The sequence below is a fragment of the Streptomyces sp. NPDC093225 genome, from assembly GCF_044753805.1.
Classification (GTDB): Bacteria; Actinomycetota; Actinomycetes; order Streptomycetales; family Streptomycetaceae; genus Streptomyces.
Genome location: NZ_JBIVNX010000038.1, coordinates 1 through 56587, shown reverse-complemented (window position 1 = coordinate 56587; position 56587 = coordinate 1). Strand labels below are relative to the sequence as shown.

50 protein-coding genes and 5 tRNA genes (1 of these 55 cut by a window edge) are annotated in these 56587 nt (G+C 71.7%); 21 read left to right on the top strand and 34 right to left on the bottom strand.

From position 1 onward, the window contains the following. Positions 1–562: the 5' portion of a DAK2 domain-containing protein gene (locus ACIQCH_RS28310; protein WP_402585407.1), read on the bottom strand. The gene continues 1148 nt to the left of window position 1, outside the view; the window shows 562 of its 1710 coding nt (coding positions 1–562); its start codon is at positions 560–562; the stop codon falls past the left edge of the window. Between the two features lie 247 nt (positions 563–809). On the opposite strand from ACIQCH_RS28310, the gene rpmB reads away from it, so the two are divergent. Continuing rightward, a complete protein-coding gene (gene rpmB, locus ACIQCH_RS28305; protein ID WP_030195073.1) occupies positions 810–995 on the top strand; it encodes a 50S ribosomal protein L28 in 186 nt (61 codons plus the stop codon). A 166-nt stretch (positions 996–1161) separates the two neighbouring features. On the opposite strand, the gene thiD is transcribed toward rpmB, so the two are convergent. Together thiD and ACIQCH_RS28295 are read right to left on the bottom strand one after the other, a co-directional pair. Then, on the bottom strand, positions 1162–1983 hold the full coding sequence (gene thiD / locus ACIQCH_RS28300; protein WP_402585405.1) for a bifunctional hydroxymethylpyrimidine kinase/phosphomethylpyrimidine kinase: 822 nt from the start codon (positions 1981–1983) through the stop codon (positions 1162–1164). Then, positions 1980–2954, bottom strand: coding sequence for a thiamine-phosphate kinase (locus ACIQCH_RS28295; RefSeq protein WP_030195066.1), 975 nt, complete (start codon positions 2952–2954; stop codon positions 1980–1982). Before ACIQCH_RS28295 ends, thiD begins: the two co-directional genes overlap by 4 nt. A 251-nt stretch (positions 2955–3205) precedes the next feature. Here ACIQCH_RS28295 and ACIQCH_RS28290 point away from each other — a divergent pair, with 251 nt between their 5' ends. Continuing rightward, positions 3206–3439, top strand: a complete 234-nt coding sequence (locus tag ACIQCH_RS28290; RefSeq protein WP_030195064.1) for an Lrp/AsnC family transcriptional regulator — start codon at positions 3206–3208, stop codon at positions 3437–3439. A gap of 29 nt (positions 3440–3468) precedes the next feature. Continuing rightward, positions 3469–3960 (top strand): DUF3515 domain-containing protein, encoded by a 492-nt coding sequence (locus tag ACIQCH_RS28285; RefSeq protein WP_402585437.1) that lies wholly within the window; start codon positions 3469–3471, stop codon positions 3958–3960. Positions 3961–4036: 76 nt separating this feature from the next. Here the strand turns inward: ACIQCH_RS28285 and ACIQCH_RS28280 are convergent, their stop codons facing one another. From ACIQCH_RS28280 to ACIQCH_RS28270, 3 genes are read right to left on the bottom strand one after another with little or no spacing between them, the layout of a single operon-like run. Then, complete coding sequence (locus tag ACIQCH_RS28280; RefSeq protein WP_402585402.1) at positions 4037–5194, bottom strand: D-alanine--D-alanine ligase family protein; 1158 nt, start codon at positions 5192–5194, stop codon at positions 4037–4039. A 39-nt stretch (positions 5195–5233) separates the two neighbouring features. Next, positions 5234–6274: an NAD(P)H-dependent glycerol-3-phosphate dehydrogenase gene (locus tag ACIQCH_RS28275; protein WP_402585400.1), complete on the bottom strand. Its 1041-nt coding sequence runs from the start codon at positions 6272–6274 to the stop codon at positions 5234–5236. Next, the gene (locus tag ACIQCH_RS28270) at positions 6271–7023 is read right to left on the bottom strand and encodes a lysophospholipid acyltransferase family protein (protein ID WP_402585398.1); all 753 of its coding nucleotides are present in this window, start codon (positions 7021–7023) and stop codon (positions 6271–6273) included. Before ACIQCH_RS28270 ends, ACIQCH_RS28275 begins: the two co-directional genes overlap by 4 nt. A 169-nt stretch (positions 7024–7192) precedes the next feature. On the opposite strand from ACIQCH_RS28270, the gene cofC reads away from it, so the two are divergent. After that, positions 7193–7876 carry a 2-phospho-L-lactate guanylyltransferase gene (cofC, locus tag ACIQCH_RS28265; protein ID WP_402585396.1) on the top strand — a complete coding sequence of 228 codons (684 nt, stop codon included), beginning with the start codon at positions 7193–7195 and terminating at the stop codon, positions 7874–7876. Between the two features lie 9 nt (positions 7877–7885). After that, positions 7886–8089, top strand: a complete 204-nt coding sequence (locus tag ACIQCH_RS28260) for a hypothetical protein (RefSeq protein WP_030195048.1) — start codon at positions 7886–7888, stop codon at positions 8087–8089. A gap of 177 nt (positions 8090–8266) precedes the next feature. Here the strand turns inward: ACIQCH_RS28260 and ACIQCH_RS28255 are convergent, their stop codons facing one another. From ACIQCH_RS28255 to leuC, 4 genes are all read right to left on the bottom strand, one after another. Then, on the bottom strand, positions 8267–8950 hold the full coding sequence (locus tag ACIQCH_RS28255; protein WP_402585394.1) for an HU family DNA-binding protein: 684 nt from the start codon (positions 8948–8950) through the stop codon (positions 8267–8269). Positions 8951–9093: 143 nt separating this feature from the next. Beyond that, a complete protein-coding gene (locus ACIQCH_RS28250; protein ID WP_030195044.1) occupies positions 9094–9321 on the bottom strand; it encodes a hypothetical protein in 228 nt (75 codons plus the stop codon). Between the two features lie 115 nt (positions 9322–9436). Next, the gene (leuD, locus tag ACIQCH_RS28245; RefSeq protein WP_402585392.1) at positions 9437–10030 is read right to left on the bottom strand and encodes a 3-isopropylmalate dehydratase small subunit; all 594 of its coding nucleotides are present in this window, start codon (positions 10028–10030) and stop codon (positions 9437–9439) included. A 6-nt stretch (positions 10031–10036) separates the two neighbouring features. Next, a complete protein-coding gene (leuC, locus tag ACIQCH_RS28240) occupies positions 10037–11461 on the bottom strand; it encodes a 3-isopropylmalate dehydratase large subunit (RefSeq protein ID WP_402585390.1) in 1425 nt (474 codons plus the stop codon). Between the two features lie 185 nt (positions 11462–11646). Here leuC and ndgR point away from each other — a divergent pair, with 185 nt between their 5' ends. Then, positions 11647–12363 carry an IclR family transcriptional regulator NdgR gene (gene ndgR, locus ACIQCH_RS28235; RefSeq protein WP_026278050.1) on the top strand — a complete coding sequence of 239 codons (717 nt, stop codon included), beginning with the start codon at positions 11647–11649 and terminating at the stop codon, positions 12361–12363. 207 nt (positions 12364–12570) lie between these two features. On the opposite strand, the gene ACIQCH_RS28230 is transcribed toward ndgR, so the two are convergent. The 9 genes from ACIQCH_RS28230 to ACIQCH_RS28190 all read right to left on the bottom strand — a co-directional run bounded on the left by ACIQCH_RS28230 (position 12571) and on the right by ACIQCH_RS28190 (position 17001). Then, positions 12571–12643, bottom strand: a tRNA-Glu gene (locus ACIQCH_RS28230). Positions 12644–12659: 16 nt separating this feature from the next. Then, positions 12660–12731: transfer RNA gene (locus ACIQCH_RS28225), tRNA-Gln, on the bottom strand. 21 nt (positions 12732–12752) lie between these two features. Then, positions 12753–12825: transfer RNA gene (locus ACIQCH_RS28220), tRNA-Glu, on the bottom strand. Between the two features lie 62 nt (positions 12826–12887). After that, positions 12888–12960: transfer RNA gene (locus ACIQCH_RS28215), tRNA-Glu, on the bottom strand. Positions 12961–12989: 29 nt separating this feature from the next. Continuing rightward, a tRNA-Gln gene (locus tag ACIQCH_RS28210) sits at positions 12990–13061 on the bottom strand. An 86-nt stretch (positions 13062–13147) separates the two neighbouring features. Continuing rightward, positions 13148–13888, bottom strand: coding sequence for an HAD family hydrolase (locus ACIQCH_RS28205; protein WP_402585385.1), 741 nt, complete (start codon positions 13886–13888; stop codon positions 13148–13150). Between the two features lie 136 nt (positions 13889–14024). Further along, positions 14025–15500: a glutamate--tRNA ligase gene (gltX, locus tag ACIQCH_RS28200; RefSeq protein ID WP_402585383.1), complete on the bottom strand. Its 1476-nt coding sequence runs from the start codon at positions 15498–15500 to the stop codon at positions 14025–14027. Beyond that, entirely contained in the window at positions 15493–16269 is a 777-nt protein-coding gene (locus ACIQCH_RS28195) for a fumarylacetoacetate hydrolase family protein (protein WP_402585381.1), read from the bottom strand. Before ACIQCH_RS28195 ends, gltX begins: the two co-directional genes overlap by 8 nt. A gap of 534 nt (positions 16270–16803) precedes the next feature. Next, entirely contained in the window at positions 16804–17001 is a 198-nt protein-coding gene (locus ACIQCH_RS28190; protein WP_402585379.1) for a hypothetical protein, read from the bottom strand. A 574-nt stretch (positions 17002–17575) separates the two neighbouring features. Between ACIQCH_RS28190 and ACIQCH_RS28185 the strand changes: the two genes are divergently transcribed. The 9 genes from ACIQCH_RS28185 to ACIQCH_RS28145 all read left to right on the top strand — a co-directional run bounded on the left by ACIQCH_RS28185 (position 17576) and on the right by ACIQCH_RS28145 (position 31197). Next, entirely contained in the window at positions 17576–21457 is a 3882-nt protein-coding gene (locus ACIQCH_RS28185) for a nitrate- and nitrite sensing domain-containing protein (RefSeq protein ID WP_402585377.1), read from the top strand. Between the two features lie 9 nt (positions 21458–21466). Next, a complete protein-coding gene (locus ACIQCH_RS28180; RefSeq protein WP_030195011.1) occupies positions 21467–21880 on the top strand; it encodes a roadblock/LC7 domain-containing protein in 414 nt (137 codons plus the stop codon). 157 nt (positions 21881–22037) lie between these two features. Further along, entirely contained in the window at positions 22038–22433 is a 396-nt protein-coding gene (locus ACIQCH_RS28175) for a DUF742 domain-containing protein (protein WP_030195010.1), read from the top strand. Next, a complete protein-coding gene (locus tag ACIQCH_RS28170; protein ID WP_402585375.1) occupies positions 22414–22995 on the top strand; it encodes a GTP-binding protein in 582 nt (193 codons plus the stop codon). Before ACIQCH_RS28175 ends, ACIQCH_RS28170 begins: the two co-directional genes overlap by 20 nt. A 327-nt stretch (positions 22996–23322) precedes the next feature. Then, positions 23323–26544, top strand: a complete 3222-nt coding sequence (locus ACIQCH_RS28165; protein ID WP_402585373.1) for a nitrate- and nitrite sensing domain-containing protein — start codon at positions 23323–23325, stop codon at positions 26542–26544. Positions 26545–26554: 10 nt separating this feature from the next. Continuing rightward, on the top strand, positions 26555–26968 hold the full coding sequence (locus ACIQCH_RS28160; RefSeq protein ID WP_078910683.1) for a roadblock/LC7 domain-containing protein: 414 nt from the start codon (positions 26555–26557) through the stop codon (positions 26966–26968). 92 nt (positions 26969–27060) lie between these two features. Next, positions 27061–27621, top strand: coding sequence for a DUF742 domain-containing protein (locus ACIQCH_RS28155; RefSeq protein WP_402585371.1), 561 nt, complete (start codon positions 27061–27063; stop codon positions 27619–27621). Next, positions 27602–28183, top strand: coding sequence for an ATP/GTP-binding protein (locus ACIQCH_RS28150; RefSeq protein WP_037792108.1), 582 nt, complete (start codon positions 27602–27604; stop codon positions 28181–28183). Before ACIQCH_RS28155 ends, ACIQCH_RS28150 begins: the two co-directional genes overlap by 20 nt. An 89-nt stretch (positions 28184–28272) precedes the next feature. After that, positions 28273–31197 (top strand): NACHT domain-containing protein, encoded by a 2925-nt coding sequence (locus ACIQCH_RS28145; protein ID WP_402585369.1) that lies wholly within the window; start codon positions 28273–28275, stop codon positions 31195–31197. 28 nt (positions 31198–31225) lie between these two features. Here the strand turns inward: ACIQCH_RS28145 and ACIQCH_RS28140 are convergent, their stop codons facing one another. Together ACIQCH_RS28140 and ACIQCH_RS28135 are read right to left on the bottom strand one after the other, a co-directional pair. After that, positions 31226–31420 carry an acyl-CoA carboxylase subunit epsilon gene (locus ACIQCH_RS28140; protein WP_402585367.1) on the bottom strand — a complete coding sequence of 65 codons (195 nt, stop codon included), beginning with the start codon at positions 31418–31420 and terminating at the stop codon, positions 31226–31228. A gap of 14 nt (positions 31421–31434) precedes the next feature. Further along, a complete protein-coding gene (locus ACIQCH_RS28135; protein WP_402585365.1) occupies positions 31435–33018 on the bottom strand; it encodes an acyl-CoA carboxylase subunit beta in 1584 nt (527 codons plus the stop codon). Between the two features lie 278 nt (positions 33019–33296). Here ACIQCH_RS28135 and ACIQCH_RS28130 point away from each other — a divergent pair, with 278 nt between their 5' ends. Beyond that, complete coding sequence (locus ACIQCH_RS28130; protein ID WP_402585363.1) at positions 33297–33923, top strand: YceI family protein; 627 nt, start codon at positions 33297–33299, stop codon at positions 33921–33923. Between the two features lie 80 nt (positions 33924–34003). Here ACIQCH_RS28130 and ACIQCH_RS28125 read toward each other — a convergent pair whose 3' ends face one another. From ACIQCH_RS28125 to ureA, 6 genes are all read right to left on the bottom strand, one after another. Further along, entirely contained in the window at positions 34004–35428 is a 1425-nt protein-coding gene (locus tag ACIQCH_RS28125) for a hypothetical protein (protein WP_402585361.1), read from the bottom strand. A 67-nt stretch (positions 35429–35495) separates the two neighbouring features. Next, a complete protein-coding gene (cimA, locus tag ACIQCH_RS28120; RefSeq protein ID WP_402585359.1) occupies positions 35496–37097 on the bottom strand; it encodes a citramalate synthase in 1602 nt (533 codons plus the stop codon). Positions 37098–37401: 304 nt separating this feature from the next. Beyond that, positions 37402–38022, bottom strand: a complete 621-nt coding sequence (locus tag ACIQCH_RS28115) for a TetR/AcrR family transcriptional regulator (protein ID WP_402585357.1) — start codon at positions 38020–38022, stop codon at positions 37402–37404. An 18-nt stretch (positions 38023–38040) separates the two neighbouring features. Beyond that, complete coding sequence (locus ACIQCH_RS28110) at positions 38041–39099, bottom strand: agmatine/peptidylarginine deiminase (RefSeq protein ID WP_402585355.1); 1059 nt, start codon at positions 39097–39099, stop codon at positions 38041–38043. An 85-nt stretch (positions 39100–39184) separates the two neighbouring features. Beyond that, positions 39185–40918, bottom strand: coding sequence for an urease subunit alpha (locus ACIQCH_RS28105; protein WP_402585353.1), 1734 nt, complete (start codon positions 40916–40918; stop codon positions 39185–39187). Continuing rightward, positions 40915–41610: an urease subunit gamma gene (ureA, locus tag ACIQCH_RS28100; protein WP_402585352.1), complete on the bottom strand. Its 696-nt coding sequence runs from the start codon at positions 41608–41610 to the stop codon at positions 40915–40917. The genes ACIQCH_RS28105 and ureA overlap by 4 nt, the downstream gene beginning before the upstream one ends. Positions 41611–41803: 193 nt before the next feature. Between ureA and ACIQCH_RS28095 the strand changes: the two genes are divergently transcribed. Continuing rightward, positions 41804–43234, top strand: coding sequence for a cytosine permease (locus ACIQCH_RS28095; protein ID WP_402585350.1), 1431 nt, complete (start codon positions 41804–41806; stop codon positions 43232–43234). Positions 43235–43402: 168 nt separating this feature from the next. Here the strand turns inward: ACIQCH_RS28095 and ACIQCH_RS28090 are convergent, their stop codons facing one another. From ACIQCH_RS28090 to ACIQCH_RS28075, 4 genes are all read right to left on the bottom strand, one after another. Continuing rightward, positions 43403–44488 (bottom strand): branched-chain amino acid aminotransferase, encoded by a 1086-nt coding sequence (locus tag ACIQCH_RS28090; protein ID WP_402585348.1) that lies wholly within the window; start codon positions 44486–44488, stop codon positions 43403–43405. A gap of 314 nt (positions 44489–44802) precedes the next feature. Further along, positions 44803–45843 carry a 3-isopropylmalate dehydrogenase gene (locus ACIQCH_RS28085; RefSeq protein ID WP_402585346.1) on the bottom strand — a complete coding sequence of 347 codons (1041 nt, stop codon included), beginning with the start codon at positions 45841–45843 and terminating at the stop codon, positions 44803–44805. A 114-nt stretch (positions 45844–45957) separates the two neighbouring features. Next, complete coding sequence (locus ACIQCH_RS28080) at positions 45958–46098, bottom strand: hypothetical protein (RefSeq protein WP_107048601.1); 141 nt, start codon at positions 46096–46098, stop codon at positions 45958–45960. Between the two features lie 247 nt (positions 46099–46345). Continuing rightward, positions 46346–47248, bottom strand: coding sequence for a LysR family transcriptional regulator (locus ACIQCH_RS28075; protein WP_402585344.1), 903 nt, complete (start codon positions 47246–47248; stop codon positions 46346–46348). Positions 47249–47351: 103 nt separating this feature from the next. Here ACIQCH_RS28075 and ACIQCH_RS28070 point away from each other — a divergent pair, with 103 nt between their 5' ends. Beyond that, positions 47352–48362 carry an NADP-dependent oxidoreductase gene (locus ACIQCH_RS28070; protein ID WP_402585342.1) on the top strand — a complete coding sequence of 337 codons (1011 nt, stop codon included), beginning with the start codon at positions 47352–47354 and terminating at the stop codon, positions 48360–48362. Between the two features lie 149 nt (positions 48363–48511). Further along, entirely contained in the window at positions 48512–50542 is a 2031-nt protein-coding gene (locus ACIQCH_RS28065) for a phosphocholine-specific phospholipase C (protein WP_402585340.1), read from the top strand. A 245-nt stretch (positions 50543–50787) separates the two neighbouring features. Here the strand turns inward: ACIQCH_RS28065 and ACIQCH_RS28060 are convergent, their stop codons facing one another. After that, positions 50788–51411, bottom strand: a complete 624-nt coding sequence (locus ACIQCH_RS28060) for a GNAT family N-acetyltransferase (protein WP_402585435.1) — start codon at positions 51409–51411, stop codon at positions 50788–50790. Positions 51412–51597: 186 nt separating this feature from the next. Between ACIQCH_RS28060 and ACIQCH_RS28055 the strand changes: the two genes are divergently transcribed. After that, positions 51598–52224, top strand: a complete 627-nt coding sequence (locus tag ACIQCH_RS28055) for a nitroreductase family protein (protein ID WP_402585338.1) — start codon at positions 51598–51600, stop codon at positions 52222–52224. 157 nt (positions 52225–52381) lie between these two features. Here the strand turns inward: ACIQCH_RS28055 and pruA are convergent, their stop codons facing one another. Beyond that, positions 52382–54013: an L-glutamate gamma-semialdehyde dehydrogenase gene (gene pruA, locus ACIQCH_RS28050; protein ID WP_402585336.1), complete on the bottom strand. Its 1632-nt coding sequence runs from the start codon at positions 54011–54013 to the stop codon at positions 52382–52384. A 20-nt stretch (positions 54014–54033) separates the two neighbouring features. Beyond that, positions 54034–54960, bottom strand: a complete 927-nt coding sequence (locus tag ACIQCH_RS28045; RefSeq protein ID WP_402585334.1) for a proline dehydrogenase family protein — start codon at positions 54958–54960, stop codon at positions 54034–54036. A gap of 193 nt (positions 54961–55153) precedes the next feature. Between ACIQCH_RS28045 and ACIQCH_RS28040 the strand changes: the two genes are divergently transcribed. Then, on the top strand, positions 55154–56359 hold the full coding sequence (locus ACIQCH_RS28040) for a PucR family transcriptional regulator (protein ID WP_402585332.1): 1206 nt from the start codon (positions 55154–55156) through the stop codon (positions 56357–56359). The last annotated feature ends 228 nt before the right edge of the window (positions 56360–56587 follow it).

Below are 56587 nucleotides of genomic sequence, written 5' to 3'. Positions count from 1 at the left end.
GGGCGACGGCGGCGGGGCTGTCGCCGACGGCCCGGACGGCGGTGGCGGCGGCCGCGGCCACGGTCAGCATGGTGCCCTCGACGGGGTGGGCCACGGCCTCGTAGGTGGACTCGGCACCGCGGGCCAGGGCCGCGGCCAGCGACCGGGCGGCGTCCGCCTCGCGGGCCTCGGGCCCGGCGGGGACCTCGGGTGCGGCGGTGGCGACCGAGGTGACGGAGGTGCCGGGGATGCCGGGATCGGCGGCCAGGACGTCGGCCATGCCGCGCAGCAGCTGGGCCAGGATCGTCCCCGAGTTGCCGCGGGCGCCTATGAGCGCGCCGCGGGCGTAGGCCCGTACGCACTCCTGGAGGGACGGCGCCCCCGCGGCGGCGGCGAAGACCTCCTCGACGGCCCCGGCGGCCGCCTCGGCGGTCAGGAGCAGGTTGGTGCCCGTGTCCCCGTCGGCGACCGGGTACACGTTGATCGCGTCGATCTCCTCGCGGGCGCGCCCGAGTGCGCTCACCGCCAGGGAGCTCCAGGTGCGGACCGCATCGGCGTCGAGGGTGTGCGGCACGTGCGGCACCGGGCGTTCCTCCTTGGCGGGCGGGGGTCTGCTCCGCAGGGTAACGAAGCGGGAGGGCGGCGACCCCGGGGGCCGTGGGGGTCGTCGCGGGCTGGGAGGTATAGTTTCCGGGAACGGGAGCCGCCGTTGTATGCTGCTCCGGTTGCCCGATGAAAATCGGGCCGTACCCCCGGCAATCCACCTCAGACTCTCTGATCCGGTGCGCCGGATTTCACTGTAAGTGCATCTGAAGTCTTTGGAGTGACCCGTGGCTGCCAACTGCGACGTCTGCGGCAAGGGGCCGGGCTTCGGCAACAACATCTCGCACTCGCACCGCCGTACGCCCCGTCGCTGGAACCCGAACATCCAGCGTGTGCGTGCCGTGGTCGGTGGGACGCCGAAGCGCCTCAACGCCTGCACCTCGTGCATCAAGGCCGGCAAGGTTTCGCGCTGACGCCTTCACGTCGTAGCGCAGCCTGTCCGGTTGCCCGAAGAGCCGGTCCACCTCGGTGGGCCGGCTCTTCGCTTTGCCGTCCGTAGCGACGGCGCGGGCCCGGTGGGGCCGCGTACTCCGGTACGCGGCCCCACCGGGCCCGTGTGCGTGTGTCCCCCGGCCGCGGTCAGCCGCGCCAGCGCCAGGCGTGGTCCACGGGCCCGATGCCGCCGCCCAGTGCGAAGCCGGCGGCGACGGCCCCGGTGACGTACTCCTTCGCGGCCGTCACGGCCGCGGGGACGTCCAGTCCCTTGGCGAGGCCCGCGGCGACCGCGCTGGCCAGGGTGCAGCCGGTGCCGTGGGTGTGCCGGTTGTCGTGCCGGGGGGCGCGCAGCCACAGCTCGGTGGTGCCGTCGGTGAGCAGGTCGACCGCGTCGTGCCCGGCGCCGAGGTGGCCGCCCTTGATGAGCGCCCAGCGGGGTCCGTACGCGAGGATCGCACCGGCGGCCCGGCGCAGGCCGTCCTCGTCGGTCACGACGACGCCGGTGAGCTGCGCCACTTCGTCGAGGTTGGGCGTGGCGACGGTGGCCGCGGGCAGCAGGAGGGTGCGTACGGCCTCCAGGGCGGACGCGGCGAGCAGCGCGTCGCCGTGCTTGGAGACGCCGACGGGGTCGACCACGGCGGGGGCCGGGGTCGCGGCGATCAGCCGGGCCACGGTCTCGACGAGCTCGGCGGAGGCCAGCATGCCGGTCTTGACCGCCTGGACCCCGATGTCGTCGACGACGGCCCGGTACTGGGCCTCGACGGCCTCGGCGGGCAGCTCCCAGGCGCCGCGCACGCCCAGCGAGTTCTGCGCGGTGACGGCGGTCACCACGCTCATGCCGTGCACGCCGAGGGCGAGCATCGTCTTGAGGTCGGCCTGGATGCCCGCGCCGCCGCCGGAGTCGGACCCGGCGACGGTCAGGCACAGCGGCGGCCGGCCGGCCGTGCCGGGGGGCGCGGGTATCACGTGGCGTCCTCGATCTCGCCGCCGAAGTGGTCCCAGCCGCCGGTGCTGTGCCACGGTGCGCCGTCGACGGTCACCTGGGGCTGGGCGGACGGGTTCTGCACCTCGCCGATGACCTTCCAGCGGGCGGGCAGCTTCACGTCGGGCGGGAAGGTCGCGACGATCGCGTGGTCCTCGCCCCCGGTGAGCACCCACTGCAGCGGGTCGACGCCGACGGCCTGGCCGATGTCGTTCATCTGGGTGGGGATGTCGATGGCGGCCGAGTGCAGGTCGATGCGGACCTTGCTGGCCTCGGCGATGTGCCCGAGGTCGGCGACCAGGCCGTCACTGACGTCGGTCATGGCGGTCGCGCCGAGCCCGGCGGCCGCGGGGCCCGCGTGGTACGGGGGCTCGGGGCGGCGGTGCGCCTCCACGAAGGCGCGGGGGGAGCGGAAGCCGCGGGAGAGGACGGCGTACCCGGCGGCGGACCAGCCCAGCCAGCCGGTGACGGCGACCACGTCGCCGGGCTGGGCGCCGGCGCGGGTGACGGGCTCGTGGTTGCGCAGGTCGCCCAGGGCCGTGATGGCGACCGTGATGGTGTCGCCGCGGACCACGTCGCCGCCGACCACGGCGGCGCCGGCGACCTGGCACTCGTCGCGAATGCCGTCCATGAGCTCGGTGGGCCAGGTGACCGGCAGCTCGGCGGGGACGACCAGGCCCAGCAGCAGGGCGGTGGGCACGGCGCCCATGGCGGCGATGTCGGCCAGGTTCTGGGCGGCGGCCTTGCGGCCGACGTCGTAGGCGGTGGACCAGTCGCGGCGGAAGTGCCGACCCTCGAGGAGGATGTCCGTGCTCGCCACGACGCGCCGGTCGGGCGCGGTGACGACGGCGGCGTCGTCGCCGGGGCCGAGCCGTACCGCCGGGGTGGAGGTGAGCCGGGAGGTGAGCTCTCTGATGAGCCCGAACTCCCCCAGCTCGCCCACGGTGCCCTTCATCGCTGTGCTCCTTCTGGCCCAGTGGGCTTGCGGTCGCGAGCCGTCACTGCACTAGGTACCGTCAACAGATACGTCAACTTCTGTTCTCCGTACGCCCCGCCGAGCGCGGCGCCGTACCCCCGGGTCTCCCCGCGGCACACGGCGACGCGGTACCGTGGCGTCCCTTCTTCCCTGGGGTTCCGCCGTGTCAGGTACGGCGTCTTCCCCCGAAGGTTAGGGGAGATGATCCTCGTGGCCGCCCTGGAGGTTCTGTGGTACAGGCGTACATCCTCATCCAGACCGAGGTGGGCAAGGCGTCGCTGGTCGCCGAGTCCATCGCGAAGATCCCGGGGGTGATCCAGGCGGAGGACGTGACCGGTCCGTACGACGTCATCGTGCGGGCCCAGGCGGACACGGTAGACGAACTGGGTCGCATGGTGGTCGCCAAGGTCCAGCAGGTGGACGGCATCACCCGTACCCTGACCTGCCCGGTCGTCCATCTGTAGCCCCCGTCTAGTCTTGGCCGGTGACGTCGATGCGCCTCCGGCTCCTCATGCTGCCCGTACTGGCCGCCGCCCTGGCCCTTGCGGGCTGCTCGTCGGGTGACGCGCGGGCGGAGGTCACTCCCCCGCCCGCCCCTCCCGCGGACGTGGCGAAGCTGTGTGCGGCGCTGCACGACGCGCTCCCGGAGACGGTGGCCGGCCAGGACCGGGAGGACCCCGAACCCGCGTCCGATCTGACCGCCGCGTGGGGCGGCGCAGCGATCGTACTGCGCTGCGGTGTCCCGAAGCCCGTCGACCTGATTTCCGCCCTCGCGGACACCAGCGCGGGGCAGGTCGAGGTGAACGGCGTGGGCTGGATGATCGGCAAGCGCCGCGAGGACGGTTCGGTCAGGTTCGTCACCGCGTCGCGCCTCGCCTACGTCGAGGTGGTCGTGGACGAGGAGCACGCCACGGACGCCGGGCTGGTCGTCCCCCTGGGTCCCGCCATCGAGAAGACGGTCCCCCAGGGCGTCTCCTCGTACTGACGCCCCCGCCCCTCCTTCACGTACGGCCGCCCGCCGGGAACTCCCGGCGGGCGGCCGTACGGACGTCGGGGGCCGGCTAGCGCAGGCCGGTCGAGCGGCGCATGGCGGCCTGGATCAGGCGGTCCACCAGCTCCGGGTACGAGACCCCGGACTCCTGCCACATCCGCGGGTACATGGAGATGGGGGTGAAGCCGGGCATGGTGTTGATCTCGTTGATGACGAACCGGCCGTCCTCGGTGAGGAAGAAGTCGGCGCGCACCAGGCCCTCGCAGGCGGCGGCCTCGAAGGCCTCGACGGCCAGGCGCTGCACCTCGGCGGTCTCCTCCGCGGTGAGCGGGGCCGGGACCAGACCGGCGGCCGAGTCGATGTACTTGGCCTCGAAGTCGTAGAAGTCGTGGCTGGAGACCGGCGGGATCTCGGCGGGCACGCTGGCGCGCGGGCCGTCCTCGAACTCCAGGACGCCGCACTCGATCTCGCGACCGCGCAGCAGCGCCTCGACGAGGATCTTGGGGTCGTGGCGGCGGGCCTCTTCGAGCGCCTCGTCGAGACCGGAGAGGTCGTCGACCTTGGTGATGCCCACGGACGAGCCGCCGCGGGCGGGCTTGATGAACAGCGGCCAGCCGTGGTCGCCGGCGAAGTCCACGATCTTCTTGCGGGCGGCGGACGGGTCGGCGTCCCACTCGCGCGGCCGGACGACCGTGTACGGGCCGACCTCCAGGCCGAAGGAGACGAAGACGCGCTTCATGTACTCCTTGTCCTGGCCCACGGCCGAGGACAGGACGCCGGAGCCGACGTACGGGATCCCGGAGAGCTCCAGCAGGCCCTGGAGGGTGCCGTCCTCGCCGTACGGGCCGTGCAGCATGGGGAAGACGACGTCGACCTCGCCCAGGGCCTTGGGGACCGCGCCGGGCTCGGTGTAGACGACCTCGCGGCTGGCGGGGTCGACGGGCAGCACGACGCCGCCGTCGGCGGACTCGGCCAGCTCGGCGACGTTCGGCAGCTTGCGGTCGGCGATGGCCATGCGCTCGGGGGCGTCGGCGGTCAGCGCCCAGCGGCCGTCCGTGGTGATGCCGATGGGCAGCACCTCGTACTTGGACCGGTCGATCGCCCGCAGCACCGCGCCCGCGGTGACGACCGAGATGGCGTGCTCCGAGCTGCGGCCGCCGAAGACGACGGCCACGCGCGGCTTGCGGCCCTGCTGCTCAGGGGTCTGGGGGAGGTTCTCGCTGCTCATATCGGCTTGAGCGTACCCGCTCAGACGTCCGGAAAGGAGTCAGCGCCGTTCCGGTTTGGCGCTTCGCCCCATGAGCTCCTTCAGCGCGACCACGGGCGGCTTGCCGTTGTGGACGATGTCGACCACCGTGCCCGTGATGGGCATGTCGACGCCGTGGCGGCGGGCCAGATCGGCCACCGACTCGCAGGACTTGACGCCCTCGGCGGTCTGCCGGGTGACCGCGATGGTCTCCTCCAGCGTCATGCCGCGGCCGAGGTTGGTGCCGAAGGTGTGGTTGCGCGAAAGGGGCGAGGAGCAGGTGGCGACGAGGTCGCCCAGGCCGGCCAGGCCCGAGAAGGTGAGCGGGTCGGCGCCCATCGCCAGGCCGAGCCGGGTGGTTTCGGCCAGGCCGCGGGTGATGAGGGAGCCCTTGGCGTTGTCACCCAGGCCCATGCCGTCGGCGATGCCGACGGCGAGGCCGATGACGTTCTTGACGGCTCCGCCCAGTTCGCAGCCGACGACGTCGGTGTTGGTGTACGGGCGGAAGTACGGGGTGTGGCAGGCGGCCTGGAGGCGGCGGGCCACGGTCTCGTCGGCGCAGGCGACGACGGAGGCGGCGGGCTGCCGGGCGGCGATCTCGCGGGCCAGGTTCGGGCCGGTGACGACCGCGACGCGCTCCGCGGGGACCTTGGCGACCTCCTCGATGACCTCGCTCATCCGCTTGGCGGTGCCGAGTTCGATGCCCTTCATCAGGGAGACGAGGACGGTGTCGGCGGGCAGCAGCGGGGCCCACTCGGCGAGGTTGCCGCGCAGGGTCTGCGAGGGCACGGCCAGGACGGTGAAGTCGGCGCCGCGGGCGGCCTCGGCGGGGTCGGTGGTGGCGCGGACCGCGGCGGGCAGTTCGATGCCGGGGAGGTAGTCCGGGTTGGTGTGCCCGGTGTTGACCGCGTCGGCCAGCTCCTGGCGGCGGCCCCAGAGGGTGACCTCGCAGCCGGCGTCGGCCAGGACCATGCCGAAGGCGGTGCCCCAGGAGCCGGTTCCGAAGACGGCCGCCTTCAGGGGGCGGTCCGGGCGCGCCGGGCCGGTTTCCGTTCCGCTCACTTGGTGCCCTCCCCTGCGGCCTTGCGGCGCTGTTCGGCGCGGGCCTGGCGGTGGTCGTACGGGCGCTCCGGCGCGGGCTCGCCGCGCAGCTCCTGCAGGAGCGCGGTGATGGCCGCCATGATGACCTCGGTGGCCTCCTTGAGGACCTCCGGGGTGGGCTCGCGGTCGTAGAAGTCCGAGAGGTCCACGGGCGGGCCTGCGAGCACCTTGAAGGTCTTGCGGGGGAACAGGTTGACCTTGTTCTCCTTGGCGTAGGGCGGCATCGCCTCGTTGGCGCCCCACTGGGCCACGGGAACGACCGGGGCCTTGGTCATCAGGGCGACCCGGGCGGCGCCGGTCTTGCCGGCCATGGGCCACAGCTCGGGGTCCCGGGTGAGGGTGCCCTCGGGGTAAAAGGCCACGCATTCGCCGCGCTCGATGGCGTCCACGGCGGAGCGGAATGCGTCCAGGGCGTTGGTGGTCTCGCGGTAGACGGGGATCTGGCCGGTGCCACGCAGGATCATGCCGACGAAAGGCGCCTTGAAGAGGGCGGCCTTCGCCAGGAAACGGGGGACCCGTCCGGTGTTGTACTGGAAGTGCGCGTAGGAGAGCGGGTCCAGATAGGAGTTGTGATTGACGGCGGTGATAAACCCGCCGTCTGCGGGAATGTGCTCCATTCCCCGCCAGTCCCGCTTGAACAGCACCACCAGCGGCGGTTTTGCGATGACCGCCGCCAGGCGGTACCAGAAGCCGATTCTGCGGCGGGACACTCGGACACCTTCCTCTAGGACCGGGGCGGGGCTGTGGCACCCGACGGGCCGGACAAGTGTGGCCCCGGGTCCGGTCTCTGTCGAGAACACCGTACGCCCCGCTCGCGGGACCGTACCCCCTGCCCGGCGGACCCGGGGTGACAATGGGGCCGACTCGCGCGCTTTTTCGATGAGGGGGGTCGTGACGAACACCGCCTGGACGCTGGTCGTCCCGCTGAAGCCGCTGGGGGCGGCGAAGAGCAGGCTGGCGGCGGCTGCGGGCCCGGCCCGGCCGGCGCTCGCGCTGGCCTTCGCCCTGGACACCGTGGCGGGGGCGCTGGCCTGCGCGGCGGTGCGGGATGTGGTGGTCGTCACGGACGACGCCGTGGCCGGCGCGCGGCTGGTCGGGCTGGGCGCCCGGGTGGTGCCGGACGCCCCCGCGGCGGGCCTCAACGCGGCGCTGGCGCACGGGGCGCGGGTGGCCCGCGGGGGGCGGCCGGGGGCCGCCGTCGCGGCGATGAACGCGGATCTGCCGGCGCTGCGCCCACCGGAATTGCAACGCGTGCTCGAAAACGCGAGTGCATTTCCCCGGGCATTTCTGGCGGATGCGGCAGGAATCGGAACAACACTGCTTTCCGCCGCGCCGGGCGTGGAATTGGCACCCGCGTTCGGCGGCCCGTCGCGGGCCCGGCATTCGGCCTCGGGGGCGGTGGAAATCGAGCTCGCGGGGGTGGAGAGCGTACGCCGGGACGTGGACACCGGAGCGGATCTGGCGGCGGCCGCGCTGCTGGGGCTGGGGCCGCGCACGGCGCGGCTCTACCGCCCGCCGGTCCGGGTCGCGGACACCGCCGAACGGACTGCCGGGCGCCTATAGGCTGCGGGTATGCAGGCAACCGCGTACACGTACGAACCCGAGACCCGGACCGGCAGCGTGCTGCTGGACGACGGCACCCCGGTGCCCTTCGACGCGCCGGCCTTCGACGCGGGCGGGCTGCGCCTGCTGCGGCCGGGGCAGCGCGTGCGGATCGAGACCGAGGGCGCGGGAACGGGCCTGCGCATCACCCTGGTCACGCTGCAGACCTTCTGAACGGGCCGTTCCCCACGGGCCGTCGGACAGCCCGCCGGGGACGGCGCCTCGCCGCCGCCGCTGCGCTGACCTGCGAAGACACCGCGGGCCGGTTTCCCCACGGGGGAAACCGGCCCGGCGTGCGTGAACCCCGTGGGACGTGTGCGTGCGCGCTGCGCGCGAAGGCGTCGGCGGCCGTCAGCGCTTGCGGGTGGTGGTCTTCTTCGCGGTGGCGGTCTTGCGCGCCGTGGTCTTCTTGGCGGGCGCCTTCTTCGCGACGGCCTTCTTCGCGGGGGCCGTCTTCTTCGCGGTGGTCTTCTTCGCCGCCGTCGTCTTGGCCGCGGTGGCCTTCTTCGCGGCGGCGGCGGTGGTCTTCTTGGCCGCGGCGGTGGTCTTCTTGACCGGCGTGGCCTTCTTCGCCGTGGTCTTCTTCACCGCGGCGGTCTTGGTGGCGGCTACCTTCTTCGCCGGGGCCGCCTTCTTGGCGGTGGTGGCCTTCTTGGCGGCGGCCTTCTTGACGGTCGTGCGGCTGGTGCCGGCGGCGGCCGCCATCAGGCTGCCCTTCGGGGCCTTCTTGACCGCGACCTCGTCGCCCTTCGGGAGCTTCTTGGTCCCGCTGACCAGGTCCTTGAAGCCCTGACCGGCGCGGAAACGCGGCACGGAGGTCTTCTTGACCCGGACGCGCTCACCCGTCTGCGGGTTGCGGGCGTAGCGGGCCGGACGGTCGACCTTCTCGAACGAGCCGAAGCCCGTGACCGAGACCCGGTCGCCCGCGACGACCGCGCGGACCATCGCGTCGAGTACCGCGTCGACAGCGTCCGCGGCCTGCTGGCGGCCGCCGAGCTTGTCGGCAATCGCTTCTACGAGCTGCGCCTTGTTCACGTCTTCCCCTTCGGAGACATTGCCAGAACGAATGTGTTCAAGCTTTTTCGCACGTTAGGCGGATATATACCGCAAATCAAACACGAAACGGGCTAATCACCCTAGTGCCGCAACGATGCGGACCGTTGCGGAGTTCCTTCGCATCAGTCGCCTTCAGGGAATCGACCCTCGTCGAGGTCCTTCATCAACCTGTCCAGGCGCCTTGCCGCATCGGCGAGATCGTGCTTCGCCCCGGCCGTGACGACCAACAGCTTCCGGGTCAGCGCCATCCTTACGCCCTCCGGGACTTGCAGTGTGCGCACCCTTGCGTGTGCTTCTTTCAACCGGTCCGCGACGAGTTCGTAGAGCTCGAGTTGACTGTCGCGTTCCATGCACAGATTGTGCCATCTGGGGCGAGTTGTCGCCTCACAGGGCCTCAACATACGACTGTGCCCCCCGTCGGAGGACGGGGGGCACAGTCGTGGCCGGGCGGCGGATAAGCCCTGATCAGGCCTGAATCGTGCGCGGCTTGAAGGCCGGTCGGACGGTTTCGTACGCCGCGATGTCGGCTTCGTTCTGAAGGGTGAGGGAGATGTCGTCCAGTCCCTCCAGCAGACGCCAGCGGGCGTTCTCGTCGAGCTCGAACTCCGCCTCGATTCCGGCCGCGCGGACCTTGCGGTCGACGAGGTCGACGGTGATTTCGGCGGCGGGGTCGGCCTCGGTCAGCTCCCACAGCGCGTCCACGGTCTCCTGCGGCAGGACGACCGTGAGCAGCCCGTTCTTGAGCGAGTTGCCGCGGAAGATATCGGCGAAGCGGGCCGAGATCACCGTCTTGAACCCGTAGTTCTGCAGCGCCCAGACGGCGTGCTCGCGGGAGGAGCCGGTACCGAAGTCGGGGCCGGCGACCAGGACGGTGGCACCCTGGCGCTCGGGGCGGTTCAGGACGAACTCGGGGTCCTTGCGCCAGGCCTCGAAGAGCCCGTCCTCGAACCCGTCACGGGTGATCTTCTTCAGCCAGTGGGCCGGGATGATCTGGTCGGTGTCGACGTTGCTGCGGCGCAGCGGGACGGCCCGGCCGGTGTGCGTGGTGAAGGCTTCCATGGGTGATCAGACTCCGGCGGGCGTGGGGACGTCGGTCAGGTCGGCGGGCGAGGCCAGGTGGCCCAGGACCGCGGTGGCCGCGGCCACCTGCGGGGAGACCAGGTGCGTACGGCCGCCCTTGCCCTGCCTGCCCTCGAAGTTGCGGTTGGAGGTGGACGCGGAGCGCTCACCGGGGGCCAGTTGGTCGGGGTTCATGCCCAGACACATGGAGCAGCCCGCGTGCCGCCATTCGGCGCCGGCGTCCTTGAAGACCTTGTCCAGGCCCTCCTCGACGGCCTGCAGGGCCACCCGGACGGAGCCCGGGACGACCAGCATCCGTACGCCGTCGGCGACTTTGCGGCCCCCGATGACGTCGGCGACCGCGCGCAGGTCCTCGATGCGGCCGTTGGTGCAGGAACCTACGAAGACCGTGTCGACCTTGATGTCCCGCAGCGGCTGCCCGGCGGTCAACCCCATGTACTCCAGGGCCTTTTCGGCGGCCAGGCGCTCCGAAGCGTCCTCGTACGAAGCCGGGTCGGGGACGCTCGCGGAGAGCGGCGCGCCCTGGCCCGGGTTGGTGCCCCACGTGACGAACGGCGACAGCGACGAGCCGTCGATGACGACCTCGGCGTCGAAGACGGCGTCCTCGTCGGTGCGCAGGGTCTTCCAGTAGGCGACCGCGTCGTCCCAGTCCTGGCCCCGGGGGGCGTGGTCGCGGCCCTGGAGGTAGTCGAAGGTGGTCTGGTCGGGGGCGATCATGCCCGCCCGCGCGCCGGCCTCGATCGACATGTTGCAGATGGTCATCCGCGCCTCCATCGAGAGCTTCTCGACGGCCTCGCCGCGGTACTCCAGGACGTAGCCCTGGCCACCACCGGTGCCGATCTTGGCGATGATCGCCAAGATCAGGTCCTTGGCCGTGACGCCCTCGGCCAGCTCGCCCGTGACCGTGATCGCCATGGTCTTGGGGCGGGCCAGCGGCAGCGTCTGGGTGGCCAGCACGTGCTCGACCTGGCTGGTGCCGATGCCGAAGGCCAGCGCGCCGAAGGCGCCGTGGGTGGAGGTGTGGGAGTCACCGCAGACCACGGTGGTGCCGGGCTGGGTCAGTCCCAGCTGCGGTCCCACCACGTGGACAACGCCCTGCTCGACGTCGCCCAGCGGGTGCAGCCGGACGCCGAACTCCGCGCAGTTCTTGCGGAGCGTCTCCAGCTGGGCCCGGGAGACCGGGTCCGCGATGGGCTTGTCGATGTCGAGCGTGGGGGTGTTGTGGTCCTCGGTCGCGATGGTGAGGTCGAGGCGCCGGACCTTGCGGCCGTTCTGGCGCAGGCCCTCGAAGGCCTGCGGGCTGGTCACCTCGTGCAGCAGGTGAAGATCGATGAAGAGGAGGTCGGGCTCGCCCTCGGCGCGCCGGACGACGTGGTCGTCCCAGACCTTCTCCGCGAGTGTCCTACCCATCGCTTTCCCTCCGGTCGGCGGGTGTGCCGACGCTTCTAGAGATCTTTTCGGGGCCGCGTCCGCCCGTACCCCACAGCCGGGCGGCGGGCTCTGACCCGCTGGTTTCCGGGTCCGCACCTCTAGCCTGGCGGGTTCTCCGGAAAATTGAACTTGCGTTTCACAGTGTGAGACGTGAATATCGTTGCATGGACAACTCTAGCGGCGTCGGCGTTCTCGACAAGGCAGCGCTCGTGCTGAGCGCTCTGGAGTCCGGTCCGGCCACCCTCGCCGGGCTGGTCGCGGCGACAGGGCTCGCACGACCCACGGCACATCGCCTTGCCGTGGCTTTGGAACACCACCGGATGGTGGCGAGGGACATGCAGGGCAGGTTCATCCTCGGCCCGCGGCTGGCGGAGCTCGCCGCCGCTGCCGGCGAGGACCGCCTGCTGGCCACGGCGGGACCGGTACTCACCCACCTCCGTGACGTGACGGGCGAGAGCGCGCAGCTCTACCGCCGTCAGGGAGACATGCGCATCTGCGTGGCGGCCGCGGAGCGGCTGTCCGGCCTTCGGGACACCGTCCCGGTGGGCTCCACGCTCACCATGAAGGCCGGCTCCTCCGCGCAGATCCTCATGGCCTGGGAGGAGCCCGAGCGGCTGCACCGCGGCCTGCAGGGGGCGCGTTTCACGGCGACGGCCCTGTCGGGCGTACGGCGCCGCGGCTGGGCCCAGTCGATCGGCGAGCGGGAGCCGGGCGTGGCCTCGGTCTCCGCGCCGGTGCGGGGCCCCTCGAACCGCGTGGTGGCCGCCGTGTCGGTGTCCGGCCCGATCGAGCGTCTGACCCGGCACCCGGGGCGGATGCACGCGCAGGCCGTCATCGACGCCGCCGCGCGCCTGAGCGAGGCCCTGCGCCGCTCCGGCTGACCCCGGAACCCGTCCCTCCGGCCCGGAGGCGCCCACGGCGCCGCACACGTCCGAACAGGCGCCTCCGAGCCCCCGCTTCACGGCCCCCCGCACCCGCGGGGGGCCTTTTCGCGCCCTCCGGCCGTGACGTGGCGGCGGGTCCGGCGGAAGCGGAAGCGGAACGCGAAAAGACCCTCCGTGAAGATCACGGAGGGTCTTTCCTGTGCGTACCCCCGACCGGATTCGAACCGGCGCTACCGCCTTGAGAGGGCGGCGTGCTAGGCCGCTACACAACGGGGGCTTGCTCTTGTACTGCGCTGGGCTACCAGGACTCGAACCTAGAACAAAGGAACCAGAAACCTTCGTGTTGCCAATTACACCATAGCCCAATGAGGTCTAGACAACCTCAGTACCCCCGACCGGATTCGAACCGGCGCTACCGCCTTGAGAGGGCGGCGTGCTAGGCCGCTACACAACGGGGGCCCTAGCGATCCTGCATCGAGACGTCCGGGTGCGACCCATGGAGATCTCGCGGGAAGGATCTGTACCCCCGACCGGATTCGAACCGGCGCTACCGCCTTGAGAGGGCGGCGTGCTAGGCCGCTACACAACGGGGGCAAAGCACTGCGTCTACCACTTGCACTGCGCTGGGGTACCAGGACTCGAACCTAGAATAAGGGAACCAGAAACCCTCGTGTTGCCAATTACACTATACCCCACCAAAAGTCAACCCCCTGTCGGGGACTTCCTCTTGAGTGGCGCCTCCGTCCGGCCTTTCGGCCCGCTCGGCGGCGCAGAAAGAACATTACCGGAAGGGTGAGCCAGCTCCAAAACGGGTATCCCCGGCCAGCAGGGCGGGTAGCTCGGCGAGCCCCGCGATCCGGTGTACGCCTTCTGGAAGCGCGCCCTCCGCGAGCGCCCCCGCAGCTCCGCAGCGGTCGAGCCAGACGCCCGCGAGGCCGGCGTCCCGGGCCCCCTGCGCGTCGATGTCCAGCCGGTCCCCTACGTACGCCACCGCGCCGGGTGCCAGGCCCAGGGCCTCGCAGGCGGCCCGGAAGGCCCCGGCGTCGGGCTTGCTCACGCCCAGCTCGGCCGCGCACAGCAGCACCTCGAAACGCCCCCGCAGGCCCAGCTCGCGCAGTTTCACGTCCTGGTTGGCCAGGGAGGAGTTGGAGAGCACGCCGTGCCGGTAGCCGGGCGTCAGGGCGTCCAGGGCCGGGACCACGTCGGGGAAGACCGCCCAGGCGGCCCGGTAGTGGGCGACGTACCCGTCGAACCACGCGTCCGCGCCCGGGTCCGTCAGCTCCGGGCGGCCGAGGAAGTCCCGTACCCGGTCCCGGCGCTGGCCCTGGAAGTCGACCTCGCCGGCCGCGAACCGGTCCCAGTGCCGGTCGGTGATCGTGCGCCAGAGCGCCAAGGCCTCGGCGGGCGATCCGAAGGCACCGGCCGCCCCCTCGTCCGCGAGGTGCCGGGCCAGCCCGGCCCGGTCGGCCCCGGTGTAGTCGAAGAGGGTGTCGTCGATGTCCCACAGCACGGCCTCGATCATGCGGCCGAGGCTACTCCCCGGGCCGGCGCCGGGGGCCGTCCCGCGGGAATCCGCCGGGGCCGCCCCCGGGAACGCCGCAGGGGGCGGCGGCCCGGTCGACGGGACGCCGCCCCCTGCGGGGACGTACGGGCGGGCCTCAGCCGGCCAGCCGGGCCAGGGCCGCGTCGATGCGGGCCAGCGACCGCTCCTTGCCCAGGATCTCCAGGGACTCGAACAGCGGCAGGCCGACGGTGCGGCCGGTGACGGCCACGCGGACCGGGGCCTGGGCCTTGCCGAGCTTGAGGCCGTGGGCCTCGCCGGCGGTCAGCACGGCCTGCTTGAGCGACTCCGGGTCGCTCCAGTCGGCGGCGTCCAGGTTGGCGCGGGCGGTGGTCAGCAGGGCCGCCGGCTCACCCTTCATGGCCTTGTCCCAGGACGCGTCGTCGCGCACCGGCTCCTTGAGGAACAGGAAGTCCACGTTGGCGGTGATCTCCGACAGAACGGTCACCCGGGTCTGCGCGTACGGCGCGATGCGCTCCCAGGCGGCGGCGTCGAAGTCCTCGGGGGCCCAGTTGGCATGAGGGGCCGCCAGCCAGGGCGCGCAGGCGTCGGCGAACGCCTTGGGCTCCATCATCCGGATGTGGTCGCCGTTGATCGACTCGCACTTCTTGAGGTCGAAGCGCGCCGGGTTGGCGTTGACGTCCGGGATGTCGAACTTCGCGACCATCTCGTCGATCGTGAAGATGTCCTGGTCCTTGGAGAAGGACCAGCCCAGGAGGGAGAGGTAGTTCAGCAGGCCGGCGGGGAGGAAGCCGCGCTCGCGGTAGAGGTTGAGCGAGGCCTGCGGGTCGCGCTTGGAGAGCTTCTTGTTGCCCTCGCCCATGACGTACGGCAGGTGGCCGAAGGACGGGACGTCCTTGGCGACGCCGAGCTCGATGAGCGCCTTGTAGAGGGCGATCTGCCGCGGGGTGGAGGACAGCAGGTCCTCGCCGCGCAGCACGTGCGTGATCTCCATCAGGGCGTCGTCGACCGGGTTCACCAGCGTGTAGAGCGGCGCGCCGTTGGCCCGGAGGATGCCGTAGTCCGGCACGTTCTCGGGGGTGAAGGTCAGCTCGCCGCGGACCAGGTCGTCGAAGGTGATCGGCTCGTCCGGCATCCGGAAGCGCACGATCGGGGTGCGGCCCTCGGCCTCGTACGCCGCCTTCTGCTCGGCGGTCACGGTGCGGCACGTGCCGTCGTAGCCGGACGGGCGGCCCTCGCGGCGGGCGAGCTCGCGGCGCTCGTCGAGCTCCTCGGTGGTGCAGTAGCAGTGGTAGGCGTAGCCGCCGTCGAGGAGCTTGGCCGCGACGTCCTTGTAGATGTCCATCCGCTGCGACTGGCGGTACGGCTGGTGCGGGCCGCCGACCTCGGGGCCCTCGTCCCAGGTGAAGCCGAGCCACTTCAGCGAGTCGAGGAGCTGCTCGTACGACTCCTCGGAGTCGCGGGCCGCGTCGGTGTCCTCGATGCGGAAGACGAACGTGCCGCCGTGGTGGCGGGCGAACGCCCAGTTGAAGAGGGCCGTGCGGACCAGACCCACGTGGGGGTTGCCGGTCGGGGAGGGACAGAAACGTACGCGGACGTTCGCGTTAGCCACGCTTGATCACCTTGTTGGTGAGAGTGCCGATACCTTCGATGGTGACGGCGACCTCGTCGCCGACGTTGAGCGGGCCGACGCCCGCGGGGGTGCCCGTGAGGACCACGTCGCCGGGGAGCAGCGTCATGGCCTCGGTGATGTGCACGATCAGGTCCTCGATGGGACGGATCATGTCGGCGGTGCGGCCGAGCTGGCGCTGCTCGCCGTTGACCGTGCACTGGATCGTGAGATCGCTCGGGTCCAAGTCGGTCTCGATCCAGGGGCCGAGGGGACAGGCGCTGTCGAAGCCCTTGGCGCGGGCCCACTGCTTCTCGCGCTCCTGGACGTCGCGGGCGGTGACGTCGTTGGCGCAGGTGTAGCCGAGGATCACGTCCTTGACGCGCTCGCGCGGGACCTCGCGGCACATCCGGCCGATGACCACGGCCAGCTCGGCCTCGTGGTGCAGCTCCTGGGAGAAGGAGGGGTACACGATCGGGTCGCCCGAGCCGACCACGGAGGTGGAGGGCTTGAAGAACGCGACCGGGACCTCGGGGACCTCGTTGCCGAGTTCCGCCGCGTGCTCCGCGTAGTTGCGGCCGATGGCCACGACCTTGTTGGGGAGTACGGGCGGCAGCAGACGGACCTTGCTCAGCGGGACCTTCGTGCCCGACAGCTCGAAGTCCGCGAACGGGATGCCCTTGATGATGTCGAGGACGAGCTCGTCGGGAGCGCTGCCCTCGACCGCGCCGAAGGCGACATTGCCGTCGATGGAGAACCTGGCGATGCGCACGGGAAGGTGATGCCCCTCACTGCTCTGGACGGGACCGGGTGGCCCTGGTGTGACCGTCCTGGTGCGGAATCCCGTCACCCCAGGCTATCCCGCGGGGACGGTCCGTCCGCGCGCACGGAACGACGCCGGTGCCGCCGTGGCGCGTACCGGCCACGAGGCCCCGGGTGCGACACCCTGAGCACGGGCCATCTCAGCGCGGGTCCCGTTGGTGTGTGCACAGCACCCTCGCCGGGGTCCTGTGGCGTGTACACCTCCCACCCCGCGTGGGTCGTGTGGTGTGTGGGGGAGGTGCTTGAGGCGTCGTGGCAGGCTGGTCCGGAGGCGGGCCCGGGCCGAGGGTGGCCGCAGGCCAGGCCGAAGGCCCGAAGCCCTCGGGGTGGGCCTGCCGCAGGGCCCGCAGGCCGCTGCGGGTCAAGCGGCGAGGGGACCCACGCACCACGGGACCCACCCGCGAAGCGAGCCCACCCGACACCGGTCCGCACGAACACGCCGTGCACCCCGGATCGGTTTCACCCAGCGAGCCATCCCGGTACTTCAGACAGCAGCAGCCTCGGCCACGGCGGCAGCCGGCGCGACCATCAGCACGGTCCGGCGCGGGTTGGCGGTCTGGGTCGGCAGCTCGACGGCGTGCTCCGGCTGTGCCGGCGCGCCCAGCTCCTCCGCGTCCTTGAGGTGCGCGAGGGTGGTGCGGCGCGGGTTGGCTATGTTGCGGATGATCATCGTCGTCTTCATCGCTGCGTCGGAAACCTTGTCGGTGACGGGGGCCCGTGGGCACCGGTTGTCGGATTTGCCATCCCTGTAAACAGCCAGGCTAAACATCCGACTACCCGGGAAACTCTGGTTCCTTATGCGATCACCATGTGAGTTTGCTCACCAGGGGACGGGCAATACGGACATTACGCCCAGTCAATCAGCCTGGACAAAAGGAACATTGCGCCACTGAATCTGCCATTCCGCTCCTGATCATGGCGACTAGGACATGCCAAGCACGTAAGCGATTCATAAGCCAAAGTCCGATTCGCCCCGAAACCCCGTCCACGCGCCGTAGCGCTCCCGACACGTCGGGTCACCGAAACCAAGGGCCGACACCCGCACCTTGTTGGAGATCCGGCACTGTGCTGGAATTCCCGGGACCGCCGCTGGAACGAGCCGGCGCGCACGGGCGCAACGCAGCGCCGGGCGGCGGTGAGAAGGGGTTAAAGCGCCGGTCACCGACGACCACACCATGGGGCTCGTTAGTGCCCCACGACTCGACACCGTCCCGCCGCTCGCCGGTGGGGCGCCTGGTCCAGAGGTTGCGACGCTAGTGCAGGGACGATTCAAGAGGGATGGCGCTGCGGCGGAGCAGGAGCAGCGCGGCGGAACCGACCGAGGCTCCTCGCCCCAGCACGCCCAGAACCACGGGCCGACCGGCGACGGTGGCGACACCGCCTCCGGCGCGGGCCTGAGGGCCAAGGCGAAGGGCAAGGCCGGCAAGGTCGGCAAGGCGGGCAAGGCGAAGAACGCCAAGCCGGCCAAGGACGCCAAGGACATCGCCGCCAAGGGCGACTCCGCGAGCCCGTCGGGCTCCTCCATACCCGCGGCCCCCAGTGGGTCCGGTTCCCGGCTCGCCCTGCAGAACTGGCGCATCTCCACGCGCCTGGTCTCTCTGCTGGCGCTCCCGGTCGTCGCCGCCACCTCGCTGGGTGGCCTGCGTATCAACGAGTCCATGGACGACATGAAGCAGCTGGAGCACATGCAGCTGCTGACGACCATGACGAAGCAGGCGACCGCGCTGGCCGCCGCGCTCCAGGAGGAGCGCGACAAGTCCGCGGGCCCGCTCAAGGCCGCCCCGGACAAGCCGAACAGCCTCGTCCAGGGCGTTCGTGACAGCACCGACGCCGCGGCCGCCGCGTTCATCGACGCCACCGAGAACGTCGACACCCAGGACCAGCGCGACGAGACGCTCGACTCGATCCGCAACAACGTCCTGCAGATCAGCCGCCAGCTGGCCGAGCTCGAGACCATCCGCAAGGGCGCGTACAAGGACGGCGCCCAGCAGACCGTCTCCGAGTACAGCCAGCTGATCACCGCGCTGCTCAGCCTCTCCCAGGACATGGCGCAGGCCACCTCCAGCCCGGAGATGATCAAGCGTACCCGCGCCCTGGTGGCGTTCTCCTCCGCCAAGGAGTACGCCTCGATCCAGCGCGCGGTCATCGCGTACTCGCTCCCCGACAGCCGCGGCAAGACCGGCGAGCTGAAGGAGAACGACCGCCTCTACGCGTTCGCCGCCCAGAAGTCCGAGAGCCAGGCGCGCAAGACCTTCGACCTCGTCTACCAGGGCAAGGCCGAGGACCTCACCGAGACGCTGAACGACAGCCACGCGGAGATTTCCCAGGCCGAGCACTACGCCCGGCGTGTCCTCAGCAGCCCCCTGCAGTTCTCCAAGGAAGTCAAGTACGGCTCCTGGCTGGACTGGTACGACTCGGACGACGTCAAGATCCAGGCCATGAAGAACATCGAGCTCACCCTGCTCGATGACATGGAGCAGAAGGCCCGCGAGCTCAAGAACGAGTCGCAGCGCGAAGCGATCATCAACGGTGCGCTGATCCTCCTCGTCCTCGGTGTGTCGCTCGTCGGCGCCTTCGTCGTGGCCCGCTCCATGATCCGCTCGCTGCGCCGCCTGCAGGACACCGCGACCCGGGTCGCCCAGGAACGCCTGCCGGAGCTCGTCAAGCAGCTGTCCGAGACCGACCCGCAGGACGTCGACACCTCCGTGGAATCGGTCGGTGTGCACTCCCGCGACGAGATCGGCCAGGTGGCCGCGGCCTTCGACGACGTGCACCGCGAGGCGGTCCGCCTCGCCGCCGAGCAGGCCCTCCTCCGGGGCAACGTCAACGCGATGTTCACCAACCTCTCGCGCCGTTCGCAGGGTCTCATCCAGCGCCAGCTCTCGCTGATCTCGGAGCTGGAGTCCCGCGAGGCCGACCCGGACCAGCTGTCCTCGCTCTTCAAGCTCGACCACCTCGCGACCCGCATGCGCCGTAACGGCGAAAACCTCCTCGTCCTCGCGGGCGAGGAGCCCGGCCGCCGCTGGACCCGCCCGGTCCCGCTGGTCGACGTCCTGCGTGCCGCGGCGTCCGAGGTGGAGCAGTACGAGCGCATCGAACTGGCCTCGGTCCCGTCGACCGACGTGGCCGGCCGCGTCGTCAACGACCTCGTGCACCTCCTCGCCGAGCTGCTGGAGAACGCCACCTCGTTCTCCTCCCCGCAGACCAAGGTCAAGGTCACCGGTCACGCGCTGCCCGACGGCCGCGTGCTGGTCGAGATCCACGACACCGGTATCGGCCTGTCCCCCGAGGACCTGGCCTCCATCAACGAGCGGCTCGCGTCGCCGCCCACCGTGGACGTCTCGGTCTCGCGCCGCATGGGTCTCTTCGTGGTCGGCCGCCTGTCCCTGCGACACGGCATCCGCATCCAGCTGCGCCCGTCCGACTCCGGCGGTACGACGGCCCTCGTCATGCTCCCGGTCGACGTCGCCCAGGGCGGCCAGAAGCCGGGCGGTGCCCCGGGTGCCCCCGGCCAGGGCGGCGCCCCGCGTCCGGCCGGTGCCGGCGCGCCCCAGGGCGGTGCGGCCGCGCGCCTCGCCGCGGGTGCTTCCGCGGGCCGTGGCCAGGTGGCCGCGGGCGGCAACCGGACCGCGCTGCCCGGCCGCGACGGCGGTCAGCGCCCCGGCGGCCCGCAGCAGGGCGGTGCCCGGCCGCAGGGTCCGGGTGCGGGCGGCGGTGCCTTCGGTGCCGGGACGAACGCCTTCGGCGCCGGTTCTCCGCTGCCGCAGCGCGGTGCCGGTGCCGGTGCCGGTGCCCCGCAGGGCGGCGGCTTCGGCCAGGGCGGCAGCGCCTTCGAGCGCCCCCAGAACCCGCAGGGCCCGCAGAACCCGCAGGCCCCCAAGGCCCCCCAGGCCCCCAAGGCACCGCAGGCCCCCCAGGCTCCGGCCCGGGCCGCCGCGGCCGACCCGCAGCAGCAGCAGCGCGGCCCCCGGCCGCAGCTGCCGCCGCGCGGTGGCGCCGGCGACCGGCCCGAGCTGCCCGGCGGCCCGCAGACGGCCAGCTGGGGCGTGGACCCGGCGGGTCGCGGCCGCCAGGACGTGCCGCGCGGCCACGACGACCGGCAGGGCCCGGGCGCGACCGCCGAGTTCGCCCGCCCGGACTTCGGTGCGCCGCAGCCCCAGTCGGGCAGCACCACCGGCCAGTTCGAGCGTCCCGACGTGCGCGGTCCGATGGACCAGTCGACGACCGGCCAGTTCGCCGTCCCGGGTCACCAGGACGGGTCCACGACGGGCCAGTACGCCGCTCCCGGTTACCAGGACGGATCGACCACCGGCCAGTTCGCCGCCCCGGGTTACCAGGACGCGTCGACCACGGGTCAGTTCGCCGCTCCCGGCTACCAGGACCCGGCCGCGACCTCGCAGTTCGAGCGTCAGGACTTCCAGGCCCCGCGCCCCGGCGGTCCCGGCGTCGGCTCCTACCCCGGTGCAAGCACCGGCTCCACTGGAGCGGCTTACGCCGCGCCCAATGGTGAGCAGGGTCAGCAGGGCCACCCGGGCGACTTCGGCCGCCCGCAGGCCCCCCGCCTGCCGCAGGGCCACCAGCCGGAGGCGCTGCCGCCGGCCCAGCCCGGTGGCGACGCCCGCACCCCGCTCTTCGACAACCTCGAGTCGAACTGGTACCCGCGCCAGGGCCAGCAGCCCGCGCAGGCACCGTCCGTACCCCAGCAGCCGCAGCAGCAGCAGTTCCAGCAGCCGCTGCAGCCGCAGGGTCCCGCCGCACTCCAGCGGCCGGCCGCCCCGCAGCACGCCCAGGACCACGGCACCGACGCCCTCACGGCGACCGGTGCCACCCCCACCGTGACCTGGCGCAGCTCCCCCAACGACGAGCTGAGCAAGCAGGCCGAGCGGGTCCGCCAGCCGGCCGCCGGCGGCATCACCACCTCGGGCCTGCCCCGCCGGGTGCCCCGCGCCAACCTGGTGGCGGGTACGGCCCAGACGTCGGCGGACGCCCCCAGCGGGCCCTCCGTCTCGCGCGCCCCCGACGATGTGCGCGGCCGTCTGACCAACCTCCGCCGCGGTATCCAGCAGGGCCGCCAGGCGGGCGGCAGCGGTTCGACCGGCAGCTTCCACGTCGGCCCCTCTCACCAGCAGGAGCGTTAGTTGAGTTCGATGAGCCAGGCGGCACAGAACCTGAACTGGTTGATCACCAACTTCGTGGACAACACCCCCGGGGTGTCCCACACCGTGGTGGTCTCCGCCGATGGCCTGCTGCTGGCGATGTCCGAGGGCTTCCCCCGGGACCGCGCCGACCAGCTCGCGGCCGTCGCCTCGGGCCTGACCTCGCTGACCGCGGGTGCCTCGCGCATCTTCGAGGGCGGCCCCGTCAACCAGACCGTGGTCGAGATGGACCGGGGATTCCTCTTCCTCATGTCCGTCTCCGACGGATCCTCGCTGGCCGTGCTGGCGCACCCCGAGTGCGACATCGGCCTCGTGGGCTACGAGATGGCCCTCCTCGTGGACCGCGCGGGCACGGTACTCACCCCGGACCTGCGCGCAGAGCTCCAGGGAAGCCTCCTCGGCTGACCGCCAAAGACCCCGGCCGGACGGTACTTCCGGCCGGGGTTGCCGGGTTCGCGCCAGCGGACCCGGCTGTCCAGTACCACCGTCGGCCGCCGCTCCTCCCCCCACCGGCCCCCTTACGACGGCACGCTGACCGAATGCTGTCCCGCCCGGAGGATCAATGACCCCGCCCCCCGCCTACTCCGATTCGTACGGCGATCAGTCGTACGCGGAAGGCGACCAGCCGCTGGTGCGTCCTTACGCGATGACCGGCGGCCGGACCCGGCCCCGCTACCAGCTCGCGATCGAAGCGCTGGTCAGCACCACGGCCGATCCGGTGCACCTGTCGGGCCTGCTTCCCGAGCACCAGCGCATCTGCACGCTGTGCCGCGAGGTGAAGTCCGTCGCCGAGGTCTCGGCGCTCCTGTCGATGCCGCTCGGTGTGGCCCGGATCCTCGTGGCCGACCTGGCCGAGGCTGGCATGGTGGCCATCCACCAGCCGGGCAACGGGGAAGCCGGCGGAACCCCGGACGTCACGCTCCTCGAAAGGGTGCTCAGTGGACTTCGCAAGCTCTAACGGCGGGGCGACCCGCTCCACCACCTCCGCGAAGATCGTGGTGGCGGGCGGCTTCGGCGTGGGCAAGACCACGTTCGTCGGCGCGGTCTCCGAGATCAACCCCCTGCGCACCGAAGCCGTCATGACGTCCGCCTCCGCGGGCATCGACGACCTCACCCACACCGGCGACAAGACCACCACCACCGTCGCCATGGACTTCGGCCGCATCACCCTCGACCAGGACCTCATCCTGTACCTCTTCGGTACCCCCGGACAGGACCGCTTCTGGTTCATGTGGGACGACCTCGTCCGCGGCGCCATCGGCGCCGTCGTCCTCGTCGACACCCGCCGACTCGCCGACTGCTTCCCCGCCGTCGACTACTTCGAGAACTCCGGCCTCCCCTTCGTCGTCGCCCTCAACGGCTTCGAGGGACACCAGCCGTACACCCCCGAAGAGGTCCGCGAGGCACTCCAGATCGGACCCGACGCCCCGATCATCACCACCGACGCCCGCCACCGGGCCGATGCCAAGAGCGCCCTCATCACGCTCGTGGAACACGCTCTCATGGCGCGTCTGAAGTAGTCGGAGCCGTTCCGGGGAGATCCCGTGAAAAGACGGATCACCAGTGGATCACCAACTGCGCGGCGGGCTGTGTCCTTTGACACGGCCCGCCGCGGCGTTCATAACGTTTCGACAGAGAAATTCCACCAGTTGGACACCCCACGCATCCACTCGGTGCCGCTGCGCGCACGACGGTCCCGCTTTTTGACGAAGCTCGCTCCTTATGTCCGACTTATGCCGGACGGACGCGACAAGGAACGGCCGGTTTCAACTGTTTGGAACACGGCCGTTTCCCGTGCTGGAATTCATCGAACTAGCTAGTAGCGCCGCCGAGAGGTTGTTGGTCGAGTGAGGCGAAGCAACGAGAGCCCCGCGGAGGAGACGGCCCGGGGCAACTTCACCCCGCCGCAGCGCGCGGCCGCCGCGTCCCCGGCTGACCTGCCGGACGAGGCGCCCGCTCGCGGCAGCCAGAGCCGGTTCTCGCCGCGCAACTGGCGCGTGCCCACGCGTCTGAACGCGATCCTGCTCGTGCCGGCCCTGGTGGGCCTGGTCATGGGCGGCTTCCAGGTGAAGGGCTCCATCGACACCTGGAGCGAGGCCAAGGACGCGGAGAAGACCGCCCGCATCGTGCAGGCCGCCTCCGAGTACGGCCAGGCGCTGCTCAACGAGCGCGACCTCACCGCCGAGCCGCTGCTGAGCGGCAAGCGCGGCAGCGACGTCGTCACCAAGGCCTACGCCGACACGGACGCCGCCAAGGCCCGGTTCGACGAGGTCGTCAAGGACATGCCGGCCAAGCAGGGCCTCGAGCGGCGCCTGAAGCTCTTCCGCTCGGAGGAGCCCAAGCTCCAGGACATACGCAAGTCGGCGTACCGGCCGCAGATCGAGACCGCCAAGAAGAGCCTGCCCACGAAGCTGGGCCCCGTGCCCACCGAAGAGGGGTACGTGCTGGTCCAGCACTACCTCATGCAGTTCTCCAACGAGCTCGGCCTCGGCACCGGCAACATCACGTCCTACGGCCGCATGGTCTACGCGATCGAGCTCGCCAAGGCCGCCGGTTCGCTGCAGCGCTCCATCGGCACCCACCTCCTCGTCGCCCCCAGCAAGAAGAAGGACGTCCACGCGGCCCAGCTGGTTGCCTTCTCCTCGTACGCGTATCTGGAGGAGATCGCCCAGGGCGAGTACGTCTCCGCCGGTACCGAGCAGGACACCCAGAACCTCAAGGCCGTCATGCAGCGCAAGGCCGACGAGGGCGCGCAGAAGCTGCTGGACGCGAAGGCCCAGGCCGAGCAGAACGGCATGAAGTTCGTGCCCCCGCCGGTCGTCAACGGTTCCGCCCTCGAGGGCATGACCGAGGCGATAGCCAGCGGCGAGGACCCCGAGGACCTCGCCAAGGAAGGCACCAACGCCACCTACTGGCAGGCCGGTGCCACCGCCAAGTTCGACGGCTACACCGAGGTCGAGAACGACCTCGTGGCCAAGGCCGTGGACGAGGCCGTCAAGATCGCCGACGACGCCCGCACCGACGCGTTCGTCAACGGTGCCATCGTCGTCGTCTCCCTGCTGGCCGCGTTCGTCTTCGCCGGTCTCATGGCCCGCCAGATGGGCCGCTCGATGCGCCGCCTGCGCGGTGCCGCCTTCGACATCGCCGAGCAGCGCCTGCCGGCCCTCGTCGACCAGCTCTCGCGCACCGAGCCGGGCAAGGTCGACACCCGCGTGGTGCCCATCCCGATCGACTCCCAGGACGAGATCGGCGAGGTCGCCCGCGCCTTCGACCAGGTCCACCGCGAAGCGGTACGTCTCGCCGCCGAGCAGGCGCTCCTTCGAGGGAACGTCAACGCGATCTTCACCAACCTCTCCATGCGCAACCAGTCGCTGATCGAGGGCCAGCTGACCCTCATCACCGACCTGGAGAACAACGAGGCCGACCCGGACCAGCTGGAGAACCTCTTCCGCCTGGACCACCTGGCCACCCGCATGCGCCGCAACGGCGAGAACCTCCTCATCCTCGCGGGCGAGGAGCCCGGCCGCCGCTGGGACCAGCCGGTCCCGCTGGTCGACGTGCTGCGCGCCGCCTCCTCCGAGGTGGAGCAGTACGAGCGCGTCGAGCTCACCGGCGTCCCGGAAGCCGAGATCCACGGCCAGTCCGTGACCGACCTCGTGCACCTGCTCGCCGAGCTGCTGGAGAACGCCACCACGTTCTCCTCCCCGCAGACCAAGGTCCGCGTCACCGCGACCCGTCTCCCCGACGGCCGCGTGATGGTCGAGATCCACGACAAGGGCATCGGCCTGACGGCCGAGGACTTCGCGGACATCAACCACAAGCTCGCCAACCCGCCCACCGTGGACGCCGCGATCTCCCAGCGCATGGGCCTCTTCGTGGTCGGCCGGCTGGCGGACCGGCACGGCATCCGCGTCCAGCTGCGCCCCTCGGGCGAGCAGGCCGGCACCACCTCGCTGGTCATGCTCCCCGACGCCATCACCCACGGTGGCGGTGGCGAGGGCATCCCCGACGACGACTTCACCGTCTCGTCGATCATCCCGGAGCAGCAGGCCGCCGAGGTGCAGCCGATGCGCACCGCCGCGGAGCTCGGCTTCGACGACTCCCGCTACGACGGCGCGCCGGCCGACCTCGACCCCGTGAACCGCTCGCTGAACCGCGAGGACCGCCGTGCGGCGCTCCAGGAGCAGGCCGAGTACGGGTACGAGGACCAGGCGTACCAGAACCCGCAGCAGGGTTACCCCCAGGAGCCCCAGCCGGAGCACGGCTACCAGCCGTACCCGGGCGAAGCGGAGGGCGCGTACCACCAGGACGGCTACCCCGGCGGCGGCTACGAGCAGAACGACGGCTCGTACGGCCACCAGGACTCCGGCTACGCTGCGCAGGAGTCCGGCTACGACCAGCAGGCCGAGGGCGGCTACCCGGCCTACGGCTATGCGGAGGACGGCTACCAGGACGCCCCGGCGGGCCAGCGCCCGTACGACGCCGGCTACGCGCCCCAGGCGCAGCAGGCCGAGTGGCCTGAGCAGAATGCGTACCAGGGCGGCTACGACCAGGGTTACGGGACCGAATCGGAATCGCAGGTCGGTCCCGAACAGCCCCGGGACCGCGTAGGCTTCGACCGTTCGGGCGCCGCTGCCGAGACCGGTCACGGGATGACCGGAGCGGGCCTGCCGCGTCGCGGCGGTCAGCAGCAGTGGCAGCCCGCGCAGCAGGAAGCGGAGTCCAAGCCGTTCGCCGCTTCGCCGCAGAACCAGCAGGCGGCGCCGGCGGCGGGAGGCGTGGGCCCCGAGAGCGGCTGGCGCTCGAAGAACGACGAGCGCTGGCAGCAGGCGGGCAAGCTCCGCGACCCGAAGGCGGGCGGGGTGACCTCCTCCGGTCTGCCGCGGCGCGTGCCCAAGGCCAACCTGGTCGAGGGTGCCGCCGAGACGACCCCCCAGGGCGGTCCCCAGATTTCCCGTGCTCCTGAGGACGTGCGTGGCAGGTTGAGCAACCTGCGGCGCGGTGTCCAGCAGGGCCGCAGCGCGGGATCAGAGCAGTCCCCTAGTAACACCTATGACCAGGAGCGTTAGTGTGAGCCCGATGAGCCAGGCGGCGCAGAACCTGAACTGGTTGATCACCAACTTCGTGGACAACACCCCCGGGGTGTCCCACACCGTGGTGGTCTCCGCCGACGGCCTTCTTCTGGCGATGTCCGAAGGGTTCCCGCGCGACCGTGCCGACCAGCTGGCGGCGGTGGCGTCGGGTCTGACCTCGCTGACCGCCGGTGCGTCCCGCATCTTCGAGGGCGGCGCCGTCAACCAGACGGTGGTGGAGATGGAGCGCGGCTTCCTCTTCCTCATGTCGATCTCGGACGGTTCGTCCCTGGCGGTGCTCGCCCACCCCGAGTGCGACATCGGCCTCGTGGGCTACGAGATGGCCCTCCTTGTGGATCGCGCGGGCAGTGTCCTCACTCCGGATCTGCGCGCCGAACTGCAGGGAAGTCTTCTCAACTAGCAGACAGGCAGTGCGTTTCGCGTCATCGCACCATAGGGTGCGGTGGCGCGGTGCTACAGGGAACACTGCGTTTTGGAGTCGGAGGAGGAAACGTGACAACACCCCCAGGAGGCCATTCGTATGGCGGCGCTCAGCCGCAGGGTGGTCACGACCAGAACCGTTTCAACTTCCCTTCTGCTCCGAGCAGGCAGTACTCCCAGGAGCCGAACCCGTACCGGGACCAGGGCTATGGCCAGCCCCAGGCCCCGCATGCTCCGCACGTGCCTCCCGCCGCTCCGCCCCGGGCGCGGCGGCAGGAGGCTCCCAAGGCCAGCAACCCGCTGGTGCGCCCGTACGCGATGACCGGTGGCCGGACCCGGCCCCGGTACCAGCTCGCGATCGAGGCGCTGGTCAGCACCACGGCCGATCCGGCCCGGCTGCAGGGGCAGTTGCCCGAGCACCAGCGGATCTGCCGACTGTGCCAAGAGATCAAGTCGGTTGCCGAGATCTCGGCACTCCTCTCCATTCCCCTCGGCGTTGCCCGAATCCTCGTCGCCGACCTGGCGGAGGCCGGCCTCGTCGCCATCCACCAGCCCGGCGGCGACGAGTCCGCGGGCGGCCAGCCAGACGTGACACTGCTCGAAAGGGTGCTCAGTGGACTTCGCAAGCTCTAACGGCGGAGCGGCTCGCTCCACCACCTCCGCGAAGATCGTGGTGGCGGGCGGCTTCGGCGTGGGCAAGACCACGTTCGTCGGCGCGGTCTCCGAGATCAACCCCCTGCGCACCGAAGCCGTCATGACGTCCGCCTCCGCGGGCATCGACGACCTCACCCACACCGGCGACAAGACCACCACCACCGTCGCCATGGACTTCGGCCGCATCACCCTCGACCAGGACCTCATCCTGTACCTCTTCGGTACCCCCGGACAGGACCGCTTCTGGTTCATGTGGGACGACCTCGTCCGCGGCGCCATCGGCGCCGTCGTCCTCGTCGACACCCGCCGACTCGCCGACTGCTTCCCCGCCGTCGACTACTTCGAGAACTCCGGCCTGCCGTTCGTCATCGCCCTCAACGGCTTCGACGGGCACCAGCCGTACACCCCCGAAGAGGTCCGCGAGGCACTCCAGATCGGACCCGACGCCCCGATCATCACCACCGACGCCCGCCACCGGGCGGACGCGAAGTCGGCGCTGATCACGCTGGTCGAGCACGCGCTGATGGCCCGACTTCGGTAGGCAGCGGCTCTAGACTGCCCGGTGCGCCGGGAACCCCTCGGAGGGTTCCCGGCGTTCCTGTTTTTCGGCGGACCGGATCGGGAGGCACGGTGGGCGCTGAGGCGGCGGCGATCAAGCTGGGGCAGGTACTCGCGGTGCGAGCGGTCAACCTGTGGCTGGGGCCCCGCCGACGGGAGCAGGAAAGCCGGTCAGACCTGTCGGAGCTGATCCGGGTCCGGGTGCCCGGCTTGCGCGCCCAACGGGATCTCGCTCGCCAGTTCGAGCAAATCGCCGACGCGGTGGCGGCCCGCGTCGAGCCGCTCCTCGCTCACGAGTTCCGCGGCCTCTCAGCCAACGACCGGCAGGCCGCCCTGGACGCCGTCACAGACGCCTTCACCCGGGCCGACCTCTCCGACGACGCCGTCATCGGCTCTGACGCGGACCCGGCGGAGCTGGCCCGCCGCATCCGCCGTGCAGTCCCGGTCCCGGTGGGGTTCGACGAGGCCACCACCGCCTTCTACGAGCTGCTCTTCTCGCAGACCTGCGACTGCTACGTACGCATCCTGCGGCGGCTCCCGGTCTTCACCGAGCGCGCGGTCACGGAGCTCCTCGCCCGCAGCACCTCGCTCGCTGCCGAAGTCTCCCTCGTGCTGGAGCGCCTTCCCGCGCCGTCCCTGTATGCCCCCCAGGGCGAGGGCCAAGACGAGGCCTTCCGCCGCGAGTACCTGGAGTTCGTCAGCCGCACCCTCGACGAAGTCGAGCTCTTCAGCTTCGCGTCGGAGCGCCCGGCCCGTACGAAGCTGTCGGTGGCGTACGTCAGCCTGCGGACGGCGTCGAACGGGAAGAACCGCTCGCGGCGCACGGAGCCCTTCCTCCCTGCGGGGTCCGGCGACTGGGCGGTCGAGGAGGACGACAGCCACGGCGTGCGGGTCGAGACCGCGCTGAAGGACGCCCGCCGCGTGCTCCTGAGGGGCGAGGCCGGCTCCGGCAAGACGACCCTCCTCCAGTGGCTGGCCGTCACCTCGGCCCGCGGTGCCTTCACCGGTGAGCTCGCCGCCTGGAACGGCCGGGTGCCGGTGCTCGTGAAGCTACGTCGGTATGCCGGCCGCGACCTGCCACAGCCGGAAGCCCTGCTGGACCACACCGCGGGCCCGCTCACGGGCCACATGCCGAAGGCTTGGATGGACCGGCAGCTCACCCACGGGCACATCCTGCTGCTCGTCGACGGCGTGGACGAACTGCCGTCGAGCGAGCGGCGAGCAGTCCGCGAATGGCTGCGCCGCCTGCTGCACGCCTACCCGGACAACCGCGTCGTGGTCACCTCCCGGCCGGCGGCGGCCCGGGGCGAGTGGCTCGATGCCGAGGACTTCCGGCCGGTCCTGCTGGACCGGTTGCGTCCCAGCGACCTCGTGGTCTTCGTCCGGAAGTGGCACGAGGCGGTCCTCGACCAGGACGGCCACCTGGCCGAGTACGAGCGCGCACTGATTGCGAGCCTCCAGGACCGCCCCCACCTCCAGGCCCTGGCCTCCAGCCCGCTGCTGGCGGCCCTGCTGTGCGCCCTGCACCTCAACCGGCGGCGTCAACTGCCTCACAACCGGATGGAGTTGTACAAGATCGCGTTGGAGATCCTGCTTCAGCGCAGGGACGCAGAACGCGATGTGCCCAGTGCGTCGGAGATGCCCCTGACCCTGACGGACAAGCTGCACGTGCTCCAGGACCTGGCCTGGCGGCTGTCCGACAACAACCGCAGTGAGATCTCCGAATCCCAGGCCCTGGCCTACACCAGCAGGACGATCGCCGCGATGCGGCACCTCGACGACGTCCGTCCCGAGGAGCTGCTGGACCACCTGGTCACTCGTTCCGGGCTGCTGCGCAAGCCCGTCGAGGATCGGGTCGACTTCCTGCACCGCAGTTTCCAGGAGTACCTGGCGGCCGGGCACGCGGCGGAGGAAGACGCCATCGGAAACCTGACCGAGCGGGCGCACCTCGACCTGTGGCGGGACACGATCGTGATGGCCGCGGGCCACGCGACCCGCTCCCAGAGAGAGGAGCTGATCACCGGCATCCTGGCCCGCGCCGAGCGCGAGCCCCGGCACCGGCGACGCCTGCGGCTGCTGGCGGTATCGTGCCTGGAGACCATGTCGTCGGTCCCCCCGGCGGTTCAGGGGCCGCTGGACGAGGCTCTGGATGCGCTGATTCCACCCCGGCAAGTTGCGGAGGCCTCGTCATTGGCGGCGGCGGGGCAGCCGGTACTGCGCTGGATGCCGTCGTCCCTGGGTGACTACTCCGAGGCCTCGGCCGCCGCTCTGGTGCAGACGGTCGCCATGATCAGAGGCCAACAGGCGCTCAGGATCCTGGAAGCCTGGACCCACGACGAGCGGGCGGAGGTACTCAGCGCATTCGCGAGGGCATGGGACTATTTCGAGACGGAGGAATACGCAGAGCGCGTGTTGCGGAAACTGCCGCTCTCCCAGGTACGTCTGTTCATCACCCATGCCGCCCAACTTCCCGTAGCGGCAGGGTTCCACGAACTCCGCGCCCTCTCCGTGAACTGCGCCGTACCGCAAAGCCTGAAGCTGCTCGCCGACCTGACTGAGCTGACGTCCCTCTGGCTGTCGAACGCCGACGGCCTCGATTTCACGCTGCTGCGAAACTTCTCCCAACTTCACACGGTGCTCGTCCAAGGGGCCCGAGACCCGGACCTGACGCCGCTGGGCGGTCTCGCGGAACTGCAGTTCCTCTCCATGACCGGATCTGGCCGCGTCACGGGCCTCAACGATCTCTCCGGCCTCAGCTCCCTGACCATGTTGCAGTTGCACGGCTTCGACCTGCGCGAGTGGCTGACGGGCATCACGTCCGGCTCGCCGGAGCTGATGGGCCTGTGGTTGAACTTCTGCACACTGCCGGACACCCTGGGGGCTCTGGCCAAATTCGGGAAGCTGTTCAGGGCGGAGCTCAGTGGTTCCCACACGGCGAACGGCCGCCCGCCGAACCTGGACACCGTGCCCGAGGGCATCGAGGTCAAGGTCGACTGAGCGGCCGTTGGAGGGGCTGGGGAAGGACTCAGCCCTGCCAGCTGTGCGGCGCGCGGAAGCCGGAGCTGCGCTCCAGGCGGCGCCAGCCCGCGGTGGAGCGGGTGCGGGGGGCGGGGACAGCCGGGGTCGCGGCGGCGCGGGCGAGGAGGATCGCGGTGATCGCGGCCAGCTCCTCGGGCGCGGCGTTGCCCTTCTCGACGCGCAGGAGCGTGTCGGTGCTCATAGGTCGGTGTCTCCTTACTGCGGCGGGTTGCCGTGCTTGCGGGACGGCAGGTCGGCGTGCTTGCTGCGGAGCATCGCGAGGGCGCTGATGAGCACCTCGCGGGTCTCGGCGGGGTCGATGACGTCGTCGACGAGACCGCGCTCGGCCGCGTAGTACGGGTGCATGAGCTCGGCCTTGTACTCCTTGACCATGCGCGCGCGCATCGCCTCGGGGTCCTCGGCCTCCGCGATCTGCTTGCGGAAGATGACGTTGGCGGCGCCTTCGGCACCCATGACCGCGATCTCGTTCGTCGGCCACGCGTAGGTGAGGTCCGCGCCGATGGACTGGGAGTCCATGACGATGTACGCGCCGCCGTAGGCCTTGCGCAGGATCAGCGAGATCCGCGGCACGGTCGCGTTGCAGTACGCGTACAGGAGCTTGGCACCGTGACGGATGATTCCGCCGTGCTCCTGGTCGACACCCGGCAGGAAGCCGGGCACGTCCAGCAGCGTGATGATCGGGATGTTGAACGCGTCGCACATCTGCACGAACCGCGCGGCCTTCTCCGACGCCTCGATGTCCAGCACGCCGGCCAGCGTCTGCGGCTGGTTGGCGACGATGCCGACGACCTGGCCGTCCAGGCGGGCGAGCGCGCAGATGATGTTGCGGGCCCAGCGCTCGTGGATCTCGAGGTAGTCGCCCTCGTCGACGAGCTCCTCGATGACCTTGTGCATGTCGTACGGGCGGTTGCCGTCGGCCGGGACCAGGTCGAGCAGGACGTCCGAGCGGCGGTCGGCCGGGTCGTCGGTCGGGTGGACCGGCGGGTTCTCCCGGTTGTTGGAGGGGAGCATCGAGATGAGGTAGCGCACCTCGGCGATGCAGGTCTCCTCGTCGTCGTACGCGAAGTGCGCGACGCCGGAGGTCTCGGCGTGGACGTCGGCGCCGCCGAGGCCGTTCTGGCTGATCTCCTCGCCGGTCACCGCGCGGACCACGTCCGGGCCGGTGATGAACATCTGCGAGGTCTCGCGGACCATGAAGACGAAGTCCGTCAGGGCCGGGGAGTACGCGGCGCCGCCGGCGCACGGGCCGAGCATGACCGAGATCTGCGGGATGACGCCCGAGGCCCGGGTGTTGCGCTGGAAGATGCCGCCGTAACCGGCAAGGGCGGAGACGCCCTCCTGGATGCGGGCGCCGGCACCGTCGTTCAGGGACACCAGCGGGGCACCGGCCGCGATGGCCATGTCCATGATCTTGTGGATCTTCGTCGCATGGGCCTCGCCCAACGCGCCGCCGAAGATCCGGAAGTCGTGCGCGTACACGAAGACCGTACGGCCCTCGACCGTGCCCCACCCGGTGATGACACCGTCGGTGTAGGGCTTGCGCGCCTCCAGCCCGAAGCCCTGGGCGCGGTGCCGGCGCAGCTGCTCCACCTCACGGAAGGAGCCCGCGTCGAGCAGCAGCTCGATGCGCTCGCGGGCCGTCAGCTTGCCCTTGGCGTGCTGCGCCTCGGTCGCGCGGTCACTGGGGCCGCGGCGCGCCTGCTCGCGCAGGGCGTGCAGCTCGGCCACGCGGCCGCGAGCGTCCGTCGGCTCGCCGGGGGTCTGGTCCACAACGGTCATGTACCGACCTTACGAAGCCGACGAAGCAAATCTCTCCGTTGGCTCTCCACAGTCTCGCGCGTGTTCCGCTGTCCGTCCCGGACAGAACCGTTCGGCGCTGTGGGCGAGTCACCAGATGGGACCAATGGCCTTTGTGGAGACTCCACAAGGATCCGTCACCCCGGCGAGTTCTGTTGAAATTTGAACGGAATGGGTCTAGTGTCGTTCTCGTTGAAAGTTCAACATTCAACGAACCGCTCTCCGGGTACCCCGCCCGGACCCCCACACCGGAGGACACCATGGCTCTCTTCACCCGTCGCACCAAGGAGAACACCACCAACGCCGCCCCGGCCGGCTCCGTCGCCACCGTCGCGGTCGACCCGGCGCTCGCCGCGCTCACCGGCGACTACGCCATCGACCCGGCCCACAGCAGCATCGGCTTCACGGTCCGCCACGCGATGGTGACCAACGTCCGCGGCTCCTTCGCCGACCACGAGGGCACCCTGCGCCTGGACGGCTCCGACCCGGCCCGCTCCACGGCCTCCATCGACGTGAAGATCGCCTCCGTGGACACCGGCATCGCCGACCGCGACGGCCACCTGCGCAGCGGTGACTTCTTCGACGCCGAGACCTTCCCGCTGATGACCTTCCGCTCCACCGAGGCCGCGTTCCTCGGCGGGGACACCTACCGGATCACCGGCGACCTCACCATCAAGGACGTCACCCGTCCGCTCTCCATCGACCTGGAGTTCAACGGCTCCGCCACCGACCCGTACGGCAACCAGCGCGTCGGATTCGAGGGCAGCACCGACATCCTGCGCTCGGACTGGGGCCTGACCTGGAACGCGGCGCTGGAGACCGGCGGCGTCGTGGTCAGCGACAAGGTGAAGCTGACCTTCGACATCTCCGCGATCAAGCAGGCCTGACCCCGGACCGGGAGTACGGACCCCACGGGGGCGGCCACCGTGCCGCCCCCGCCGCCGTGCGCTCCCGGACCGCCCGGGGGTCAGAACCCGCCCCCGCCGTCGAACCCGCCGCCCCCGTCGAACCCTCCCCCGCCACCGAAGTCACCGCCGCCGAACCCCGACGCGTCGAAGTCGGCGCCGGAGAAGTCGCCCCCGTCGTAGCCGCCGCCGTACCCGCTCTCGTACCCGCCGAAGTCCGAGGCGTAGGCCGGGCTCGCCATCATCGACCCCAGCATCGTGCCCACGAGCAGCCCGGGCAGGATCCCGCCGCCGAAGTACCCACCCGCCCAGGGCCCGTACACCGGGCCCGCGTCGTAGTACGGGCGCGGCCCGCGCTCGGTGTCGACGGTCCGCACCATCGGGTCCCGGCCCTCGCGCAGCCGTACCGCGTCGGCCGCGCACACCGGGACGGTGCGCACCGCTCCCCCGGCCGGGGCCCAGTCCGCGTCCTCGGCGGACGGCCCGTGGCGCGGGTCGAAGAAGCACGGCGCCCGGCGCTCGGGCAGCGGCCGGCCCTCGCGGCGCGCGGCGAGCACGGCCAGCGCGAAGCGGCCGTCCTCCAGGGCCCGGGTCACCCCGCGCACCTCGTCCGGGTGCCGCACCCGGCCCATGATCTGCTTGGCCCCGTCGTACGCGTCGAGGGCCTTCTCGTAATCCGCCCGCATGGCGTCGTCGGCGCCCGCCTCACCGGGGTGGAAGTCGAGCCGGTCGAGCTCCTCGCCGAAGGCGGTGATGTCCTCGTCCACGACCACGCGCAGCTTCTCGACGGCCTCGCGCTCGCGCTCCTCCTTCTTCTTCCGGTTGCGGCGCACCAGCGTGTACGCGCCGGCGCCGCCGGCCACGAGCAGTCCGCCGATCACGACCAGGCCGACGGTGGAGCTGCCGCCGCCGGAGGAGCCGCCGGCGCCGGACCAGGAGTCCGGGGCGTGGCCCCTGGTCTGGGGCAGGGCCTGGTCGACGAAGGAGTTGAGCTGGGTGGTGGCGTCGACCGGGCCGCCCGCTTTGGCGGCGGCGACGAGGTTGCCCACCGCCTGCCGGGACATGACCACGGGGTCGGCGCCCGCGTTGAAGCCGTCACCGAGCCGGATCGCGTACAGGCCGGTGATGCCGGTCTCGGTGCGCACGGTGCGCAGCACGCTGGACGCCGGGAACTCGTCGGTCGCGGGCAGGACCGCCACGAAGACCGGCTTGTCCGCGTCCTTGATCTTCTTGGCCAGTGCGTCGGCCGCGTCCGGCGGCAGCTGCGCCGCGGCCCGCGGGTCGACGTACACCGGACCCTTCCGCAGGGCCTCGGCCACGGCGGCGGGACCGGTGGCGGGACTCGTGGCCGCGGGGCCGGACGCCCCGGTCAGGGCCGAGGCGGCGGGGGCCACCCCGACGGCTCCGGCGGACAGGACGAGCAGCAGCCCGAACAACACGGCCAGGACGGACGGTGCGGACTGTGCGGACATCAGCCTGGTCCTCATATCCCCGACGCTACCCGAACGGGGGGTTTTCGGGCGTTTCGATGAGATAAGGGCCAGGCTGCCCGGCTCACTCGGTGGGCTGGATGCCCTGCCGGAGCAGGCCGTAGGTGAAGGCGTCGACGAGGGCCTGCCAGGAGGCGCCGATGACGTTGTCGGCGACGCCGACGGTGGCCCACTCGTTCTCGCCGTCGGAGGTCGTGATCAGCACGCGCGTCGTGGACTCGGTGCCGTGCTTGCCCTCCAGGATGCGGACCTTGTAGTCCACCAGCTCGAACTTGGCCAGCTGCGGGTAGAACCGCTCCAGCGCGACGCGCAGCGCCCGGTCGAGGGCGTTGACGGGGCCGTTGCCCTCGGCGGTGGCGACGATCCGCTCGCCCTTGGCCCAGATCTTGACCGTGGCCTCGTTGGCGTGGTTGCCGTCGGGACGCATCTCGGCGATGGCACGCCAGGACTCGGTGCGGAAGTAGCGGCGGGCGCGGCCCTCGGCCTCGGCGCGCAGCAGCAGCTCGAAGGAGGCGTCGGCGGCTTCGTACGTGTAGCCGGCGAGCTCGCGCTCCTTGACCCGCTCGACCACCCGGGAGACCAGGGCGCGGTCGCCGCCGAGGTCGACGCCGAGCTCCTTGCCCTTGAGCTCGATGGAGGCGCGGCCGGCCATGTCGGAGACCAGCATGCGCATGGTGTTGCCGACGCGCTCGGGGTCGATGTGCTGGTAGAGGTCCGGGTCGACCTTGATGGCGGAGGCGTGCAGGCCGGCCTTGTGGGCGAAGGCCGAGACGCCGACGTACGGCTGGTGGGTGGAGGGGGTCAGGTTGACCACCTCGGCGATGGCGTGCGAGATGCGCGTCATCTCGGCCAGCGCACCCGTGGGCAGCACCTTGCGGCCGTACTTGATCTCCAGGGCGGCGACGACGGGGAAGAGGTTGGCGTTGCCGACCCGCTCGCCGTAGCCGTTGGCGGTGCACTGGACGTGGGTGGCGCCCGCGTCGATGGCGGCCAGGGTGTTGGCGACGGCGCAGCCGGTGTCGTCCTGGGCGTGGATGCCCAGGCGGGCGCCCGTGTCGGCCAGCACGGTGGAGACCACGGCCTGGATCTGGGCGGGGAGCATGCCGCCGTTGGTGTCGCACAGGACCACGACGTCCGCCCCGGCCTCGTGGGCGGTGCGCACCACGGACTTGGCGTACTCGGGATTGGCGCGGTAGCCGTCGAAGAAGTGCTCGCAGTCGACGAACACCCGACGACCCTGTTCGCGCAGGTAGGAGACGGTGTCGCGGACCATCTCCAGGTTCTCGTCGAGGGTGGTGCGCAGGGCCAGCTCGACGTGCCGGTCGTGCGACTTGGCGACCAGGGTGATCACCGGGGCCCCGGACTGGAGCAGCGCCTTGACCTGGGGGTCCTCGGAGGCCTTGCCGCCGGCCCGGCGGGTGGCGCCGAACGCGACCAGCTGGGCGTTCTTGAACTCGATCTCGGCACGGGCCCGGGCGAAGAACTCGGTGTCGCGGGGGTTGGCACCGGGCCAGCCGCCCTCGATGAAGCCCACGCCGAAGTCGTCCAGGTGACGGGCGATCGTCAGCTTGTCCGCGACGGTGAGGTTGATGCCTTCGCGCTGGGCGCCGTCGCGCAGCGTGGTGTCGAAGACGTGGAACGCGTCGTCGATGACCTCTGTCGTCATGCTGGTCTGACTCCTGTCGGATGAGTGGTCCGGATGCCCGGGATCCACTTGCTCCCATCTTCGCGCGAGATCCGCCCCCGGCAGGAATGGGGCCGGGAAACGAAAAAACCCCTCGCGGGTGCGAGAGGTCTGCGCGCGGGTCTGGGGCACGATGTCCGCCGCCACGGGGGATGTCCCGTGGTCAGCGGTCAAAGCGGACCGGCGCGCTGCTTCCCATAATCATGGTGAAGGCCAGCACGCCCGCAGTCTTGCACACGGCCGGGCGCGCCCGAGACGGCATCTCACGATGCGGTCGTCGGCCGGGTCACATCCCGGGCGCCGGGCCGGGCCGCAGCCCGTCCTCGACGAACTCTCGTACGTGGTCCAGGATCCCCGCCCGGTCCAGGACCGGCAGCCCGACGGCCAGCTGGATGCTGAAGCCGTCCAGCAGGGCGCGGGTACGGGTGGCGAAGCGGTCGGCGTCCACCGTGCGGAACTCGCCGCGGGAGACGCCTTCGGCCAGCAGGGCCACCAGGTCGCGGTGCCAGGCGCCCTCGATGGCGGCCTGCCGGTCGCGCTCCTCGGGGCCGGCCTCCTGGGAGCGGTTCCAGACCTCCAGCCAGAGCGTCCAGTGCGGGTCGCGGGGGCCGTCCGGCACGTACAGGTCGACGTAGGCGGCGAGCCGCTCGTGCACCGGGGCGCGGCGGGAGAGCAGGGCGGACCGGGCGGCGCCGAGGTTGGCCTCGCTCCACTCCAGGGTCTGGAGCAGGAGCTCGTCCTTGGTGCGGAAGTAGTAGAGGAGGTGGCCGCTGCTCATGCCGACCTCGCGGCCGAGGGCGGCCATGGTGAGGCTGTCCAGGCCGCGCTCGGCGATCATGGCCATGGCGGCCGCGAGGACCTCCTCGCGCGGCGGCGCGTTCTTCCGCGCCCGCGCCCCACCCGCCATGGCCACTCCTCTACCTCGTCACGCCTTGGGCTGCTGCTGGGTGATGCAGTGGATGCCGCCGCCCCCGGCAAAGATCGTACGTGCGTCCACGAGCGTGACCGCACGGTCCGGGAACAGGCCCCGGAAGATCTCGGCCGCCTCCTCGTCGCGCGGGTCGTCGAAGGCGCACAGCACGATTCCGTCGTTGCAGATGAGGTGGTTGATGTAGGAGTAGTCCACCCATTCGCCGTCCTCTTCCAGGACGGTCGGGGCGGGGATCTCCACGACCTCCAGGCGGCGCCCCTGCGCGTCGGTGGCGGCGCGCAGCAGGGCGGCGATGGTCTTGCACCGCTCGTGGTCGGGGTGGGCCGGGTCGGGCTGCGAGTGGACCATGACCACGCCCGGGCGGGCGAAGGCGGCGACGATGTCGACGTGGCCCTGGGTGCCGTAGGTGCCGTAGTCGCCGGCCAGGCCGTAGGGCAGCCAGATGGCCTTGGTGGTGCCGAGGTGGGCGTGGATCTCGGCCTCGACCTGCTGGCGGGTCCAGCCGGGGTTGCGGCCCTCGCCGAGCTGCACGGTGTCGGTCAGGAGCACGGTGCCCTCGCCGTCCACGTGGATGGCGCCGCCCTCGTTGACGAGTGCGGTGCTGTAGGTGCGGGTGCCGGCGAGGTCGGAGACGTGCCGGGCGATCTTGGAGTCGTGCTCCCAGCGGGCCCACTCCTGGGCGCCCCAGCCGTTGAAGGTCCAGTCGACGGCCGCCACTTCGCCCCGGTCGTTGGTGACGAAGGTGGGGCCGATGTCGCGCATCCAGGCGTCGTCGAGCTCGCGCTCCACGATCGTGAGTTCGTGGCCGTCGCCGGCGCCGGCGATCGCGCGGGCGAGCTCGGCGTCGCCGGGGCTCACCACGAGGGTCACGGGCTCGTGGACGCGCACGGCGCGGGCCACCGCGCCCCAGGCCACGCGGGCCTCGGCGAGCTCCTCGGCGGTCGTGAAGGTCGGGTTCGGGCTGGGCCAGGCCATCCAGGTGCGCTCGTGGGGCGCCCACTCGGCGGGCATGCGGAAGCCGTCGGCGGCGGGGGTACCGGCAGGGTGCGTCATGGTCGGGTCCTTCGGGGTGGTGCGGGGCGCGGGCGGGGCTGCGGGGCGGGCCCGCGCGGTCCGGGTGGGTCCGCGGGGGGGCGGGCTACAGGAAGTACAGGCGGTTCAGGGCGATCGAGTCGGCGGCCGGCGACTGCAGCGGGCTGCCGTCGAGGGTGACCAGGCCGCTGGTGCGGTCCACGTCGACCGCGCCCACCCGGGAGTTGAGGAGCAGGTCCTTCGGGCCGATGCCGCGGGTGCCGCGGACGGCGACCCGGCGGCGCCGGGTGGGCATCTCGTCGGAGCCCAGCGCGGCGGCCGCGGCGGAGACGAACGCGACCGAGATGTCGGCGGCGGTGGCCCCGTACGCGCCGAACTGCGGCCCGAGGACGAGGGGTTCGCAGGTGTCGGTGGCGGCGTTGGGGTCGCCGGTGACGCCGTAGGCGGGGAAGCCGGACTTCAGCACGAGCTGGGGCTTGGCGCCGAAGAACTGGGGGCGCCACAGGACGATGTCGGCGAGCTTGCCGACCTCGATGGAGCCGATCTCGTGGGCCAGGCCGTGGGCGATGGCCGGGTTGATGGTGAGTTTGGCGATGTAGCGCAGCACGCGGGCGTTGTCGTCGCCCTCGCCGTCGCCGTCCATCGGGCCGAGCTCGGCCTTCATCTTCGCGGCCATGGCGAACGTGCGGCGGACGGTCTCGCCGGCCCGGCCCATGCCCTGCGCGTCGGAGGAGGTGATGCCGATCGCGCCCAGGTCGTGCAGGACGTCCTCGGCGCCCATGGTCCCGGCGCGGATGCGGTCGCGGGCCATGGCGGCGTCACCGGGGAGGTCCGGCTTGAGGTCGTGGACGGAGACGATCATCCCGTAGTGCTCGGCGACCGCGTCACGGCCGAAGGGCAGGGTGGGGTTGGTCGAGGAGCCGATGACGTTCGGGACGCCCGCCATCTTCAGCACGTTGGGGACGTGACCCCCGCCGCAGCCCTCGATGTGGAAGGCGTGGATGGTCCGGCCTTCGAGGACCTTCAGGGTGTCCTCGACGGAAAGGCACTCGTTCAGGCCGTCGGAGTGGAGGGCGACCTGGACGTCGTGCTCCTCGGCCACGCGCAGGGCGGTGTCCAGGGCGCGGGTGTGGGCGCCCATGTCCTCGTGGACCTTGAAGCCGGAGGCGCCGCCCTCGGCGAGGGCCTCCACCAGCGGCGCGGCGTCCGAGGACGAACCACGGGCCAGGAAACCGATGTTGACCGGCCAGGCGTCGAAGGCGCCGAAGGCGTGCTTGAGCGCCCACGGGGAGTTGACGCCCACGCCCCAGACGGGGCCGAACTCCTGGCCGATGATCGTGGTGACGCCCGCGGCGAGCGAAGCCTCCATGACGCGCGGCGAGAGCAGGTGCACGTGGGTGTCGACCGCGCCGGCGGTGGCGATCAGGCCCTCGCCGGAGACGATGCTGGTGCCGGTGCCGACGACCACGTCGACGCCGTCGAGGGTGTCGGGGTTGCCGGCCCGGCCGATCGCGTGGATGCGGCCCTCGCGGATGCCGACCGACACCTTGCGGATGCCGAGGACGGCGTCGATGACCAGCACGTTGCTGATGACGACGTCGCAGGTCTCGCGGACCGCGGCCGCCTTCAGGTGCAGCCCGTCGCGGGCGGTCTTGCCGAAGCCGGCGAGGAACTCGTCGCCGGGCTTCTGGGCGTCGGACTCGACCCGTACGGTCAGCCCGGAGTCGCCGAGCCGGACCCGGTCGCCGGCGCGCGGGCCGAAGACGGCCGCGTACTCGTGCGGGTCGATGTGGCGGCTGCCGGGGGCGCAGTGGTCGCTGTGCTTGCTGGGCTTGCTCATCGCTGGTCCTCCTCCACTCCCAGGTAGCCGCACGCGGCAGCGCGGCGCAGGGCCTCTTCCTTGGCTCCCGGCGCGTCGAGCGGTCCGTCGACCAGGCCCGCGAAGCCGATGGCGATCCGGTCGCCGCCGATCGGTACGAGGCCCACCTCGGCCTCGCCGAGGGGGTCGAAGCGGACCGAGGAGCCGGCCGGTACGCACAGCCGCATGCCGTAGGCCGCGGCGCGGTCGAAGTCCAGGCGCGGGTTGGCCTCGAAGAAGTGGAAGTGCGAGGTCACGCTCACCGGCACCGTCGCCGTGTTGCGCACGGGCAGGGTGACGGCCGGCTCGGGCGCGGGGGTCTCGGGGCCGGGTACGACCGCGCCGGGGGCGTCGGCGCCGAGGCCGGTGGCGCCCTTGATGGGCGCGGACACCACGGCCAGCCGGGAGCCGTCGTCGAAGACGGCCTCGACGTGCACCTCGGTCACCACGTCGGCGACGCCGGGCAGCACGTCCTCGGGGCCGAGCACGCTGCGGGCGGCCTCGATGGCCTCGGCCAGCCGCCTTCCGTCGCGGGCGGCCTCGCAGACCGTGTCGGCGATCAGGGCCGTGGCCTCGGGAACGTTGAGTCTCAGGCCGCGGGCCCGGCGGGCCCGGGCGAGTTCCGCGGCGCCGAAGAGCAGCAGCCGGTCGCGCTCCGTGGGAGTCAGTCGCACGACGTCCACCTCCAAGGGTTTAGAGCATCACTCTAACTCTTCATTTCGTTGGCGTGAATCATTGACCTGACAGCAGGACCTGAGTCACATTGAGTGTCGTTCAAACGAAACCGGAATCACGACGTCCGACGGGGGGCCGTCCGTCACCGGAATGCGACCGTCCCCGTTCCGTCCTCGCCAGGGAGCGCCCCTCATGCCGATAGAACAGCGCGGAGTCGACACCATCCCCGAGGAAGAGCGCACGAGCGGGCCGCGGGACCTCGTGGCGATCCTGCTCGGCTCGAACCTCTGCCTCGGCGTGATCGTCTTCGGCTGGCTGCCTCCGTCCTTCGGGCTGGGCTGGTGGCCGTCCGTCACCGCGATCGTGACCGGAACGCTCGCCGGAATCGCGGTCACCGCGCCGCTCGCGCTGATCTCGCTGCGCACCGCGACCAACCTGTCGACCTCGTCCGGAGCCCAGTTCGGCGTCCGCGGCCGCCTGGTCGGCTCGGTGGTGGGCCTGCTGCTCTCGCTCGGCTACACCGCCCTGACCCTGTGGATCGGCGGCGACGTGATGGTGGGCGCGCTCGCCCGCCTCACCGGCCTGCCGGACAGCGGGGCGTCCCGTGCGGTCATGTACGGCGTCCTGGCCGCCTGTACCGTCGTCGGGGCCGTCTTCGGCTACCGGCTGCTGCTGCGCATGAGCAAGGTGCTGTCGATCGGGATGGTGGTCCTCCTCGCGATCGGCGTGTACGCCTACTCCGGCGACTTCACCACCGCCGCCCCGCCGGACACCCCGTACCTCCTGGGCTCCTTCTGGCCGACCTGGCTGCTGGCCGTGGTCGCCGCGGGCCTGAGCGGGCCGGTCGCCTTCATCACGCTGCTGGGCGACTACACCCGCTACGTCTCCCCGGCCCGGCACAGCTCCCGCACGGTCTTCCGGGCCACCTGCCTCGGCCTGTTCGTCGGCCTGCTGACCCCGCAGCTCTTCGGCACCTTCACCGCCCTCGCCGCCCGCGCCGGCCTCGAGTACGCCGCCCCGCTGGTCGCCGCCGCGCCCTTCTGGTACCTCGTGCCGCTCCTGGTGGCCGCCACCGCGGGCTCCGTCGGCAACGCCGGCCTGATGCTCTACTCGATGGGCCTGGACCTGGACGCGATCGTGCCCAGGGCCACCCGCACCAAGGCGACCGTGATCGCGGCGGCCGTCGCCACCGCCTTCGTCTTCGTCGGCTCCTTCGAGTGGAACGCGCAGGCCGCGATGACCTCGTTCGTGCTGCTGCTCACCGCGATCGGCACCCCGTGGGCCGTGATCACCCTGATCGGCTTCGTCCACTGCAAGGGCGTGTACGACGCCGACGCCCTCCAGGTCTTCAACCGGCGCTCGCGCGGCGGCGTCTACTGGTACCGCGCCGGCTGGAACGTCCCGGCCACCGCCTCCTGGGCGCTGGGCGCCGGGGTGGGCCTGTGCGCCGTCTCCACCACCGTGTACCAGGGCCCGCTGCTGGCCCTGACCGGCGGGGTGGACTGCAGCTTCATCCTCTCGGGACTGGTGGGCGGCCTCGCCTACCTGCTCCTGACCGCCCGCTCCTCCGCGCCCGCGGCCGCTCCTGCACCGGCGGCCGAGCCCGTGGAGGCCTCCGCGTGACCGACTGACACGGTCGCGCCGGGCGTCCCGCCGCACGGCCCGGACGCCCGAACACCCGTGGCCGGCCCTCACCGGCCACGGCGAAGGCCCGCCCCCGGATCCTCACCGGGGGCGGGCCTTCGCATGTCCGTACGACCTCCGCACGAGGGGCGGTGTCGTACCGGCGGACTAGCCGAGCGGGTGCATCCAGCCGTGGGTGTCCTCGGCCTGGCCGGTCTGGAGGTCCAGGAGCGCCTTGCGGAGCTTCATCGTGACCTCGCCGGGCTCGCCGTCGCCCTGGCTCCAGTCGCCGCCCTTGGACTTCACGGAGCCGACCGGCGTGATGACGGCCGCGGTGCCGCAGGCGAAGACCTCGGTCAGGGTGCCGTTCGCGGCGTCGCGCTTCCAGTCCTCGGTGGAGATCCTGCCCTCCTCGGCGGTGTAGCCGAGGTCGCGGGCGATCTTGAGGAGCGAGTCGCGGGTGATGCCCGGCAGCAGCGAGCCGGTGAGCTCGGGGGTGACGATGCGGTCGCCGTACACGAAGTACAGGTTCATGCCGCCCATCTCCTCGATCCAGCGGTGCTCGACCGCGTCGAGCCAGACCACCTGGTCGCAGCCGTGGCCGGCGGCCTCGGCCTGGGCGACGAGGGAGGCGGCGTAGTTGCCGCCGGTCTTGGCGGCGCCGGTGCCCCCCTTGACGGCGCGGACGTAGTCCTCGGAGAGCCAGACCGAGACCGGCTTGACGCCACCGGGGAAGTACGCGCCGGCCGGCGAGGCGATGACGATGAAGAGGAACTCGTTGGCCGGGCGGACGCCCAGGCCGACCTCGGCCGCGAACATGAAGGGGCGCAGGTACAGCGAGGCCTCACCGGAGCCGGGCACCCAGTCGCGGTCCTGCTGGATCAGCGCGTCGCAGGCGGCGATGAACAGCTCGGTGGGCAGCTCCGGCATGGCCATGCGGCGGGCGGAGGCCTGGAAGCGCTCCGCGTTGGCCTCCGGACGGAAGGTGGCCACGGTGCCGTCGGGCTGGCGGTACGCCTTGAGGCCCTCGAAGATCGTCTGGGCGTAGTGCAGCGTCATGTTCGCCGGGTCGATGGACAGCGGCGCGTACGGGACGAGCTCGGCGTCGTGCCAGCCGCGTCCCTCCGTCCACTTGATCGTCACCATGTGGTCGGTGAAGTGGCGGCCGAATCCGGGGCTGGCCAGGATCGCCTCGCGCTCCGCGTCGGACAGCGGGTTCGAGGAGGGCTTGAGCTCGATCGTGGGCGTCGTCATGAGTGCTAGTCCTTCACCGGTTGTGTGTGACGGACCGCGCTCACGCCGTGCGGGACTGCAGGACGTCCCGACTGAGGACGTCCGCGCATTCCCGCATGCCGCGGCCCCACGTTCGATTATCGCGCGGGGGCGGCCTGCGGAGAAACGGGTGGTGGCGGTCCGGGGAAGATGGTGGCACCCGGGGACCGCAAAGGAGAAGCCGCCGGGGCCCGTGGAGAGCGACCCGGCGGCTGTTCACCTGGATCGTGCGGTCCGCGCGCCCGGCTCGTTCGTACGGGCGCGCGGACTGGAGTGGATCAGGGTGAGCGACCGGGTCAGCCGGCTACTCGGGCGGCGAGCGCGTCGCCGATCTGGTCCGTGCTGCGGAACGTGCCGTCGCGCTCCGCGAGGTCGGCGGAGACGGCGTCCTCGATGCGGGCGGCCCGGTCCTCGTAGCCGAGGTGGCGCAGCAGCAGGGCGACCGACAGGATCGTCGCGGTCGGGTCGGCCTTGCCGGTGCCGGCGATGTCCGGGGCCGAGCCGTGGACGGGCTCGAACATGGACGGGAAGGCGCCGGTGGGGTTGATGTTGCCGGAGGCGGCCAGGCCGATGCCCCCGGTCACGGCGGCGGCCAGGTCGGTGAGGATGTCACCGAAGAGGTTGTCCGTGACGATGACGTCGAAGCGCTCGGGCTGCGTGACGAAGAAGATCGTCGCGGCGTCGACGTGCAGGTAGTCGGTGGTGACGTCGGGGTACTCCTGGCCCACCTTGTCGAAGATGTTCTTCCACATGTGGCCCGCGTACACGAGCACGTTGTTCTTGTGGACGAGCGTCAGCTTCTTGCGGGGGCGGGCGTCGGCGCGCTCGAACGCGTCGCGGACCACCCGCTCGACACCGTAGGCCGTGTTGACGCTGACCTCGGTGGCCACCTCGGCGGGGGTGCCGGTGCGCAGGGAGCCGCCGTTGCCGGTGTACGGGCCCTCGGTGCCCTCGCGGACCACGACGAAGTCGATCTCCGGACGGCCGGCCAGCGGGGTGGCCGTGTTCGGGAACAGCTTCGAGGGCCGCAGGTTGATGTAGTGGTCGAAGGCGAACCGGAGCTTGAGCAGCAGGCCGCGCTCGAGCACGCCGGAGGGGACCGAGGGGTCGCCGATGGCGCCGAGCAGGATGGCGTCGTGGTGCTTGAGCGACTCGAGCTCCGCGTCCGGGAGGGTCTCACCGGTGCGGTGCCAGCGCCGGGCGCCGAGGTCGTACTCCTTGGTCTCCAGCTTCACGTCCTGCGGCAGGACGGCGGTGAGGACCTTGAGGCCCTGCGCCACGACTTCCTGGCCGATGCCGTCGCCGGGGATCACTGCGAGATTGATGCTGGTCGACATGACGGCACCGTACTCCTTGTCCCATCCGCTGACACATCACGTCCACCATCCGGACGTGATGTGTCTTCGCACGAGGTGCGGCGGAGGTGTTGGTCTGTGGGGCTGCGGCCGGCGTCAGTGGCCGGTCACGCCACCGTTGTCACGACGGTCCAGGGCGCGCTGGAGCGCGGCCGCGGCGTTCTTGCGGTCGGCGTCGGGGGAGGCGGCGGAGGTGTGGCGGACGCGGGCACGGCGGACGGCGGTGACTGCGGACATGGTGATCGACTCCTTGAGATCACGGCGCGGCGGGGCCGCGCATGAGGGGGTTCCTTCAAGGCGCCGGAAGGGGCGGGGAGTCGGGCGCCGCAGGGGTTGCCTGCGCAGGGCGCGCGCTCACGGCCGCCATTCGCTGGATCAGCGAGACGTTCGGCTCCTACAAAGCTAGGACAGGTCGCGCTGTATGTCTCTGCAATTACTCGGACTTCCTACTATCTGAGACGGCACTTCGCCCGGAAGGGCTCCCTCAAGACGTCTGCTGCCCCACCCGCAACTCCCTGATCAGGGCTTTCACTGCCAGGGAGGAGGCCGCTTCGGGGGTGGTGACGTAGCCCACGGTGCGGGACGGGCGGTCCGGGCCGAGGTCCGCGATCGCGACGGAGGCGTTTGCTCCGTTCAGGGACAGCGCGGGCATGATCGCCATCCCGAGGCCCCGCTCGACCATGGCGAGCACCATGCCGTCGTCCTCGGCCCGCACGGTGGCCCGCGGGATCCAGTCCTGCCGGCGCCACCAGGCGCGGGTGTACGAGCCGCAGTTCTCGTCCCAGTCCACCAGCGGCAGCGCCCTCGGGTCCGGATGACCGGCCGGGTGCACCAGGGAGTACGGCTCCTCGGCGAGCGCGCCGGTCAGCAGCCCCTCCGGGAGCGCGGCCGAGCCGCCCAGGGTCGCGATCCCGAGGTCGGCGCGGCCCGCCGCGACCTCGCCGGCCGTGCCGGGGCCCAGTTCGCGGACCACCCGCACCTCGGGCTCGACGTCCGGGTGCCGGCGGCGCAGCCGCTCCAGCGCGGGCGGCAGCAGGTGCAGGGCGGCGCTGCGGAAGGCGGCGATGCGCAGCGGGCCGGCGGCCCGCGGCGGGGCCCCGGCCGGGGCGCGGCCGGCGGCACGGGCGTCGGCGACGAGGAGGTCGAGCTGGCGCAGCACGCGGCGGGCGTGGCTGGCGGCGAGTTCGCCGGCGGGGGTCGGGGCGGCGCCGCGGCGGCCGCGGGTGAAGAGGACCGTGCCGATCTTCACCTCGGTACCGCGGACGGAGTGGGAGACCGCCGACTGGGTGAGGCCGAGGGCGACCGCGGCGGCGGTGAAGGAGCCGGTGTCGGCGACCGCGGCCAGGACCCGCAGTTCCTGGGGGGCGAGTTCGGGCGCGGGGGTCATGGGGAGGCTCCCACCTCGTCGTATGAGCGGTGCTCATGGATCTCGTGCTGCCATGAGGCCAACCCCCTGCTTCCGTCCGCCATTCCTTCCTACCGTCGTGCCCATGACCGACACCGCTCGTTACGTGCACCTGACCGCCCGCCCCACCGGCTTCCCCACCGCCGCCGACTTCACCTACGTCGAGGGCCCCGTGCCCTCCCCCGCGGCCGGCACCGCCGTGGTCGAGAACCTGCTGCTCTCCGTGGACCCGTACCACCGCGGCCTGATGGACGGCGGCGAGGGCGGCTTCGCGCTCGGCGCCCCGCTGGAGGGCCGCGCCGTCGGCCGCGTCGTCGCCTCCCGCGACCCGGGCCTGGCCGAGGGCGACCTGGTCTTCCACCGCGGAGGCTGGCGCACGCACGCCGTGGTCTCGTCGGGCGCGGACGGCACGCGCCGGCTGCGGAACCGGGAGGGCGTGCCGCTGGAGGCGTACCTCAGCATCCTCGGCGGCACCGGCCTGACGGCGTACGCGGCGCTCACCCGCACCGCGCGCTTCGAGAAGGGCGAGGACCTCTTCGTGTCGGCGGCCGCGGGCGGGGTGGGCACGGCCACCGCGCACATCGCGCGGCTGCTGGGCGCCGGACGGATCGTGGGCAGCGCCGGCTCGGCGGCCAAGGTGCGCCACCTGACCGAACGGCTGGGCTTCGACGCGGCCTTCGACTACCACGACGGGCCAGTCGGCGAGCAGTTGGCCGCGGCCGCCCCGGACGGGATCGACGTGTACGTGGACAACGTGGGCGGGGACCACCTCGAGGCGGCGATCGACGCGCTGCGCGAGTTCGGGCGCGTCGCCTGGGTGGGCGCGCTGTCGACGTACAACGGCGACCGCTCGCCGGCCGCGCCGCGCAACCTCTTCGAGGTCGTGCACAAGTCGCTGCGCGTGGAAGGCGTATTGGTTCGCCACCACACCAATCTGCAGGACGAGCTGGAGGAGTTCCTGGTCCCGCATCTGCGCAATGGTTCGGTGACCGTGGATGCGACCGTAATGGACGGATTCGACCGTACGGTGGACGCCTTCGTCGGGATGCTGCACGGGGAGAACACCGGCAAGATGCTGGTGCGGACGGGGGTTTGAACCGGTCCGTCCGGCTCCGCTCCACCCGCCACCGGAAGTTAACCCACGCCTTACTGCACGGATCTAGACCTTTAGGGGCCTGACCCCCACCCTTGGCTCGGCGTTGCCGCCGGGGCACGCGTGACAGCCGCAGACGTGAAGGGCGGGGCATGACTCCCATCAGCCGCAGGGGATTCGTCGGGATCGGGGCCGGACTCGTGGCGGGGGCCGCGCTGCCCGCGGCCGCCGGCCCGGCCTCGGCGGCGGCGCTGGCCGCCACCGGCACGATCACGGACGTCAAGCACGTGGTGATCCTGATGCAGGAGAACCGCAGCTTCGACCACTACTTCGGCCGCCTGAAGGGCGTCCGCGGCTTCGGCGACCGGGCCGCGGTCAACATCCCCGGCGGCTGGGGCATGTTCAACCAGCCCAACTGGGGCGGCCGCCAGTACCCGTGGAAGCTCAGCGCCACTCCCCCGGCCGGCGGGGCCGACGGCCGGACCCTCGCCCAGTGCACCGGCGACCTGCCGCACAGCTGGACCTCGCAGCACGCCGCCTGGAACAAGGGCCGCCTCGACAACTGGGTCACCGGCGTCGGGAACACCCGCACGCTGGGCCACCTGGACCGCGGCGACATCCCGTTCCACTACGCCCTCGCCGACGCCTACACGATCTGCGACGCGTACTTCTGCTCCGCGCTCAGCGCGACCGGTCCCAACCGGACGTTCCTGTGGAGCGGCAAGGTGGAGGCCGCCAGCAAGGACGGCGGCGAGGAGTCGGGCCTCACCTGGGAGACGTACGCCGAGGCGCTGGAGCGCGCCGGGGTGAGCTGGAAGGTCTACCAGAACGCGGCGGACAACTACGGCGACAACGGCCTGGCGTACTTCAAGAAGTTCACCGACGCCCGGCCCGGCGACCCGCTGTGGGACAAGGGCATGGGCTCGGTGCCGCGGACCACCGGCTCCACCCCCGACGACATCGCCGCCGCCATCCGCGCCGACGCGCTGGCCGGCACGCTGCCGCAGGTGTCGTGGGTCGTCGCGAGCGAGGCCTTCAGCGAGCACCCGTACGCCCCGCCCGGCGACGGCGCGCACTTCGTGGACCTCGTCCACCGGGCGCTGGCCGCGAACCCGGAGGTCTTCGACTCCACCGTGCTCTTCCTCAACTACGACGAGAACGACGGCTTCTTCGACCACGTCCCGCCGCCGGTGCCGCCCGCCGGGACCCCCGGCGAGTTCGTCGACGGGGTCCCGATCGGGCTCGGCTTCCGGGTCCCGATGCTGGTGATGTCGCCGTGGACCCGGGGCGGCTGGGTGAGCTCCGAGGTCTTCGACCACACCTCCGTGCTGCGGTTCCTGGAGACGTGGACGGCGGCCCTCGGCACGCCGGCCACCTGCCCGAACATCAGCGCGTGGCGCCGGAAGGTGACCGGCGACCTGACCGGGGTCTTCGACTTCGCCCACCCGGTGTACGGCGTGCCGGCGAACCTGCCGGACACGGCGAAGGTCATCGGGCAGGCCACCTGCGCCCCGATGCCGAACCCGGTCCCCCAGGACAACGCCCTGCCGTCGGTCGAGGCGGGCACCCGGCCGGCCCGCGCCCTGCCGTACCAGGTCAACGGCAACCTGGACCGCCTGGAGTTCGGCGCCGCCGGCCGGGTCCTGGCCTGGTTCTCGATGACCAACCAGGGCGCTCCGGCCAGGAGCGCCGCGCACTTCTCGATCCACCCGCACCAGCACCGCGACACCACGCCCTACCAGTACACCGTCGACCCGGGCGGCACGGCGACCGACGCCTTCAACATCGGTCTGGGCTACGGGCTGGGCAAGTACGACATCTCGATGACCGGCCCGAACCGCTTCCTGCGCCGGTTCATCGGCGACGCCAACAAGGCCGGCAAGGACTACGAGGTGGCGGCCCGCTACGCGGTCGAGCAGGGCACGGGCAAGCTGGCCCTCTGGTTCAGGATCACCAACCGGTCGGCCGCCGCGGCCACGTTCACGATCCGCTCCAACGCCTACCGTTCGGACGGGCCCTGGACGTACACCGTCCCGGCGGGCGGCTCGACGGAGGACTACTTCAACCAGGTGGCGTACTGCAACGGCTGGTACGACTTCACGGTGCTGGCGGGCTCCGACGGCACGTGGTCGCGGCGCTACACGGGCCACCTGGAGACGGGCGCGCCGAGCGTGAGCGGCTAGCCGACGAAGCCCCGGTCAGGCCGGCCCGTGGTGTGTGGGGGAGCCTCTTGAGGCGTCATGGCAGGCTGGTCCGGAGGCAGGCCCGGGCCTGGGGTGGCCGTAGGCCAGGGCCGGAGGCCCCTTGCCCCAGGGGTGGGCCTGCCGCAGGGCCTGCAGGCCATGACGGGTCAAGAGGCGAGGGGACCCACACACCACGGGACGGCCCCACGAAGCCAGCGCAAGCCCCGACACCGCCCGCCCCCACGTCACAGCACGTCGCCGTCGCGCCAGTCGAAGAGGAGCTCGCGGGCGGGGTCGAACACCAGGGCGGCCCCGCCCGCGGGGGCTCTCGACCGGAGGTCCCCGGCGGCCCCGCGCGGGGTCCACAGGTAGGTCCAGCCCTGCTCGTCCTCGGGCAGGTCGGCCCGGCCGCCGGGGGCGAGGACGGCGACCCGGCCGGGCCAGCGGTGCCAGCCGCGGCCGGCGTACAGGCCGGCCCCGTCCTCGGTGGCGGCCAGCGCGCCCAGCTCGTACGCCCCGTCGACGATCCGCTCCAGCTCCGCCATCACCCGGCCGCCGATCCCGCTCCGGCGGCGGTCGGCCCGTACGGCCACGGCCTCCACGTACCCGATGCGCAGGGCTCGGTCGCAGTGGACGACGCGGCGCTGCACGACGCTGCCGTGGCCGACCAGGGCGCCGGCCTCGCGGACCAGGACGTGCATGCCGCCCAGGCAGTGCTCGAAGTCGTGGTCGTCGAAGTCGCCCTCGAAGGCGGCGACCGTCAGTGAGCGGATCTCCCGCAGCTCGCCGTCCGCGAGGTCCGAGGTGTGCACGGTGAGGATGTCCACGGATCGGACGCTACCAGCGGCGCCGGGCGGAATCGTCCGAATTTCGGCGGGCGCCGAGCGCCCCGGCGGCGGAACACTCGACCCATGCCGTCTGCCTCGCAGCCCCCTCCCCCGCAGCCCGCCCAGGACCCGGACCGGCCCCCCGCCCCCGGAGCCGCCCGGGCCGCGGCCCATCCGTGGACGCCCACCCACGGAGAGCCCTACCGGCCCGTCCCCTACCGGCCCGGAATGCCCGCCGCCGAGTCGGTCGCCACCGCCGGGCGGCTGCGCGCGCGGATGGACGAGCGGCGCACGGTCCGGCGGTTCGCCGCCGACCCGGTGCCGGACGAGGTGGTCCGGGACGCGATCGCCTGTGCCGCGACGGCGCCGTCCGGGGCGCACCAGCAGCCGTGGTCCTTCGTGCTGGTCAAGGACCCGGCCGTGCGGGCACAGATCCGCGCGGCGGCCGAGCAGGAGGAGCAGATCTCCTACGACGGCCGTCTCGGCGACGAATGGCTGGCGGCCCTGCGCCCCCTGGGCACGGACGCGGTCAAGGCCCACCTGACCGACGCCCCGGCCCTGATCGTGGTGTTCCAGCAGCGCTACTGGCTCGGCCCGGACGGCACGAAGCGCAAGCACTACTACGTGGACGAGTCGGTGGGCATCGCGGTCGGCATGCTCCTGACCGCGCTCCACCTCTCGGGCCTGGCGGCCCTGGTCCACACCCCCAGCCCGATGCGCTTCCTCGCGCACGTCCTGCACCGCCCCGAGAACGAGAAGGCCTTCGCCGTCGTCCCCGTCGGCTACCCCGCCCCCGACTGCGAGGTCCCCGACCTCACCCGGAAGTCCCTCGACCAGGTCCTGTACGAGGTCTGAGCCCCCACGAGCGGTGCGGGCCCGGAAATGGAGACCGCCCCCGCTCCGGGCTTGGGGGTACCGGAGCGGGGGCGGGGTTCGAGGGGGCCGAGCCCCGGACGAGGTGCGGCTCGTCCGGGGGTGGACCCGGGTGGGCCCGGGAGGGGCCCAGGGGGCGTCAGCCCATGTGGGGGTAGCCGTACTCGGTCGGCGGGACCAGCGTCTCCTTGATGGAGCGGGTCGAGGTCCAGCGCAGGAGGTTGGACGCGGCGCCGGCCTTGTCGTTCGTGCCCGAGGCACGGCCGCCGCCGAAGGGCTGCTGGCCGACCACGGCGCCGGTCGACTTGTCGTTGATGTAGAAGTTGCCCGCGGCGAAGCGGAGCTTCTCCATCGTGTCGGCGGCCGCGTAGCGGTCCTGCGCGATGACGGAGCCGGTCAGGGCGTACGCCGAGACGTTCTCCATCTGCGCGAGCATCTCGTCGTACTTGTCGTCCTCGTAGACGTGGATCGCGAGGATCGGGCCGAAGTACTCGGTCGTGAAGACCTCGTTCTCCGGGTCGGTGCACACGATGACGGTCGGGCGGACGAAGTAGCCCTCCGAGTCGTCGTACGTGCCGCCGGCGACGATCTCGCAGGTCGGGTCCGACTTCGCGCGGTCGATGGCGGCCTTGTTCTTGGCGAAGGACCGCTCGTCGATGACGGCGCCGATGAAGTTCGTCAGGTCGCGGACGTCACCCATGGTGATGCCGTCGACCTCGGCGGCGAACTGCTCCTTGAAGCCGTCGTTCCAGATGGAGGCCGGGACGTACGCGCGGGAGGACGCGGAGCACTTCTGGCCCTGGAACTCGAAGGAGCCGCGGGTCAGCGCGGTCTTCAGGATCGCGCGGTCCGCCGACGGGTGCGCGACGACGAAGTCCTTGCCGCCGGTCTCGCCGACCAGGCGCGGGTAGGACCGGTACTTCTCGATGTTGTTGCCGACCGTCTTCCACAGGTACTGGAAGGTCTTGGTCGAGCCGGTGAAGTGGATGCCGGCCAGCTCGGGGTGGTTCAGGGCGACCTCGGAGACGGCCAGGCCGTCACCCGTGACGAGGTTGATGACGCCCTTGGGCAGGCCCGCCTCCTCCAGCAGCTGCATGAGCAGCACGGCGGCGTGGGTCTGGGTCGGGGACGGCTTCCAGACGACCACGTTGCCCATCAGGGCCGGGGCGGTCGGCAGGTTGCCGGCGATCGCGGTGAAGTTGAACGGCGTGATCGCGTAGACGAAGCCCTCGAGCGGGCGGTGGTCGCTGCGGTTCCACACGCCGGCGGAGTTGGCGACCGGCTGCTCGGCCAGGATCTGGCGGGCGAAGTGGACGTTGAAGCGCCAGAAGTCGACGAGCTCGCACGGGGTGTCGATCTCGGCCTGCTGCGCGGTCTTCGACTGGCCCAGCATCGTGGAGGCGGCCAGGGTCTCGCGCCACGGGCCGGACAGCAGCTCGGCGGCGCGCAGGATGATCGCGGCGCGGTCGTCGAAGGACATGGCGCGCCAGGCCGGGGCGGCGGCCAGGGCGGCGTCGACGGCGTCCTGGGCGTCCTGCTGCGTGGCGTTGGCGTACGTACCGATGACGGACTTGTGGTCGTGCGGCTGGACGACGTCGAAGCGGTCGCCACCGCCCATCCGCTTCTCGCCGGCGATGGTCATCGGGAGCTCGATCGGGTTCTCCGACAGCTCCTTGAGCTTGGTCTCGAGCCGCGCGCGCTCCGGGCTGCCGGGCGCGTAGCTGTGGACCGGCTCGTTGACCGGCGCGGGGACCTGGGTCACTGCGTCCATGGGACTGGTAACTCCTTGACCTAGTTCTTGGTGATCATCGAGCGGACGAAGAAGAGGAGGTTGGCGGGCTTCTCCGCCAGGCGGCGCATGAAGTAGCCGTACCAGTCGGTGCCGTACGCCGTGTACACGCGCATGCGGTGCCCCTCGGCGGCCAGCCGCAGGTGCTCCTCGCTGCGGATGCCGTAGAGCATCTGGAACTCGTACTCGTCCAGCTTGCGCCCGGCCGTGCGGGCCAGCTCCTGGGTGATGGCGATCAGGCGCGGGTCGTGGGACCCGATCATCGGGTAGCCCTCGCCGTCCATCAGGGTCTTCAGGATGCGGACGTACGCCTTGTCGATCTCCGCCTTGTCCTGGTACGCGACGGAGGCGGGCTCCTTGTAGGCGCCCTTGACGATGCGCACGCGGCTGCCGGCGGCGGCCAGGCGGCGGGCGTCGGCCTCGGTGCGGAAGAGGTACGCCTGGATGACGCATCCGGTCTGCGGGAAGTCCTTCCGCAGCTCCTCGTGGATGGCGAACATCGAGTCGAGGGTGGTGTGGTCCTCGGCGTCCAGCGTCACGGTCGTGCCGATGGCGGCGGCGGCCTCGACGACCGGGCGGACGTTGGCCAGGGCCAGCTCGTGGCCGCCCTCGAGGGACTGGCCGAACATGGAGAGCTTGACCGACATCTCGGCCTTCTCGCCCAGCTCCAGCTCCTTGAGGTGCTCGATGAGCTCCAGGTACGCGTCGCGGGCGGCGTAGGACTGCTCCACGGTGGTGATGTCCTCGCCGACGACGTCGAGGGTGACCTCGAGGCCCTTCTGCGAGAGGTCCGCGACGATCGGGATCACCTGGTCGACCGTCTCACCGGGGATGAAGCGGTTCACCACGGGCTTCGTGACCGGAGCGGCAGAGACGATCTTGCGCATCTTGTCGCTGCGGGACGCGGCGAGGATCAGGGGACCCAGCACGGGGCACCTCCAACGGGTGGCGAGGGACCGACATCGCAGGTGTGGGCGATGTCCGTCAAAGGAACGCAAATAAAACCACCGTGAAACCTAAGGATCTCCTCGATCCTGGGCTATCGACAGCTGTCACGCATCCGTGGCCGCGACTTCAGACATCTGTCTGAAGGGGCCCGTCGGCGATGGGAGAATGGGCCGCGTGAAGGCCGATTACCAGGAGCTGGTGGACGAGATCTCGGCGCTGCTGGGCGCCCCGGCGACCCTGGAGAACCGGGACTTCCGCCTGATCGCCTTCGGCGCCCACGACAGCGACGACGACCTGGCCATGGACCCGGTCCGGACCCGCTCGATCCTGACCCGCCAGTCCACGGCCGCGGTGCGCAGCTGGTTCGAGGGCTTCGGGATCGCCCGGGCGACCGGACCGGTACGGATCCCGGCGGCGCCGGACGCGGGGGTGTTCCGGGGGCGGATCTGCCTGCCGGTGCGCCACCGCGGGATCGTCCACGGGTACGTGTGGCTGCTGGACGCGGAGCCGGGACCGGGCCCGGAGCAGCTGGCGGCGGCCATGGAGGTGGCCGAGCGGATCGGCGTGCTCCTGGCGGACGAGGCCAAGGCCGGGGCGGACCTGTCGCGAGAGTTCCGGACCGTGCTGACGGCCGGGCGCGGCTGGCAGCGGGACATGGCCGCGGCCGCGCTGCGGGCGGCCCTGGGCGCGGCGGCGGACGGGCTGCACGCGCTGGTGTGCGTGGCCCCCTGGACGGGTGAGGTGCCGGGGCCGGTACCGGCCGTGGCGGCGATGGGCGTGGCCGCGTGGCGCGGCCCGCTCCCACCGGAGGGTCCGCCCGGCGGGGACGCCGGTGACGGCCGGTCGGGCGACGTGCCGGCCGACGACCGGGCACTGGCCCTGCTGGTCCGGCTCCGTACGGCCGACGCACTGACCCCCGCCACGGCCGCGGCGACCCGGGTGGCCGGGGGCGCAGGAGCGGGCGGGGCGGCCGCGGGGGTGTCGGAGCCCGTGCGCGACCTCGCCCAGCTCGCCACCGCGTGGATGCAGGCCGCGGCGGCCGCCCGGGCGGCCCGCGCGCAGCCCCGGCTGGGGCCGGTGGCGCAGTGGTCGGCGATCGGCCCGTACCGGATGCTGGCCGCGCTCCCGCCGGGGCCGGCGGACGACCCGGCGACGCGTGCGCTGCTGAGCCCGGCCAACCCTGAGCTGGCCCGCACCGCCGAGGTGTTCCTCGACTGCGCCGGCCAGGCCGGGCGAGCGGCGGCGGCCCTGGGCATCCACCGGCAGACGCTCTACTACCGGCTGTCGCGGGTGGAGGCGCTCACGGGTCTCGACCTCGACGACGGCGAGGACCGCCTGCTGCTGCACATGGCCCTGAAGGCGGCCCGGCTCGGTCCGTGAGCGACGCACGCCCGGGGGGCTGCCGCCAGGCCGCCCGGCCCGATCCCTGAGCCAGGCACACCCGGGCCGCCCTCAAACCGAGGCGCCGGCCACTCCTACGGAGCCACCGGTCCCCCGGGCAGTCCGATTCCGGGTCCCGTGGTGTGTGGGGGAGGCGCTTGACAGGGGTGGCAGGCTGGACCGGAGGCAGGCCCGGGCCAGGGGTGGCCGAAGGCCAGGGCGAAGCCC

What these genes read in the sequence shown, in the direction of transcription:
- ACIQCH_RS28125 (WP_402585361.1), bottom strand. Translation starts at nt 35,428, where the DNA reads ATGAGGACCAGGCTGATGTCCGCACAGTCCGCACCGTCCGTCCTGGCC.
- ACIQCH_RS28175 (WP_030195010.1), top strand. Translation starts at nt 22,038, where the DNA reads ATGACCCCGCCCCCCGCCTACTCCGATTCGTACGGCGATCAGTCGTAC.
- ACIQCH_RS28085 (WP_402585346.1), bottom strand. Translation starts at nt 45,843, where the DNA reads ATGTCGACCAGCATCAATCTCGCAGTGATCCCCGGCGACGGCATCGGC.
- ACIQCH_RS28080 (WP_107048601.1), bottom strand. Translation starts at nt 46,098, where the DNA reads ATGTCCGCAGTCACCGCCGTCCGCCGTGCCCGCGTCCGCCACACCTCC.
- pruA (WP_402585336.1), bottom strand. Translation starts at nt 54,013, where the DNA reads ATGGACGCAGTGACCCAGGTCCCCGCGCCGGTCAACGAGCCGGTCCAC.
- ACIQCH_RS28105 (WP_402585353.1), bottom strand. Translation starts at nt 40,918, where the DNA reads ATGAGCAAGCCCAGCAAGCACAGCGACCACTGCGCCCCCGGCAGCCGC.
- ACIQCH_RS28115 (WP_402585357.1), bottom strand. Translation starts at nt 38,022, where the DNA reads ATGGCGGGTGGGGCGCGGGCGCGGAAGAACGCGCCGCCGCGCGAGGAG.
- ACIQCH_RS28280 (WP_402585402.1), bottom strand. Translation starts at nt 5,194, where the DNA reads ATGAGCAGCGAGAACCTCCCCCAGACCCCTGAGCAGCAGGGCCGCAAG.
- leuD (WP_402585392.1), bottom strand. Translation starts at nt 10,030, where the DNA reads ATGGAAGCCTTCACCACGCACACCGGCCGGGCCGTCCCGCTGCGCCGC.
- ACIQCH_RS28090 (WP_402585348.1), bottom strand. Translation starts at nt 44,488, where the DNA reads ATGACGACGCCCACGATCGAGCTCAAGCCCTCCTCGAACCCGCTGTCC.
- cimA (WP_402585359.1), bottom strand. Translation starts at nt 37,097, where the DNA reads ATGACGACAGAGGTCATCGACGACGCGTTCCACGTCTTCGACACCACG.
- ACIQCH_RS28075 (WP_402585344.1), bottom strand. Translation starts at nt 47,248, where the DNA reads ATGACCCCCGCGCCCGAACTCGCCCCCCAGGAACTGCGGGTCCTGGCC.
- ACIQCH_RS28130 (WP_402585363.1), top strand. Translation starts at nt 33,297, where the DNA reads ATGGCTCTCTTCACCCGTCGCACCAAGGAGAACACCACCAACGCCGCC.
- ACIQCH_RS28110 (WP_402585355.1), bottom strand. Translation starts at nt 39,099, where the DNA reads ATGACGCACCCTGCCGGTACCCCCGCCGCCGACGGCTTCCGCATGCCC.
- ACIQCH_RS28095 (WP_402585350.1), top strand. Translation starts at nt 41,804, where the DNA reads ATGCCGATAGAACAGCGCGGAGTCGACACCATCCCCGAGGAAGAGCGC.
- ACIQCH_RS28260 (WP_030195048.1), top strand. Translation starts at nt 7,886, where the DNA reads ATGCAGGCAACCGCGTACACGTACGAACCCGAGACCCGGACCGGCAGC.
- ACIQCH_RS28140 (WP_402585367.1), bottom strand. Translation starts at nt 31,420, where the DNA reads ATGAGCACCGACACGCTCCTGCGCGTCGAGAAGGGCAACGCCGCGCCC.
- ndgR (WP_026278050.1), top strand. Translation starts at nt 11,647, where the DNA reads ATGGACAACTCTAGCGGCGTCGGCGTTCTCGACAAGGCAGCGCTCGTG.
- ACIQCH_RS28205 (WP_402585385.1), bottom strand. Translation starts at nt 13,888, where the DNA reads ATGATCGAGGCCGTGCTGTGGGACATCGACGACACCCTCTTCGACTAC.
- ACIQCH_RS28190 (WP_402585379.1), bottom strand. Translation starts at nt 17,001, where the DNA reads ATGAAGACGACGATGATCATCCGCAACATAGCCAACCCGCGCCGCACC.
- leuC (WP_402585390.1), bottom strand. Translation starts at nt 11,461, where the DNA reads ATGGGTAGGACACTCGCGGAGAAGGTCTGGGACGACCACGTCGTCCGG.
- ACIQCH_RS28135 (WP_402585365.1), bottom strand. Translation starts at nt 33,018, where the DNA reads ATGACCGTTGTGGACCAGACCCCCGGCGAGCCGACGGACGCTCGCGGC.
- ACIQCH_RS28065 (WP_402585340.1), top strand. Translation starts at nt 48,512, where the DNA reads ATGACTCCCATCAGCCGCAGGGGATTCGTCGGGATCGGGGCCGGACTC.
- ACIQCH_RS28285 (WP_402585437.1), top strand. Translation starts at nt 3,469, where the DNA reads ATGCGCCTCCGGCTCCTCATGCTGCCCGTACTGGCCGCCGCCCTGGCC.
- ACIQCH_RS28070 (WP_402585342.1), top strand. Translation starts at nt 47,352, where the DNA reads ATGACCGACACCGCTCGTTACGTGCACCTGACCGCCCGCCCCACCGGC.
- ACIQCH_RS28180 (WP_030195011.1), top strand. Translation starts at nt 21,467, where the DNA reads ATGAGCCAGGCGGCACAGAACCTGAACTGGTTGATCACCAACTTCGTG.
- ACIQCH_RS28295 (WP_030195066.1), bottom strand. Translation starts at nt 2,954, where the DNA reads ATGAAGGGCACCGTGGGCGAGCTGGGGGAGTTCGGGCTCATCAGAGAG.
- cofC (WP_402585396.1), top strand. Translation starts at nt 7,193, where the DNA reads ATGAGGGGGGTCGTGACGAACACCGCCTGGACGCTGGTCGTCCCGCTG.
- ACIQCH_RS28160 (WP_078910683.1), top strand. Translation starts at nt 26,555, where the DNA reads ATGAGCCAGGCGGCGCAGAACCTGAACTGGTTGATCACCAACTTCGTG.
- ACIQCH_RS28055 (WP_402585338.1), top strand. Translation starts at nt 51,598, where the DNA reads ATGCCCGCCGCCGAGTCGGTCGCCACCGCCGGGCGGCTGCGCGCGCGG.
- ACIQCH_RS28250 (WP_030195044.1), bottom strand. Translation starts at nt 9,321, where the DNA reads ATGGAACGCGACAGTCAACTCGAGCTCTACGAACTCGTCGCGGACCGG.